The following is a 56,604-nucleotide window of genomic DNA, read 5'->3' on the forward strand; positions in this document are numbered from 1 at the left end:
TCGTGGCGGTTCGTGGCGGTTCGTGGCGGTTCGTGGCGGTTCGTGGCGGTTCGTGGCGGTTCGTGGCGGTTCGTGGCGGTTCGTGGCGGTTCGTGGCGGTTCGTGGCGGTTCGTGGCGGTTCGTCCGGCCAGCCATGCAGGCATCCGGAGTCTGTCCAGACTGGCACATAACGGGAACATTTGTCAAGAGAAAAGTCCGGAAAACGAGGAAGAATTCTGCGTCATCCCTGATATTATACTTTCTGGTTGACCTTTGGCCGCCAGCCCGATATGTTCAACCTCATGGTTGAGCTTCATACCCCTCCCGGCGCCGCGGCGCCGCCCCCGCCCGACGCCGCGCGGCTGGATGCCCTGTTCCATGCCCTGGCCGACGGCACCCGGCGCGGCATGCTGCAGCGGCTGGCCGGCGGCGGCCGTTACAGCATCAGCGAGCTGGCCGCGCCGCAGGCGATGACCTTTGCCGCCGTCTCCAAGCATGTGAAGGCGCTGGAACGCGCCGGCCTGGTGCGGCGCGAGGTGCAGGGCCGCACCCATTACTGCCGGCTGGAACCCACCGCGATGCAGCAGGCCGAAGCCTGGATCGCGCGCCAGCGCGCCATCTGGGAAGGCCGGCTCGACCGCATGGAAGCCTATCTGCTGGCCCTGCATGCCCAAGAGCAGCAGCACGGGCAGCAGCAGGTGCAGGCACCGGAGCCGGCGCCAGACCACAACCCCATACAGAAGCCGGAACCGGACGCGGCCGGCAGCAAATCCGCGACCCGCCAGACCAGACCCCGAACGGAGAATGAGTGATGTCCGCCTCCCCCTCTTCCGCCTCTTCCGGCAAAACCGGTGAACAGACCGGCCGCCTCGACCTGACCCTGACCCGCGACCTTGCGGTGCCGCCCGCCCTGGTCTGGAAGGTGTGGACCACGCCCGAGCATCTGATGCCGTGGTTCTGCCCGCGCCCCTGGATGGTGACGCAATGCGAGATCGAGCTGCGGCCCGGCGGCAAGTTCTTCACCGTGATGCGCGGGCCCGAGGGCCAGGAATTCCCCAATCTCGGCATCTTCCTCGAGCTGGTCGAGAACCGGCGCCTCGTCTTCACCGACACGCTGCATCCGGGCTGGCGCCCGGCGACCAATCCCTTCTTCACCGCCATCGTCACCATGGAGGAGATCGCGGGCGGCACGCGCTACACGGCCACCGCCCTGCACAAGGACGATGCCGACCGCAGGAAGCATGAGGAAATGGGCTTCCACGATGGCTGGGCCACGGCCGCCACGCAGATGGAAGACTACGCGAAAAGCCTGCTGTAAACCGCCGGGCCGGCCCGCGTGTTGCGCGCGGGCCACCAGGTGCGGCCTCTGGGTGCGAGCGACTGGGCACGAGCGACTGGGCGCGGCCCTTATGCCTTGGCCGTGACCAGCCAGTCCCACGGCTTCGCGCCGCGCAGGGCCTTCGGCGCGCGCAGGCCGTGGCAGTTCCAGGAATATTCGATGCGGCGCACATTGATCCCGGCAAACCCGAGCGCGGCCAGTTCGCGCTTCAGCTCAGGCTGCGTGTAATGCTTGGTGGCGACACCGTCGATGGTGACGCGCGCCGCCCCATCGGCATCGCGGCCGACCACGATGCTGGGATCGCCGGTATGGGCCTCCGCCCGCATCAGCAGCCGCGCCGAACCCAGGGCCGGCACCACCAGGATCAGCCGGCCCTGCCGGCGCAGCAGGTCATGCGCCGATTGCAGCACGCCGCGCCACATGGCCGGGCGCGGATGGATCGCGGCATTGGCACACAGCACGGCATCGAAGCTGCCGCGCCAGCGCCGCGCCGTGCGGCTGGCCACATGCACCGAGACATTCCGCTGCCGCCGCACCTTGCGCCGCGCCACATCGACGCAGGCCGCCGACTGCTCGAAGCCGTGCACGCGGCCGAACAGCCGGCCGAGCAGCGGCAGGTAGATGCCCACCCCGCAGCCGAAATCGGCCAGCGTCGCCTGCGGATCGGCGGCCGCCTTCAGGGCGGCGGCGATCACGCCTTTGCGGTCGTTGTGAAAGGACGAGAAGATCTCGTCTTCCCAGTTGCTGGCGGCGGCATCCCAGTAACGGCCGGACTGGCGGCCGGGCAATGCCGAGGCGGCGGGCTCACCCATCGCACTGTCCTCCTCGCTGCGCCGCCGCGGAGGAATGCGGCAGGCGGCTTCGTCTCCCGCCGCGAAAACGCGGCGGCGGTGGAACATCGCACCCAGCAGAAAGGATTATGGTTAAGCGGGGGTTAAGACCGGGGAATCCGTCAGCCCCTCTGACGTCATGGCCGGGCTTGTCCCGGCCATCCATGCCTTTCATCCGTCGGAAACGAAGACGTGGATGCCCGGATCAGGTCCGGGCATGACGAATTGGGAAAAACTAAGCCGCCTTCTTCGCCGTCAGTTCGAGGATGCGCCCCTACTCGCCCGCCACGGTGAAGGCGATTTTGGCGCCTTTATTGTCGCGCCCCTCACCCATCGAGCCTTTCCCTCGCCCGAGACCGCGGAATGTGCCGCCGGCATAGGCGCCGCTGGGACATTGCACCGACCAGGTGCCGGTATTGTCTTTCGCGGTGTGCGCGATGCCGGTGCAGTCCTTGTCTTCGCCGGGCAGCGTCACGCTCAACCGAGCAGTGGCTGCCTTCGGATCGAAAGTCAGGCTGGCATTGATCGGCCCCGGGTGACCCTCCCAGACCAGCGCCACTTGCCGGCGCATCTCGGCGGACGCCAGTGGCGCATCGTTAGCAACCGGAGCGGCGGCAGAAGCCGCAAAGCCGGATGGCGCCGGGCCCTGCGGCTTGCCCAGTCCCTCGAAACCCAGCCGCGACAGCACCAGCGCCGCATCCTCCGCCGACAGGCGGTGACCGTCCGCCGCGCAGTAATAGCCAAGAATCTGGTCGCTGCCGACCTGGGTGCTGCCGTTCTCGTAGCCGGAACCCCGGATGCCGCCATACAGGCCGCCGAAACTGACGCAGGAGCGGCCCAGCGCCGTGAAGCGGCGGTAGCCGGTCGCCCCGAGCGGCGATGTCCCGGCCTGCCGGCCGGCGTCATCCCAGACCAGAGGCTTGTTCTGGAACTCGGTGTAGAGCGTCGGGACCAGCGTGTCGAAATCGGGGATCGCGTTGAAGAACGTTGTTTCCGCATTGATGCTGAACACCACCACGGTGGCGAAGGCACGACCGCCGCCGCCTGACGGGTAGAGATAGGCGAAACGGCGGACGTTGTTCTTCCCGCTGCCGACCCACATGCCTTCCTGCGCCTTGCCGGGCCGGCCCGACAGGCCGGGCGCATCAAAGCTGAGACGGCTCTGGGCCGGCGGGAAATCCACCCACTGCACCGTGCCCTGCGCCAGCGCCGCGGCCGGCAGCAGCAGACTCATGCACGCAGACCACATGCGGCGCATCGACGCCTCCCCCGTTATCCCGTGTCAGGATAGCGAGGAGACCGAGAGACGGGCCAGCGCGATTTGCGAGACTGACTACAGAAGTATGCATACTCTATCTGACGTCATGGCCGGGCTTGTCCCGGCCATCCATGCCTTTCATCCGTCGGAAACGAAGACGTGGATGCCCGGATCAGGTCCAGGCATGACGAACTGGGAAAAACTAAGCCGCCTTCTTCGCCGTCAGTTCGAGGAACAGGTCCTCAAGGTCGGCATCCTGCGTGGAAAGATCGGCAATCTCCAGCCCGGCGCCCTGGATGCGGGCGAGCACGGTCGAGAAGGCGATCTGGCTCGGCCGGTATTGCAGGCGCAGGCGGCGCGGCCCCAGCAGTTCGGCATTGAGGTCGGCGAACACCGCCGGCAGGGCGGCGAGGTCGGCGGCGAGCGTGAGGATCACGTCCTTGCGGTCGAGCCGCGCCAGCAGGGCCGGCGTCGAATCCATCGCCGCGATCGCGCCGTGATGCACGATGGCGATGTGGTCACACAAGGCCTCGGCCTCTTCGAGGTAATGGGTGGTCAGCACCACGGTGGTGCCGGCGGCATTGAGCTGGCGCACATAGGCCCAGAGCTGCTGGCGCAGTTCGACATCGACGCCGGCGGTGGGTTCGTCCAGCACCAGCACCGGCGGCGCATGCACCAGCGCCTTGGCCACCAGCATGCGCCGGCGCATGCCGCCGGACAGGGTGCGCGCGTAACTGTCGGCCTTGTCGGTGAGGCCGACGGCGGCAAGGATTTCCGCCGTGCGGCGTTCGGCCCGCGGCACGCCATAGAGGCCGGCCTGGAATTCCAGCGCCTCGCGCGGCGTGAAGAAGGGATCGATGTTCAGTTCCTGCGGCACCACGCCGATCGCGGCCTGGGCCTGCCGCTTGTCGTGGTCGATGTCGTGGCCCCAGATCGCGGCCGTGCCGGCGGTCTTGCGCACCAGCCCGGCGAGGATGTTGATCAGGGTGGACTTGCCGGCGCCGTTCGGCCCCAGCAGGCCGAAAAAGCTGCCGCGCGGGATGTCGAGGTCGATGCCCTTCAGCGCGCGCTTGGCGGTGGCGCCGCGGCCATAGACCTTTTCCAGGCCGCGCAGGGAAATCGCGGGCGACGACGCGGCGGAAGCTGTGGCGGCGGCGGCGGGAATCGTGCGGATCGTGTCGGGCATCGGGGCCTGTTTTCCGGCTTGTGCGGGCGGCGAGTTTGGTCTGAAAGACTGGCGAAACGGTGCTTTGTGGGGTAGGTATCACCCGGGGACCGCCGGGTCAAACCGGCGCGGGCAAGCGCCTGTCCCCGCTGGCAGATATTGCTCTATTCAGGTATCGCCCTTACAGGTATCGCCCTTTCGGAGAATGGCAAGATGCAGCCCCAGAACACCGCACCGGCCTCCGCTTCCGGCCGCTCCCCTGTCGAGACCATCGCGGTCGACAGCCCCGTGGTTGCCTGCGATGGCGGCGGCGGCGCGCTCGGCCATCCGCGCGTCTATCTCAACATGGGCGAGAAACACGAGATCGACTGCCCCTATTGCGGCCGCCTCTACATCCTGAAGGAAGGCGCCGGCGGGCATGGCCATTAATTGATGGCCGCGTCCGCGAAACACCGCCTCTACCTGGTCGACGGCTCGGGCTACATCTTCCGGGCCTATCACGCGCTGCCGCCGCTGACCCGCAAGTCGGACGGCATGCCGGTCGGCGCCGTCTCCGGCTTCTGCAACATGCTCTCGTCGCTTCGCGACAAGGCCGAGCATGACCAGGCGGTCAGCCACATGGCGGTGATCTTCGACACCAGCCGCATCACCTTCCGCAGCGAGATCTATCCCGACTACAAGGCCAACCGCGCCGAGACGCCGGAAGACCTGATCCCGCAATTCGGCCCGATCCGCGATGCGTCGCGCGCCTTCGGCCTGGCGACGCTGGAGATGGACGGCTTCGAGGCCGACGACCTGATCGCCACTTACGCAAGGCTGGCCCGCGAGGCCGGCATGGAGGTGGTGGTCGTCTCGTCGGACAAGGACCTGATGCAGCTGGTGCGTGACGGCGTCAGCATGCTCGATCCGATGAAGGACCGCGCCATCGGCCCCGGCGAGGTGATGGAGAAATTCGGCGTCGCGCCCGACAGGGTGGTGGATGTGCAGGCCCTGGCCGGCGACCCCACCGACAACGTGCCCGGCGTGCCCGGCATCGGCATCAAGACAGCGGCCGAACTGATCAACACCTATGGCGACCTCGACACGCTGCTGGCCCGCGCCGAAGAAATCAAGCAGCCCAAGCGGCGCCAGAACCTGATCGAGCATGCCGAGAAGGCCCGCATCTCGCGCGACCTGGTGAAACTGCGCGACGATGCGCCGGTGACCGAAGATCTCGACGCGCTGAAGCTCGGCCCCGTCGCCTGGCCGAAGCTGGCCGCCTTCCTCGATGCGATGGAATTCCGCTCGCTGAAGACCCGGATCGAGAACCGGCTGAAGCTGCGCGGCACGGCGGATATGGGCCCGGATGCGAACGGAGGCGCGCCGACCGCAGCGGCGGCGGCGCCGGTCGCCTTCGCGGGCGAGGTCAATCCGGCGGCGGAAGCCCCGGCCGCGCCGGTGGCCGAGGGCCGCTACGACCTGGTGCAGGATCTGGCGACCCTGCAGGGCTGGATCGACCGCGCCTTCGCCGCCGGGCTGGTCGCGTTCGATACCGAGACCACCGATCTCTCGCCGACGAAGGCCGAGCTGGTCGGCTTCAGCCTTGCCATCGAGCCGGGTGCGGCCTGTTACGTGCCGGTCGGCCATGTGGCGCCGGGCTCGCTGTCGGGCGGCGGCGGCCTCGACCTCGCCGGCCATGGCGCAATCCGGCAGATTCCGCTGGCCGACGCACTCGCCGCGCTGAAGCCTTTGCTGGCCGATCCGGCTGTGCTGAAGATCGGCCAGAACATCAAATACGACATGGCGGTGCTGGCGGGCTACGGCCTCGACATCGTCGCCTATGACGACACCATGCTGCTCTCCTACGTGCTCGATGCCGGCAGACACGGCCACGGCATGGACGAGCTGTCGGAGCTGCATCTGGGCCACAAGCCGATCGGCTATGATGAAGTGACCGGCACCGGCAAGGCGCGCATCTCCTTTGCCGAAGTGGCGCTCGACGCCGCCTGCAGATATGCCGCCGAAGACGCCGACGTCACGCTCCGGCTGTACAACATCCTGAAGCCGCGCCTGCTGGCCGAGAAGCAGGTCACGCTGTACGAGACCATCGAACGCCCGCTGCCCGCGGTGGTCGCCGCCATGGAAGTGGCCGGCATCCGGGTCGATCCGGCCGAGCTGAACCGCCTGTCGGCCGATTTCGCCGAACGCATGGCCGGCTTCGAGAAGAAGGCCCATGAGCTGGCCGAGGAAAGCTTCAATATCGGCTCGCCCAAGCAGCTCGGCGAGATCCTGTTCGATAAAATGTCGCTGCCCGGCGGCCGCAAAGGCAAGACCGGGGCCTACTCGACCGGCGCCGACGTGCTGGAAGACCTCGCCGCGCAGGGGCACGAACTGCCGCGGGTGGTGCTGGACTGGCGCCAGCTGCAGAAGCTGAAATCCACCTACACGGATGCGCTGGTCGCTTCGATCAACCCGAAGACGGGCCGCGTGCATACCTCCTATTCGATCTCGTCGACCAATACCGGCCGCTTCGCGTCGAACGACCCGAACCTGCAGAATATCCCGGTGCGCAGCGAGGAAGGCCGCAAGATCCGCAAGGCCTTCGTCGCCGAGACGGGCTGCAAACTGGTCTCGGCCGACTATTCGCAGATCGAATTGCGCATCCTCGCCCATATCGCCGACATCGCCGCCCTGAAACAGGCGTTTCTCGACGGCGTCGACATCCATGCGCTGACCGCCAGCCAGGTGTTCGACACGCCGGTCGAGGGCATGGACCCGATGGTGCGCCGCGCGGCGAAGGCGATCAATTTCGGCATCATCTACGGCATGAGCGCCTTCGGCCTCGCGGCCCAGCTCGGCATCCCGCAACGCGAGGCGCAGGCCTATATCGAGGCCTATTTCAAACGCTATCCCGGCATCCGCGCCTATATGGACGACACGAAAAAGCAGGTGAAGGAGCAGGGGTTTGTCACCACGCTCTACGGCCGGCGGGTGCATTTCCCCAACATCAACACGAAGAACCCGGCCGAGCGCGCGTTTCTGGAACGCGCGGCGATCAATGCGCCGATCCAGGGCTCGGCCGCCGACGTGATCAAGCGCGCCATGGGCCGGCTGCCCGCCGCGCTGGCGGCAGAAGGCCTGAAGGCCCGCATGCTGCTGCAGGTGCATGACGAACTGGTGTTCGAGGCGCCGGAGGCGGAAGTCGAGGCGCTGATCGCGGTGGCCAAGCGCGTCATGCAGGGCGCCGCCGATCTCTCGGTGCCGCTGACCGTGGAAGCCGGATCGGGCGACAGCTGGGACGCCGCGCATTAGCGCGGCTGGGGCGACAGCTGGGACGCCGCGCACTGATCTCCCGGCGTCGTTCCCGCGCAAGCGGGAACCCAGCGTCAGGCCAAACGGCCCGCCACACCCTCTGGGGCCCCGCTGGAGCCTGTCCTCGGGCCGGCAAAGCCGGACCCGTGGGCGGGGACGACAGTGATAGCGATTACTCGAAAACCGGCCGGAAAAAGCTGCGCTCGTAGCGGCGGAAGCATTTGGTCTTCTCGTGGAAGGCCAGCGCCGCCTGGCAGTCCGGATCGGTGGCCGCCGCCCTGCGATACTGCTCGTAGGCGGCGAGCGACGGAAAGCTGAACGAGGCCAAAGCCACGTCGCTGGCGCCTTCCGACGGCATCAGATAGCCGTGATGGGTGCCGCCCAGTTTGTTCACCAGCCGGATCCACATCTTTCCGTATTGTTCGAAATCGGCAAGCTTGTCCGGATCGACTTCGTAGCGCAGGAAACAGGTGATCATGCAGCGCGCGCCTTTCAGCGCCCCTTCAGCCTGAGGCAGGTTTCGACGATGGCGCCGCAGGGCTCCGGCGCGGGCCGGCCGGTGGCGATGCGGCCATTGAGTTCGACGGCGACCACGCGGCCGCCGCGCAGGCGGAACACCGCTTCGCAATGGCGAAAATACTCGTAGCTGCTGCTGCCGCGCGCGGTGGGCGTGTAGCCGACATCGGATGTGGCGGTGGCCGAGCGGCTGGTCTCGCGGAAATAGCTCCACAGCTCGTCGGCACCCTCGCGGTTCTTCGCCACCGGCTCGCCGGCGCAGTGCCGCAGCTGGCTGTCGCTGAGGCCGGGCAGTTCGGCAGGCGCGCGCCTTGCCGCCTCTTCCAGCGGCGAGACGCAGCCCGCGAGCGAACCGGCGGCAAGCAGAACAGCCAGCAGCGGCAGTGTTGCAGGGGTGAAACGCATGCCGGCATCCTGCCGCCGCCGTTGTCGCCCCGCAAGCTTTCCGCTACACCGGAAGCGGCAAAAACAACAAGATCCGAGGAAACCTCCCCATGGCTGCCACCGTCACCATCGACGCCTCCGCCCTGCGCCGGGCCGTGCGCCATATCGTGCTGGCGGGGGGAAGCAACGAGCGCGAGGCGGCCCTGGTCGCCGACAACCTGGTGCTGGCCAACCTGTCGGGCCATGACAGCCACGGGGTGGGCATGCTGCCCGCCTATATCCTCGCCGTGGTGGAAAAGCGGCTGAAGATCAATGCGGCGCCGGCCGTGCTGGCCGATCACGGCGCCATCCTCAATCTCGACGGCAACATGGGTTACGGCCAGGTGATCGGCCACGATGCCATGGAGCTGGGCATCCGCCGCGCCCGCGAGACCGGCGTCTGCATCGTCAGTCTGCGCAACAGCCACCATATCGGCCGCATCGGCCACTGGGGCGAGCAATGCGCCGCCGCCGGACTGCTCTCCACCCATTACGTCAATGTCGTCGGCCGCACGCCGCTGGTGGCACCGCATGGCGGCAGCGATGCGCGCTTTGCCACCAATCCCTATTGCTGCGCGATCCCTGCCACCGAACCCGATGGAGAACCTGTCGTGCTCGACATGGCGACCAGCAAGATCGCCATGGGCAAGGTGCGGGTGGCGATGAACAAGGGCGAGCAGGTGGCACCCGACACCCTGATCGACGCGAAAGGCGCGCCCACCACCGAGCCGCGCACCATGTTCGACGCGCCCACCGGCGCCATCCTCGCCTTCGGCGGCCACAAGGGCTATGGCCTCGCGGTGATCGCCGAGCTGCTGGCCGGCGCGTTTACCGGCGGCGTCACCATGCATGAGGGCAGCTGGGCCTCGGGCACCATCACCAACAACATGTTCTCGGTGATCGTCGATCCGGCGAAGCTGGGCGGCGGCGAGACCTGGCGCCGCGAGGTGGCCGCCTTCGTCGATTACGTGAAGGCCTCGCCGCCCTCTCCTCAGAATGACGCGCCGGGCAGCAACGGCGTGCTGGTGGCCGGCGAGCCCGAGCGGCAGATGCGCAGGGCCCGCCTTGCCGCCGGCATCCCGGTGGATGCCACCACCTGGGGCGAGATCGTCAGGGCCGGCGAATCCGTCGGCATCGCCGCCAGCGAAACCCATGCCGCCGCCGGCATCTGAACGGGGAGACCTGACATCATGACCGACATCGCCGCCATCGCCCGCGCCCTGCGCGACGCCGCCGAGACGAAAACCCCCATCCCGCCGGTGCGCGACGCCCTGGGCAACGATCTTGCGCTGGCCCGCAAGGTGCAGGAGGCCAACCGCGACCACTGGCGCGCCGCCGGCCGGCGCGTGGCCGGGCGCAAGATCGCCGTCTCCAGCCCGCAGGCGCAAACGGCCCTGGGAGCCACCGCCCCGGCCTGGGGCTGGCTCTATGCCGACATGCTGCTGGCCGACGGTGCCGCGGTGCCGGCCGATGCGGTACTGCATCCGAAACTGGAAGGCGAGGTGGCGATGGTGCTGGGCCGCGACCTGACCATGCCGCAGCCGACCATGGCCGATGCGCTGGCCGCCGTCGACTGGTGCATGCCCGCCATCGAGATTGCCGGCAGCCGCATCGCCAACGGCGCCGCGAAGATCGCCGACCTCGTCGCCGACAACGCTAATTCCGGCCTGGTGGTGCTGGGCAGTCCGGCCCGGCGGCCCGGCGGCCTCGACCTGCGCCGGCTGGGCATGAGCCTTGCGAAGAATGGCAGCCATGTCGCCTCGGGCAGCGGCGCCGCCGTGGCCGGGCATCCCTTCGCGGCGCTGGCCTGGCTGGCCGGCGACTGCGTGGCGCTGGGCCAGCCCCTGCGCGCCGGCGAGCTGATCATGACCGGCACCTTCTTTCCCATGCAGCCGGCCGCGGCCGGCGATGCCTTCGAACTCGATGCGCCCGAATTCGGCCGCTGCGAGGTGCGGTTCACGGGATAAGCGCCCTTCAAGAATATTCCGTCATTCCCGCGCAAGCGGGAACCCAGTTCCCCGTCAGGCCGGGCTCCCGCTGGAGCCTGTCCTCGGGCCGGCGAAGCCGGACCCGTGGGCGGGAGCGACGATGGAGGGAAAAGAGCCTGACGCCACGTCAGTCCGCCGGGCTGGACGGCTCCCGCCGCCTGCCGCATCATGCCGCCGCGGAAAAAGAACAGGCGGAGGAAACGGCGCATGCGCGCGATCGAACTGCGGCAGTTCAGCCCCGGCAGCACCGACGGCCTCGCGATGGCCGAACGCCCGCAGCCGCCGGCCCAGCCCGGCCCCGGCGAGGTGCTGGTGCGGGTGAAGGCCTGCTCGCTGAATTTCCGCGACTGGCTGATGCTGCAGGGCCTGTATAACCCGAAGCAGAAGCTACCGTTGATCCCGGTATCCGACGGTGCCGGCGAGGTGGTGGCGGTGGGCGACGGTGTTGCGGCATTCCGGCCCGGCGACCGCGTGCTGGGGCATTTCTTCCCGGCCTGGCTGGCCGGCGAGCCCAGCGTGGAGACATTCGCCGTCAGCATGGGCGGGCCCTTCGATGGCTGGCTGTGCGAGGCGCGCAGCTTTCCGGCCGCGGCGCTGGCGAAAATCCCCGATCACCTGTCCTACGAGGAAGCCGCCGCCCTGCCCTGCGCCGCGCTGACCGCCTGGAGCGCCATCGTGTCGCTCGGCAATGTGCGGCCGGGCGACCGCGTGCTGGTGCAGGGCACCGGCGGCGTGGCGCTCTTCGCCCTGCAATTCGCCAAGCTGTGCGGCGCCGAGGTGACTGTCACCTCGTCCAGCGACGAGAAGCTGGCCCGCGCCGCGAAACTCGGTGCCGACCACGGCATCAACTACCGCACCGACCCGGACTGGGGCCGCACCGCGCGCGCCATGACCGGCGGCGCCGGGCTGGACCATATCGTGGAACTCGGCGGCGCCGAGACCCTGAACCAGTCGATCCGCGCCATCCGCCCCGGCGGCATGATCAGCATGATCGGCGTGCTGTCGGGACCGAAGAATGCCCTGCATATCCCGCTGGTGGTGATGCAGCATATCCGCCTGCAGGGCGTGACCGTCGGACCGAAAGCGGCGCTGGATGCCATGCTGCGCGCCATGGCGCAGGCGCAGATGCATCCGGTGATCGACAGCCGCTTCGGCTTCACCGAGGCCGGCGTGCGCGATGCCTTCGCGCATATGGGTCGTGGCGCCGCCTTCGGGAAGATCGTGGTGGGGATGTGAAGTAATGAAAATTCAGCTTGATCAAACAGCTAAGCAAATGCCGACGCCTTAAACCCCTCCCTGAGCTTTATGTCTAACAAATCTCTGTCCGTTGCATTTTTCAGTAGACCGTATCGCTCCATTAGTGGTTTGAATTTTTCTCGCCCATAAGGAGACAAACCGTTGTGAAAGAGTAACGCGACCTCCGCATCCGAAAGCTGAGCACGCAGTATATTCGTGTAGAACTTTTTATTCTTTACATCAGAAGCGTCTACGAACTTAACGATGTTATAGACAGTGCGAAAGTAGTGCCCTAGCTCAGAATTATGCTTTTGATAGAACCGCTCATACACGCCCTGAAATTCTCGCTTGTCATAAAGAACTGACCCGTCAGACATATATTCTTTTCGCAATCTACCTAGAAAGACAGGAAACACATCCTTCCCTTTAGTTGTCCTGCCGTCGCGGACAAGGTCAATCGCCGCAGTCAAGTCAGTAAGAAGCCTCAATAGCTGGAAAAAGGTGCTTTCAAAAATTTGCTTCCGCGTCTCTTCATTCTGCAAAGAAAGTTGTTCTTGCTGTCTTTCAAGAATTTTCTTTGTTTGGCGAATCTCCGTCCTTGCAAGCTTGATTTCTTGGCGCTGTATGTAAATGGCATACGAAACTCCGGCAAAAGCCAAGCCGGAGAAGATTGCGTTGACGGCACCAAACATATCCCCAAAGGTTCCGCGGTCCTTCGCATCATGAAGGACATAAAGATTCATCCCCCAGAGGAAAAAGACAAATGCAACAGCCCCCATCGCTGGCCAGATGGGCGTGCCCACATCTTGCTCAACATCCTCCCCCATGGTTCTCCCTCCAACAAACACCCTCACATCCCGCGACAAACAATACAATAAAGTCGGCTTGACTGTCGGTATTCTCGATTCTTTGCTCTGCATATCTTCTTATGCTACTGCTCGGCAATGTAGTTGAAATCTTCCTTACTCTGTTGTGCATTGAGCGAAAAAGAAGCTTCTCGTTATTCTCACCGCTACAGCACATCATATGAAGTCCATGCCACCCCGCCTCGCCCTCTACACCTTCGGCATCTTCCGCCGGCCCTCGGCCGATCCGGCCAATGACGGCTTTCATGCCATCAACGACGCCAACCTTGCCGCCGCCGAGGCCGCCGCCGGCTTCATCGCGCGGTCGGGCTATGACGGCGATCCGGGGCCGGCCAGCTGGGGGGCGCATGCCTATCCGCGGTTCTATACCGGCGGCGATGCCCATTCGCCCTCCACCCTGTCGCTGTGGGCCGATCTCGAATCGCCGATGGCCTTCAGCTATCACGGCCTGCATGCGGCGGCGCTGGCGCGCGGCCGCGAATGGTTCGTGAAACCGGCGCCGCCCGGGCAGAAACCGGCCTGGCCGCCCTATGTGCTGTGGTGGGTGGCCGGCGACCACACCCCCGACTGGCAGGAGGCCGTGGCGCGGCACGAGCATCTGCACGATCACGGTGCCTCGGCCCATGCCTTCGGCTGGCATGCGCCCTTCGATGCGGCGGGGAATCCTGCCATGATCGACCGCGCGAAGCTGCGGGCGCTGGCCGCCCGCAATGCCGACCGCCATCCCGCGCCGGAGCCGACCTGATGCTGACCCTCTACTACACGCCGCATACCTGCGCACTGGCCTCGCATATCGCCCTGATCGAGGCCGGTGCCGAATTCGGAACGCACCGCATCGACTTCCGCAGCAACCAGCAGCGCGCGCCGGATTATCTCGCGGTCAACCCGAAAGGCCGGGTGCCGGCGCTGGTGACGCCGCGCGGGGTGCTGACCGAGACGCCGGCGATCCTCGCCTTCATCGCCCAGAGCTTTCCGGCGGCAGGGCTGGCGCCGCTGGACGATGCCTTCCTGTTTGCCGAGATGCAGGCCTTCAACAGCTATCTGTGCTCCACCGTGCATGTCGCCCATGCCCACCGCATGCGCGGCAGCCGCTGGGCCGACGAGCCGGAAGCACTGGAGGCGATGAAGCGCAAGGTGCCGCAATCGGTGGCCGAGGGTTTCGCGCTGATCGAGACGGGCCTGCTGCGCGGCCCCTGGGTGATGGGCGACATCTATACGGTGGCCGATCCCTATCTCTTCACCATCGCCCAGTGGATGGAGGCCGACGGCGTCGATCCGGCCCGCTTCCCCCGCGTGCTGGCCCACCGCACCCGCATGGCCGCCCGGCCCGGCGTGCAGGCCGCCATCGCCGCCGAAACCGCGAAAGCCGCCTAGGCCGGACCGCTGGCCGACACGGCCGCCGCCGGCCCGACATCCAGCCCGGCACCCAGCCCGACATCCGGCGGGCGGGCCGCGGGCGAGGATGGCCGTGCAGGCGGATGCCGTTCTGCTATACTTGCGCATCGGGGATCAGGCAGCCTCCCCGTCAGACGGATGTCCGTCCAAGCGCTGCTCGCACGATCATGGGGCGAGCAGATGGACATCCCGGTTCCGGATCTTCCGGTTTTTCTGGCCGCAACTTTTCTCGGCAGCGTGGTGGCCGGCCTGTCCGGCTTCGCCTTCGGCCTGGTGGCCGCGGCGATCTGGCTGCATGTCCTCGACCCGGTGCAGTCTGCCGCCCTGATCGTCGGCTATGGCCTGATCGTCCAGGGCCAGGCGGTGTGGAAGCTGCGGCGGGCGATCGACTGGCCGCTGCTGTGGCCGATGCTGGCCGGCACCGCCGCCGGCATTCCGGCCGGGGTCGGCCTGCTGGCCTGGCTGGATGCCGATCCCCTGCGGCGGGCCACCGGCCTGTTCCTCGTGCTCTACAGCCTGTATGGCCTGCTGCGGCCGGACCTGCCGCCGCTGCGCGCGGGCCGTGCGGCCGACATGGCCGCCGGGCTCGTCAATGGCGTGGTGGCCGGCGCCACCGGCCTGGGCGGCATCATTGCGGCCGTCTGGTGCGGCCTGCGCGGCTGGCCGAAAGACCGGCAGCGCGCCATCTTCCAGCCGGTGGCGGTGGCGGCCTTCGTGATGAGCGGCGCATGGCTCGGCGCCAGCGGCACCCTTGCCGCCGGCCATCTGGCGGTTGCCACCGGCTGGCTGTTCGTTGCGGGATTGCCGCTGCTGCTGGCCGGCACATGGCTCGGGCTGCGGCTGTACGGCCGGCTCAGCGAGGCCGCCTTCCGCCGCGTGGTTCTGCTGCTGCTGCTGGCCTCGGGGGCTGCGCTTGCGGCCTGAGCCTCAGTTCTGGCCGCCGGCTGCCGCCGGGCTGGCCGCGGGCAGACGCACCAGCCGGGCGCGCGGAAAACGCAGGGTGACGGTGGTGCCGGCGCCCTCGTGGCTCTCGATCGTCACCGTGCCGCCATTCAGCCGCATCATCGCCTGCACCAGCGGCAGCCCGAGCCCGGCACCGCCATAGGACTTGCTGAGATGGTGATGCAGCTGCACGAAGGGCTCCAGCGCGCGCGGGATGTCTTCCTTCTTCATGCCGATGCCGGTATCGGCGACGCTGACCGCCAGCCGGCCATCCGGATCGATCGCCGCCGCCAGCGTGACCCTGCCGCCGGTGGGGGTGAATTTCACGGCATTGCCGAGCAGGTTGAGCAGCATCTGGCGGAAGGCCCGCTCGTCGGTGACCAGGTCGGGCAGTTCCGGCGCGATCGCGGTCTGCAGCGTCACGTCGCCGGCCAGCGCCCGTTCGCGCACCATGCGGAGCGCCGCGTCGCATTGCGCGGCCACGTCGATCTCGGTTTCGTCGAGGTCGATGCGGCCGGCCTCGATGCGGGTATGGTCGAGCAGGTCGTTGACCAGGCTGAGCAGATGCCGGCCGGAGGCGAGGATGTCGCGGGCATAGTCGCGGTAGCGCGCATCGCCCAGGGCGCCGAACAGTTCCTGGCTGAGGATTTCCGAAAAGCCGATCACCGCGTTCAGCGGCGTGCGCAGCTCGTGGCTCATGTTGCCGAGGAAGGCGGTCTTGGCCGAGGAGGCCGCCTCGGCCGCCGCCTTGGCCTTCTCGAGATCGCCGATGGCGCGGCGCAGCTTCTCGGCATCGCTGTTCACGCGCTGGATCACCCGGTTGTACTGCAGGGCGATCGGCTCGACCTCGGAGCCGATCACCACGCGCACCGGCTGCGCGAAATGGCCGTCGCTGCGGTGGCGCTCCATGTCGTTGACCAGGTCCAGCATCGCCGAACTGGCGCCATGCTCGGCCTGGTTCAGGCCGACCATCTCGCCCTCGGCGCTGATGCGCAGCGGGCTGACCCGGTTGATCAGCCACAGGATCGCATAGGCGGCCGTGAAGGCGAAGCCGCCGGCGGCGGCACAGCCCAGCGCCTGGATGCCGAGCTGGGTCAGCCGGTCATGCGGCACCCCTGCCGCAGTGACCGGCCAGTCGGCCGGGTTGCCGAACAGGGCGACCGCCAGCGTGCCCCAGATGCCGGCGGCCAGGTGCACCGGCACCGCGCCGATCACGTCGTCGATGCGCCGCCATTCCAGCAGCATCGCCGCCAGCAGCGCGATCACGCCGCCGATGCCGCCGACGATCACCGCGCCGGCGGCGCTGACGGTGTGGCAGTTGGCGGTGATCGCGACCAGGCCGGCCAGGGCGCCGTTGAGGAAATCCTCCACCCGCGGCTTGTCGTGCACCAGCTGCGAGGCGACCAGTGCGGCAATGCCGCCGGCACAGCCGCCCAGCGTGGTGTTGATCAGGATCATCGGCACCTTGCCGTCGAAGGCCAGCGTGCTGCCGCCGTTGAAGCCGAACCAGCCGAACCACAGCAGCATGGTGCCCAGCGTCGACATCACCAGGTCGTGGCCGCGGATCGCCGGCACCCCGGGCAGGAAACGGCCGGCGCGCGGGCCGATCAGCAGCACGGCGGCCAGCGCCACCCAGCCGCCGATCGAATGCACCACGGTGGAGCCGGCGAAATCGATGAAGCCGAGTTCGGCCAGCCAGCCGGCGCTGCCGCCGAACTGGCCGGTATTCCACGCCCAGTGGGCATAGACCGGGTAGATCGCGCCGGAGATCACGATGGTGATGAGGATGTAGCTGGTGAAGGCCACCCGCTCGGCCACCGCGCCGGAAACGATGGTGGCAGCGGTGCCGCAGAACATCAGCTGGAACAGGAAGAAGCTGGCCGGGGCCATGCCACCGCCGCCCTCGTAGAGCCAGTGGGTGGCGCCGAACAGGCCGCTGTCGCCTGCCCCGAAGGCGAGGGCGAAGCCGAAGGCCCAGAACAGCAGGCCGGCGATGCAGAAATCGACCAGGTTCTTCAACGCCACGTTGATACTGTTCTTGGCCCGCACGAAACCGCTTTCGAGGCAGCAGAACCCCGCCTGCATCACGAAAATCATGCAGGTGGCGATCAGCACCCAGGCGATGTCCAGGCGATCGGGTGTCGTCATCCGGCGGCCCGTTTCCCTCCGGCGTGGCAGGCCCGATTCCCGTAGCAAGAGCCATACCAGCCTCCGACTCGGTCCTGCCGGTTGTAAGTGCCGCATACGTGCCTATATTTGCGGCAGCTGATCCCGCAACAGGCGGCGGGCTGTTGGCTTTTCGCCATGAGCCCATTATCTCTCAGAGCCAGGCGCCAGCCCCCGTTCCGCACCGAGAAGAAACAGACCGATGGACATTCTGGGAACCAACCCCGCATCCCCCGCCCCCGCCGCCCCGGCCGCCGGCGACCTGATCAAGGATGCCGACATCACCACCTTCATGCAGGATGTCGTGCAGGCCTCGATGGCCACACCCGTGCTGGTGGACTTCTGGGCGCCCTGGTGCGGCCCGTGCAAGACGCTGACGCCGCTGCTGGAAAAGACCGTCAAGGCCGCCAACGGCAAGGTCCGGCTGGTCAAGGTGAATATCGACGAGCCGCAGAACCAGCCGCTGGCCCAGCAGCTGCGCATCCAGTCGATCCCGGCGGTCTATGCCTTCTCCGGCGGCCAGCCGGTCGACGGCTTCGTCGGCGCCCTGCCGGAAAGCCAGCTGAAGAAATTCGTCGAGGGCCTCGCCGGCGGCACGCTGGAAGGCGACACCGCCGCCCAGGCGATCGAGGCCGGCAAGGCGGCCCTGGCGGCGCAGGACTGGACCGAGGCGGCGCAGGCCTTCTCGACCGCGCTCGGCGCCGAACCGGAGAGCGTGCCGGCGCTGGCCGGCCTCGCCCGCGCGCTGGTCGGCATGGGCGAGATCGACGAGGCCCGGGAAGTGCTGGCCCAGGTGCCCGAGGCGCCGGTCGAGCATGCCGATGTCGCCGCCGCGAAAGCCGCGCTGCAGCTGCATGAGGAAGGCGCCCAGGCGGCCGGCCAGCTGAAGCCGCTGGAAGATGCCGTCGCCGCCAATCCGGCCGACCACCAGGCGCGGCTGGATTACGCCACCGCGCTGATGGGCGCCAACCGCCAGCAGGAGGCGATCGACCAGCTGCTGGAAATCGTGAAGCGCGACCGCAAATGGAACGACGAGGCGGCCCGCAAGCAGCTGGTGAAGGTGTTCGAGGCGCTGGGCCCGATGGACCCGCTGGTGGTCGATGCCCGCCGGCGCCTGTCGTCGATCCTGTTTGCCTGATAGACTGGCGGCATGGCCGACGACGACACCGACCTGCAGACCATCGACGAGCTGGAGCGGACGATTCCGATCTTTCCGCTCAGCGGCGTGCTGCTGCTGCCGCGCGCCCTGCTGCCGCTGAACATCTTCGAGCCGCGCTACCTCGCCATGACCCGCGCCGCCATCGAGACGGCGCAGGCCGGCGGCCGCGGCCTGATCGGCATGATCCAGCCGACCGAGCCCGAACGCGGCAACCCGAAGCCCGATGTCTACCAGATCGGCTGCGTCGGCGAGATTGCCGGCGCCGCCGAGACCGAGGATGGCCGCATCCTGATCACCCTGCGCGGCCTGTGCCGCTTCCGCATCGCCCGCGAACTGGACGATGCCGGCACGCTGTACCGCCAGGTCGATGCCGACTACACGCCGTTTGCCGCCGATATCGAGAGCGCGCCCGACGGCCTGTGCCAGCGCGAGCGCCTGCTGAAGGCCCTGCAGGCCTATTGCGACCGCCATGGCCTGCCGGCCGACTGGGACTCGATCCACACCGCATCCGACGACCTGCTGGTGCATTCGCTGGCCATGGTCTGTCCGTTCTCGGCCGGCGAGAAGCAGGCCCTGCTGGAGGCGCCGGATTTCGCCGCCCGCGCCGAGATGCTGATCGCGCTGCTGGAAATGGCGCTGCTGGACCCGGCCGGACCGGGCGGCAGCGCCCGGCCGAACTGACCGCGGGGACAATGCGATGAGCGATACCGGCCCGAACACCACCGCACCGAAAGCCACGATCGATCCGAAACTGCTGGAACTGCTGGTCTGCCCGGTCACCAAGGAACGGCTGACCTGGGACCGCGAGCGCAACGAGCTGGTCAGCGACAAGGCCGGACTGGCCTTCCCGATCCGCGACGGCATCCCGATCATGCTGGTCGACGAGGCGCGCCAGATCGACGACACGCCCGATCATGTCAGGCCGGCCACCGGGCATCCCGCCGGCTGACGTGAACCCGCATTCCCCCTATCAGAAGGCCGGCCGCCCCGCCTGCAGCGAGCTGCGCTACAAATCGGCCGAGAAGCGCCTCGAGATCGCCTTCGCCGATGGCCGCAGTTTCGGCTTCACCGCGGAATTCCTGCGCATCGAAAGCCCCTCGGCCGAAGTGCAGGGCCATGGCGGCACCGACAAGACGCTGGTGCCCGGCCGCCGCCATGTCGCCATCGCCGCCATCGAGCCGGTCGGCAGCTATGCCGTGCGGCTGCGCTTCGACGACGGCCACGATACCGGGCTGTATTCCTGGGAATGGTTCTACGACCGCGGCCATGACCAGGACGCGCTGTGGGCCAGCTATCTCGACCGCATGCAGGCCCGCGGCCTCAGCCGCGAACCCTGAGCCATGAAAAAACCGGCCGGGATCGCTCCCGGCCGGCTGGACGGCATGTTGCGCCGCGCGGCTCAGACCACGCGGAAATTCTTGAACTGCCAGGGATCGTCGCGGTCGATATCCTCCGGGAACAGGGTCTCGCGCTCGGCCAGCGGCGTCCAGTCGGTATAGGCGCCAGCCATCTCGCCGAGATACGGCCGGCAGACCTCCATGATCCGCGCGTGATCCAGCTCGTCGGCCTCGACCGGGCCGGCCTTGGGATTCTCGATCGCCCAGACCAGGCCGGCCAGCACCGCCACGGTCACCTGCAGCGAGGTGGCGTTGTTGTGCGGCACCAGCTTGCGGGTTTCCTCGATGGTCAGGCGCGAGCCGTACCAGTAGGCGCCCTTCCTGTGGCCCATCAGCAGCACGCCCAGCTCGTCCATGCCCGAGGTGATCTCGTCCATCATCAGCCGCTTGCTCGGCTGCATGTCCCAGTTCTTGCCGGCGATCTCGTGCAGCGAGAGCACGGCATCGTCGCAGGGGTGATAGGCGTAATGCACGGTCGGCCGGTAGACGACCCTGTCGCCCTCCTTCACCGCGTAATAGTCGGCCATCGAGATCGACTCGTTATGGGTGACGAGGAAGCCGTGCATCGGACCTTCCAGCGGCGTCCACGACCGCACCCGGGTGCCGGCACCCGGCCGCATCAGGTAGATCGCGGCATCGCAGCCGAAATCGTGGCGGCGGCCATCGGCCGGCATGGTCTTCTCGTGGCTGCCCCAGCCGAGCTCGGCCGGCTGGCAGCCCTCGCCGACGAAGCCGTCGATCGACCAGGTGTTGACGAATTCGCCGCGCCGCTTGGGCTGGTGCTCGGCGACCTGGGTATCGCGCTCGGCGATATGGATCACCTTGACGCCGAGGCTCTGGGCCAGCGCGGCCCAGCCGGCGCGGTCGGCCGGCGCGGTGACGGCATGACCGGTATCACGGGCAATATGCAGCAGGGCTTCCTTGACGAAATGCGACACCAGGCCCGGATTGGCGCCATGGGTCAGCACGGCGGTCGGGCCGTTCCGGTATTTCTCGATCAGGGCGCGGGCGCTCTCGCGCAGGGCATAGTTGGACCGCTGCGACGGGCTTTTCGACGGATCGGTATAGCCGCCGACCCAGGGTTCGATGCAGGTGTCGAGATAGAAGGCGCCACGCGCCTGCGCCAGTTCGATCAGCGCCACCGACGAGACATCGACGGAAAGGTTGAGCAGGAAATCGCCCGCAGCCAGCAGCGGCTCCAGCACGGTCTGGTAATTCTCGCGGGTCAGCGGCTGCCTGACGAACTTGATGCCGTATTCGCTGGCAACGTCATGGCCGCGCTCTTCCGCGGTGACGATGACGATGCGGTCGGCCGGCATGTCGATATGGCGCAGGATCAGCGGCAGCACGCCCTGGCCGATGCTGCCGAATCCCACCATGACCAGACGGCCCGAAAACGACACATGCTTCATTGTTTCTTCTCCTTCAGGATACGGCGCCGGGGACGGCAGGCCCCCGGCCGGTCTTAACGCAAACCTATGACGGCTGGACGACGGTCAGGCAATGGCGATGCCGGGGGTTTCCAGCAGCGGCGGGTCGGATACCTCGACCAGCCGGCCGCGGTCGAACCCGTTGAAAGCGGTCCGCAGGGTGGCGCCATAGGCGCCGAGCTGGCCGATCTCGATCCAGTCGCCCTCGGCGATGTCGGACGGCAGCTCGAAGCCGCCATCCATGCGGTCGAGGCTGTCGCAGGTCGGCCCGAACAGGGTGTAGCTCTGGCCGGGGGCCTGCGACACGCGCAGCGGCCGCACCGGGAAGCGCCAGCCGAGGCTGCCAGCGTCGGCCAGGCTGCCATAGACGCCGTCGTTGATGTACAGCGCATCGCCCCTGCGGGCCTGCACCTGCACCACCACGGAAGCCCCCTGGGCGACCAGGGCGCGGCCGGGCTCGGCCCAGATCTCGGCCGGCGCGCTGCCGCCCAGCCGGTCGCGCAGGCGCTGCACGCCGGCATCGATCGCGGCCATGATCGCGGCGAGGTCGGGCAGCGCAGCACTGCCCTCGCCCATCCGGGGATACGCCACGGGGAAACCGCCGCCGACATCGAGAATGTCGAGCTGCACGCCGGCCGCGGCGGCCACCTCGGCGGCCAGCGCGATGGCCGCGTCCCAGCGGGCCGGATCGGTGCATTGCGAACCGACATGGAAGGAGATGCCGAGCCGCACGGCCATGCCGCGGGCGGCACGCAGCAGGGACGGCGCATCTTCCATGGCGGCGCCGAACTTGCCCGAGAGATCGAGGCCGGCATTGCCCTTGGGCAGCGCCAGCCGCAGGATCAGGCCGAGATCGCCCGCATTGCCGGTTTCCGCCGCGATCTTGGCCAGTTCGTCGGCACTGTCGAAGGCGAAGTCGCGCACGCCGTGTTCGGCGTAAGCCGCACGGATCGCCGCGCGGGCCTTCACCGGATGCATGTAGTGGATGCCGGCTTCCGGCAGCACCTGGCGCACCAGCGCGATCTCGGCCGGCGAGGCGCAGTCGAAGGCACGCAGGCCGCCACGCCACAGCGCCGACAGCACCCGCGGCTCGGGGTTGCACTTCACGGCATACAGCGTGCGGCCGGCAAAGGCCGCGGTGAAACTGCGCGCCGCCGCCTCGATGGCGGCCGGGCGCAGGCAGTGCAGCGGCTCTTCCGGACGCAGGCGGGCCACCACGGCATCCACCGTGGGCAGGGCGGCGCGGTCGCCGCGGGCAAACTCGCGGCGGAGCGGGGAAACGGCAACGCGAAGACGGGACGCGGTCATGGCAGACCCCCATAACGGCAGACGGCGGCGCCCCGGCTGGGGGCGCGGCGGTGTTCGGAATGTCGGGAAATGCGGAACCGATCCGGCTGGCCGCCACGACGGGCGGGCGTGATCGCCGGGGACCGGTTCGCGGGGGCTATCGGAAGCCCCTGCACATACTAAGCGCAACCATCGTCTGCTCCTTCAAGGCACCAGCCCACTCTGATTGGCCTACCTGGCCTGGCTGGCTCTCCGAAAAGGACGCGTACGTCGTTGCTTGACCGAACAGGCGGCCGGGGGCACGTGCGATCTGCGTCTCGACGCGTCACTTAAAGCAATTTCGCCGCGATGCAAGAAAAAATTCGGCCACCGGCGAAATTGTCATATTCCGGGCGGCAGCAGGGCGAGGTACTCGCAGACCAGCGTGGCCGCCGCCAGCGCGGTGATCTCGGCATGGTCATAGGCCGGCGCCACCTCCACCATGTCCATGCCGGCGAAATTCACGCCGCCGAGGCTGCGGATCAGCGCCTGCGCCTGCCAGGTGGCCAGCCCGCCGATCTCCGGCGTGCCGGTGCCCGGCGCGAAGGCGGGATCGAGGGCGTCGATGTCGAAGGACAGATAGGCCGGCGCCAGGCCGACCACGCTGCGGATGCGCTCGGCCACGGCCGCAACGCCCTGCTCGTGCACATCCTGCGCGGACAGGATGCTGACGCCCTGCCCCAGCGTCCAGTCCAGCACGTCGGTCTGGACCGGCGAGCGGATGCCGATCTGGATCATGCGGCGCGGATCGACCAGCCCCTCGCGGATCGCGTGGTAGAAGCATGAGCCGTGCCCGTAGGGCTGGCCGAAGCTGTCGGGCCAGGTATCGACATGGGCATCGAAATGCACCAGCCCGACAGGGCCGCGCTGCCGCTTCGCCAGTGCCCGCAGCAGCGGCAGCGCGATGGCGTGGTCGCCACCCAGGGTGACGAGATGGCGGAAGGCCCCGGCCTGCTTCTCGATCAGCGCCAGACTGGCCGGCACGTCGCCCAGCGCGATCCCGAAATCGCCGACATCCGACAGGCCGGCAGCGAGGTCGCGGCGGGCCAGCGGATGGTCGCCATCGACCAGCATGCGGCTGGCGCGGCGGATTGCATCGGGCCCGAAACGGGCGCCGGGCCGGTTCGTCGTGGCGATGTCGAAGGGGATGCCGGCCACCGCCAGTGCCGGGTCGGCGGCGCGGCGGCTGACGCCGAGGAAGCCGCCGGAGACGGCGAAGGTCGGGATGCCGGTCATTGCTGCCTCGGTTGCGGGCCCATCAGTTGAGGGCCCAGTGGATGAAGGTGAGGATGATCTCGAACACGATCAGGGCGACGATGGCGGCCTCCAGCCCGAGGCTGCGCCGGGCGTCGATCAGGTCGGTCAGCGCGCGGGTGGTGTTCTGGATCACCGTCACCTTGCCGGCCAGGGCATCGGCGCGCTCGGTCAGTTCGTATTCGTCCTGCAGGCGGCTGAACAGGCGCTCCAGCTCCGGCCGGTCCCACAGCACGTCGGGCTTGTCCTCCACCGCCACGCGGCCGGCCACCCGGTGCTGCACCAGCAGCGACTCGCCGATCAGCTTCAGCAGCTGCTTGCGGTTGCCCGGCACCCGGCCGTCGCCGGCCATGCTGCGCGCCAGCGGGTCGATGATGTCGAACACCTTGCTGACCTCGCGCTCGTTATGGGCCAGCGCCACGCTCTTGCCGAGCACGTCGGCGATCACCAGGAAGCGTTCCGGGCTGAGATCCTTCACCAGCACCGGGCCGCCCGGCGGAATCGCATCCTCGCCATTGCCCTCGCCGAGCCGCAGGGTGACCACCTCGTCTTCCAGCTGGGCATAGGCGCCGCTGACCCGCGGCCGGATCATGCGCAGGATGTCGTCCTCCTCCACCGGCGACAGGCCCGCGGTCACCGCGGCGCCATAGCGGAACAGGGCGACCATGCCATGATCGCCGGCGCGGAAGGCGAACGGCGTGGTCGAGATCGCATCCGAGCGTTCCAGCCCCGCCGTATCGATGCGCTCGCCCAGCAGGATCGCCCGCACCGTCAGCTGGCGGGCGGCGGCCGGAGGAGGCGCGGCAGGGGAAGCAGCAGGAGAAGCGGCGGATGTCGGCGGGGCGATGGTCTGCGGGTCGGTCACGGGTAAGCCTGCGGAACGGAACGGTTCCCCGCATCATCGGCCGCCGGCCGCGCTGTTACAAGCGCCGCATGTTACAAGTCTGTTTCAGTCTGCCCGCACTCACACCCGCTCGCCGCGCAGCAGCCGCGGCAGGCTGCCGAGGTCGCCCATGGCATGGCGCATGAACACTTTCTTCAGCGGGCGGATGCGGTCGACGAGGCCGAGGCCGAGATCGCGGGCGATGCGCACCGGCGCCGCCGTGGTCGAGAACAGCCGGGTCAGGCCGTCCATGATGGCGCTGACCACCAGGGTATCGACCCGGCGCCAGCGCACATAGCGGTCGAGCACGTCCTCGCGGCCGATATCGAGACCGAGCCGCTGTGCCTCGACCAGCACCTCGGTCAGCGCGGCAACGTCGCGCAGGCCGAGATTGAGTCCCTGGCCGGCAATCGGGTGGATGCCATGCGCCGCATCGCCGACCAGCACCATGCGGTGGCCGGCATAGCGCTCGGCATGCGAGAAGCTGAGCGGATAGGACCAGCGCGGGCCGGTGACATGCGCGTCGCCATAGCCGTCGCCGAAACGGCGGCGCATCTCGGCATCGAATGCCGCATCCGGCAGGGCCATGATCGCCGCCGCCGTCGCCGTCGGCTCGACCCAGACCAGCGACGAACGATGGCGGCCATCGGCATCGTCGGTCATCGGCAGGATGGCGAAGGGACCGGCGGGCAGGAAGCGCTCCTGCGCCACGCCCTCATGCGGCAATTCATGCGCGACGGTGCAGACGATGCCGGCCTGGTCGTAGTCCCAGCCGGTGGTGCGGATGCCGGCGCCGGACCGCACCGCCGATTGCCGGCCATCGGCGCCGATCACCAGGCGGGCGCGGATCACGCGGCCATCGGCCAGTTCCACCGCGGCCGGGCGGCCTGAACCGGCGGGACCGAAATCGATGCGGGCCGCCGCCATCGGCGCCGCCAGATGCAGGTTGGGCAGGCCGGCAATCGCCGCCTGCTGGGCCTGGCGCAGCACCCGGTTCTCGACCAGGTAGCCGAAGGGTGCGTCGCCGATATCCCGGTGGTCGTAATGCACGAACAGCAGCGAATCGCCATCGGAGACGCGGATGTCCCACATCGGCTGGGCCTCGGCCACATGCGGCCACAGGCCGATGGCGTCCAGCATCCGCTGCGAGGCCAGCGCGATGGCCGAGACCCGGCCGTCGAAGCCGGCGCCAAGCGCCCGGGCGGGGTCTTCGCGGTCGATCACGGCCACGGAAATTCCGTGGCGGGCCAGGGCGATAGCCTGGGTCAGGCCGGCCAGGCCGCCGCCGATGACGACAACCTCGACAGTTTCGGGAAGGGGGTCGCGGGACGGGGTCATGGCGGCAGGATCGGACCCGGCGGCCGGCTTGTCCAGCCCTGCGCCCGCCCGAAACGCCCCTGCGAAGTTTCATGGACGGGCGCCCCCGGCAGGGCTAGCCTCAGGGGCATGCTGATCCGGCCTGCCGTCATCTCCGTGCTGGCACTGGTCGCGGCCGCCATCCTGGCGCTGCCGGCCCGCAGCATGGCTGCCGACAGACCAGCCGTCGACCTTGCCCTGCTGCTGGCGGTCGACATCTCCGGCAGCATCGATCCCGACGAGGCCCGGCTGCAGCGCGAGGGCTATGCGCGGGCGATTGCCGATCCGGCCGTGGTCAAGGCGATCACCGGCGGCATCCACGGCCGCATCGCCATCGCCTATTTCGAATGGGCGGACAGCTACACCCAGACCCCGCTGCTGGACTGGACGCTGGTTGCCGACCAGGCCGGCGCCGATGCCGTGGCGCGGCGGCTGCTGGCGGTTCCGATCACCACGGCGCGGCGGACCAGCATCTCGGGCGCCATCCGGCATGCCATCCCGCGCTTTGCCGACCTACCCTTCGCGCCGCTGCGGCGGGTGCTCGACATCTCCGGCGACGGCCCCAACAACGATGGCGAACCGGTCGATCTCGCCCGCGATGCCGCGCTGGCCGCCGGCATCGCCATCAACGGCCTGCCGATCATGAACGGCCGGCCGAATACCTGGGGCTTTCCGGTGCTGCCCGATCTCGACCGCTATTACGAGGGCTGCGTGATCGGCGGCCCCGGCGCCTTCGTGGTGGTGGCGGAGGGCTTCGAGACCTTCGGCGTGGCGGTGCGCCGCAAGCTGATCCTGGAAATCGCCGCCACGCCGGCCTGGCCGCTGCCCCCGGCCGGCCCCCGGGTGATCCGCGCCCAGACTTCCGGCGGCTATGACAAGGGCTGCGACATCGGCGAGCGCCAGAGCCGGGAATTCTGGCGGCGGCGCTTCGACCAGTAGGGTGCGGGACCGCCGGGAGGCGACCGGCAGAACAGGGCCGGTAATTTCCCGATAATCTCCCGTCCCGGCCTTGGCCCTGCCCGGTTTTTGCCGTATTCCCGAGGAATAACCGAACCGGACAGACAACCGGCTCAGCCCGTATCCGATCCTTCTGGGAGTTCCCTGCCATGACTTCGCGCCCCGGTCCGTTCGACCGTGCCGATTTTCCCTTTGCCCTCCGCCTCGTCACCGAAGCCGCCGCACTGGCCGCCCATGGCTGGGTCGGCCGCAGCCAGAAGGAAGCCGGCGACGGCGCCGCCGTCGATGCCATGCGCCGGGCGCTGGGCGCGATCGGCATCAATGCCGTGGTGATGATCGGCGAGGGCGAGAAGGATCATGCCCCGCTGCTGTATCGCGGCGAGCGGATCGGCAGCGGTGAGCCGGAAATCGAGATCGCCGTCGATCCCATCGAGGGCACGACGAACATGGCGAACGGCACCGACAATTCGATGGCCGTCTTCGCGCTGGCGCCGCGCGGTGCCATGTTCGATCTCGGCCCCAGTTTCTACATGGACAAGCTGGTGCTGCCGGCGGCCGCGAAAGGCAGGGTCGATCCGGCATGGCCGGTGAAGAAACGGCTGGAGGCGCTGGCCGCAGCGCTGGGCAAGCCGGTTTCCGAACTGCGCATCTTCGTACTGAACCGCAAGCGCCACCACGCGATGATCCGCGAGATTCACGAAGCCGGCGCCCGCACCATGCTGCAGGAGAACGGCGATGTCGCCGGCGCCTTCATGGCCCTGCAGAAGGGCCAGCCGGTCGATGCGCTGTTCGGCACCGGCGGCTCGCCGGAAGGCGTGATCACCGCGATCTTCGCCAGGGCTATGGGCGGCGAGTTTTTCGGCCGCGTCGATCCGCAGGGCGACGAGGAAGCGAAGGCCGTGAAGGATTTCGGCCTCGATGCCGGCAGGTGGATGGCGGGCGCCGAGCTGGTGAAGAGCGACGACGCCGTCTTCGTCGCCACCGGCATCAACTCGGGTCCGGTCTGCCGCGGCGTTACCATCGAGAAGGGCATCGCCCGCCTGCACACGGTGATCCTGATGGCGAAGACCGGCGCCCGCTACGACCTGGTCAGCCACCTGCCGCAGGCCTGAGCGACGGCCGGCCGCCATGACCATGCAGAATGTTGCCATCGCGCCCTTCGAGGGCCAGAAGCCGGGCACCTCGGGCCTGCGCAAGAAGGTATCGGTATTCCGCCAGCCGGGCTATCTCGAAGCCTTCGTGCAGGCGGTGTTCGATACCCAGGCCGCGCTGCAGGGCGGCACCCTGGTGCTGGGCGGCGACGGCCGCTTCTACAACCGCGAGGCCATCGCCATCATCCTGCGCATGGCCGCCGCCAGCGGCGTCGCCCGCGTGCTGGTCGGCCGCGGCGGAATCCTGTCGACGCCGGCCGCCAGCGCGGTGATCCGCCGCCATGGCGCCCAGGGCGGCCTGGTGCTGTCGGCCAGCCACAATCCCGGCGGACCTGACGGCGATTTCGGCATCAAGTTCAACATTGCCAATGGCGGCCCGGCCCCCGAGGCCGTGACCGAAGCCATCTATGCCCGCACGCAGGTGATCGACGGCTACCGCATTGCCGGCGCGGCGGCCATCGATCTCGACCATGCCGGCCGGCAGCATGTCGGCGCCATGGCCGTGGACGTGATCGACCCGGTCGACGACTATGCCGCACTGCTGGAAACCCTGTTCGATTTCGATGCCATCGCGGCCCTGCTGAAGCGGCCGGATTTCCGGTTCCGCTTCGACGCCATGCATGCGGTGACCGGGCCTTACGCGCGCCGCCTGCTGGTCGACCGGCTGGGGGCGCCGGCTGCGTCGGTGGTCAATGCCGTGCCGCTGGAGGATTTCGGCGGCGGCCATCCGGACCCGAACCCGGTCTACGCGAAAGACCTCTACGATGCGGCGATGGCGGGCAGCCTCGATTTCGCCGCCGCTTCCGACGGCGACGGTGACCGCAACATGATTCTCGGCGCCGGCATCGCCGTCGGCCCGAGCGACAGCCTTGCCGTGCTGGCGGCCAATGCGGCGCTGGCCCCGGGCTACGCGAAAGGCATTGCCGGCATTGCCCGCTCGATGCCGACCAGCCGGGCGGCCGATGCGGTGGCGGCGCAGCTCGGCCTGCCCTGTTTCGAGACGCCCACGGGCTGGAAATTCTTCGGCAGCCTGCTGGATGCCGGCCGCATCACCCTCTGCGGCGAGGAAAGCTACGGCACGTCGTCCGACCATGTGCGCGAGAAGGACGGCCTGTGGGCGGTGCTGTTCTGGCTGAACATCCTCGCGCGGCAGCCCGGCCTGACGGTGCGTGACATCCTGCGCCGTCACTGGGCCCGCTTCGGCCGGCATTACTACAGCCGCCATGATTACGAGGCCGTCGATGCCGGCCAGGCGAAAACGGCGCTGGACGCCCTGCGCGCCGCACTGCCCGCCCTGCCCGGCCGCAGGATCGCCGGCCTTGCGGTGACCGAGGCCGACGATTTCGCCTATCGCGACCCGGTCGACGGCAGCGAGAGCCGCGGCCAGGGCCTGCGCGTCATTTTCGGCAGCCAGGCCCGGCTGGTCGCCCGCCTGTCGGGCACCGGCACCGAGGGCGCCACGGTGCGGCTGTATTTCGAACTGTTCGAAGACGATCCGGCGCGCCAGGATGACGACGTGCAGGCCCGCCTGCAGCCGCTGTTCGACGCCGCCGAGACACTGACCGGCCTGCGCCGGATCACTGGCCGCAGCGGCCCGGATGTGGTCACCTGAACCGGATGCGCCGCGAGACCGCCATGATGGAGCCGCCCGCCCTGCCGATCGACCAGACCGCCGCCTGGCGCGCGCTGGCATCGCATGCCAGTGCCGTGCGCCAGCGCCACCTGCGCGACCTGTTCGCGGCCGATGCCCGGCGGTTCGAGCGGTTTTCCTTCCGCTGCGGCGAGCTGCTGCTGGACCTGTCGCGCCAGCGGCTGGAAGACGAAACCCTGCGCCTGCTGCTGGACCTGGCCGGCGAAGCCGACCTGCCGCGCTGGCGCGACCGCATGCTGGCCGGCGAGAAGATCAACCTGACCGAAAACCGCGCCGCGCTGCATACCGCCCTGCGCCTGCCGGAAAACCGCAGCCTGGTGGTCGATGGCGAGGATGTGGTACCGGCCGTGCATCGCGAACTGCATCGCATGGCCGTGATGGTCGACGCGATCCGCAGCGGCAACTGGACCGGCGCCACCGGCGAACGGTTCCGCCATGTCATCGCCATCGGCATCGGCGGTTCCGATCTGGGCCCGCGCATGGCGGTCGAGGCGCTGGCGCCCTATCGCGAACCGGGCCTCGACATCCATTTCGTCAGCAATGTCGATGGCGCCGACATCGCCCGCGCCACCGCGCAATGCGATGCCGCCGCCACCCTGGTGATCGTCGCCTCCAAGACCTTCACCACCCAGGAAACCATGACCAACGCCGCCACCGCCCGCGACTGGCTGCGCGGCGCGCTGGGCGGCGCCGCGGCCGGCTGGGCACGGCATTTCATCGGCATCTCCGCCAATCCGCAGGTACCCGGCGGCTTCGGCATTCCGCCCGAACGGGTGCTGGTCTTCTGGGACTGGGTCGGCGGCCGCTATTCGCTGTGGTCGGCGATCGGCCTGCCGATCGCGCTCGGCATCGGCATGCCGCGCTTCCGCGACCTGCTGGCCGGCGGCCATGCCATGGACGAACATTTCGCCACGGCGCCGGCGGCGGAGAATCTGCCGCTGCTGATGGGCCTGGCCGGCATCTGGAATGTCAATTTCCTCGGCCATGACACGCTGGCCGTGCTGCCCTACGACCAGGGCCTGTCGCGACTGGCCGCCTATCTGCAGCAGGCCGACATGGAGAGCAACGGCAAGGGCGTCGATCGCTGGGGGCGGCCGCTGGGCTATGCCACCGGCCCGGTGGTGTTCGGCGAGCCCGGCACCAACGGCCAGCATGCCTTCTACCAGCTGCTGCACCAGGGTCCGCGGCCGGTACCGGCCGACTTCATCGTGCCGCTGGGCAGCCATTACAAGCTGGACCGCCACCACGACATCCTGCTGGCCAATGCACTGGCCCAGGCCGAGGCGCTGATGTGCGGCCGCAGCCGCGAACAGGCCGAGGCCGAGATGCTCGCCGCCGGCAAAAGCCCGGCCGAAGCGGCGGCGCTGGCGCCGCACCGGGCCTTCGGCGGCAACCGCCCGAGCACCACCATCCTGCTGCCGCGGCTGGACCCGTTCCATTTTGGCATGCTGATCGCCCTCTACGAACACAGGATTTTCGTGCAGGGCTGCATCTGGGGCATCAACTCCTTCGACCAGTGGGGAGTCGAACTGGGCAAGCAGCTGGCCGGGCCGATCCTTGAGGAGTTGACCGGCGCCGATATCCGGCATCATCATGATGCCGCGACCGCCGCCCTGATCGCCCTGGCAAAGGGGCGCAGCCGCAGCTGAGAGGCTGACCCACCCAAACCGGCGAACCGCGATCGGCGGCCATGAGCGAGATCCAGAAGAAGGCCGGAACCGGCGGCGGCGAAGCCGCCATTCGCCAGGGCATGCGCGAAATCGATTTCGTGCTGAATTCCTGCTGGCGGCTGGGCAAGACCATCGTTGCCGGCTGGGCCCACCAGGGCAACCGGATCAGCTTCTGCTTTTCGGAATCCTATAATGTGCTGGGCCAGGCCGATGCCCTGCCGCGGCTGATCCGCGGCAAGCGCCTGATGGGCCCGCGCACCTTCGCCGAAGCCTGCAAGCTGCTGCGCGCCCGGCCGATGGAAATGGAAGTGCCCTTCACCATCGGCAGCGGCCGCGGCGAGGTCAGCCCGCTGATGGTCGAGAACCTGGTGCGGCGCTATGCGGTGGCCGCCACCGCCGCCCGCGCCGTGATCCTGTTCGATATCGTCGGTTTTTCCAAGCACACGCCGCTGGAACAGGTGGCGCAGCTCAGCTCGCTGGAATACAGCATCAACAGCGCGGTCAAGCGGCTGAACCAGATCGGCCTGCGCACCGAGCTGGCGCGGTCGACGGTCGGCGACGGCTTCTATGTCTGGAACCGCGCCAAGGGACTGGAAGCCGATATCCGCACCTGGCTGGCCCTGACCCTGATCCTGGCCGACAACGCGCTGGCGCGCCAGAAGGGCGATCCGCGGCTGGTGCCGAGCCTGCGCGCCGCCTTCGCGGTCGGCGGGCATTTCTCGTATCACCAGGTCGAGGGCAACAGTCCGCGCGGGTTCGAATACATCGTCGGCGACGTCACCATCACGCTGGCCCGCATCATCGCCAAGGCGCTGGAAGGCCAGCTGCTGGTCGGGCTGTTCCGCCGCAGCACCGGCAGCGCCAATGCCCGCGAGGCCGAGATCGACACCCTGGGTTTCCTGACGCTGGCGGAACGCGCGGCGGCCAGGTTCAGCGAGCTGGAAATCGGCCACCAGCAGATCATCGCCATGCGCACCGCCGTCACCTCGCCGCCGGAAGCCGGCCGCAGCGGCAGCACCGTCTACCGCATCGGCGACAAGCACGGCTATACGCACCAGGCCTTCAATGTGCGCGTGCTGTTCGATCGCGAGAATGCCGAGACGCTGGCGCTGGGCCGTCCGGCTACTGGGCTGGCCGGCTTCGCTGCCGAGCCCGCGGCCTACCTGATGCGCAATCCGCAGGCGACGCGCTGAAGCGGTTCAGGCCTTGCGGCCGTCGAGCCCGGTGGCATTCCCGAGATCGCAGTCCTCCAGCGACACGCCGTCCAGCCGCGCCTCGAGCAGATCGGCGTCGCGCAGGTTGGCATGGCGGAGCCGGGCGCCGCGCAGGTCGGCATGGCGCAGCTGCGCGCCTTCGAGATTGGCCGGGAACCTGCGGTCGGCGCTGATCACCAGCGGCCCGAGATCGGCATTGCGCAGATCGGCATAGGCGAGCCGGGCGCCGGCGAGATTGACGCCGCGCAGATCGGCCCCCTGCAGCCGGGCACTGCGCAGGTCGGCCCCCGACAGCTTGGCGCCCTGCAGCAGCGCGCCTTCCATGTTGAGCCCGTAGAAGACGGCCCGGTTGGCGACCAGGCCGACCAGCAGTGCCTTGTAGAGGCTGCCGATCTGGCGCAGGTCGAAGCCGCTGAAATCCGCCAGCCTGCCCTCGGCGCCGCCGGAATTGACCCACTGGCCATGCTGGCGCAGGGCCTCCTCGGGCGGCATGCCCAGTTCGTCGAGCGGCTTGCCGGCCGGCTTGTCGCCCAGCAGGCCGGCGGTATCGGCACCCGACATGTCGGTCTGCACCAGCTTGGCGCCGGTCAGCACCGCATTGGTCAGCGCCGCGCCCTTCAGGCTGGCGCCGGAGAGATCGGCGCCGGAAAGATTGGCATTGGTCAGGTTGGCATTGGAGAGATTGGCACGCACCAGATTGCAGCCGACCATGATCGCATCGGTGAAATCCGTGTGATGCGCCATGGCGCCGCTCATCTTGGCGCTGGACAGGTTGGCGCCCTTCATCTGCGCGCCTTCCATCTCGGCCGGCCCGGGGTCGTATTTCACCGCCACGATGTTCCCGTGGCGGTCGCGTTCGGCGATCATGCCGTCGCGCAGGTCGGCATCGAACAGATTGGCATGGGTCAGGTTGGCCCCCTGCAGCAGGGCGCCGCGCAGATCGGCCCGCACCAGGCTGGCACCGATCAGGTTGGCGCCGCGCAGGTCGACACCGAACAGGACGGCACGGTCGAGATTACAGCCGCCGAGATTGGCGCCATTGAGCACTGCCCCGGTGAAATCGGCGTCGCTGAGATCGGCGCCGATGAAGGCCATGCCGGTCAGGTCGGTGAAGGCGAAACTGGCGCGACGGCCGCCCATCACGCCGTTGCGGTAATCCTGGTGCAGCTTGACCGCCTGCGCGACCGCCTGCTGGCTCAGCTTGCGCCGGCCCGCGGAGATGCTGCCCGCCTCGCCCGCATTGCCCATCTGCCGTTCCGCGCCGCCGTCAGTCCGGCATCTTCTCGATGGCGGCAAGGCCATCCTTCATCAGCTTGCCCGCGGCCTGGCTGCCACCGACCAGTTCCAGCATGCGCACCGCGCCGTAAAGCTGCTGCTTGACGGCATCCTTGCCCAGCGCATTCATCTTGCCGGCTTTGATATCGGCGACCAGGCCGCCGCCGCCCTGCTCGATCTGCTGGCCCAGCGTCTTCAGCGTCAGGCCGACCGCCTTGTCGGCACCGATCCCCTGGGCCACCCGTGCGACCTTCTGGATGGCGAAAACACGGGTTTCCGCCTGCAGCTTGGCCTCGAAGGCCGCATCCTTGGCCGCCTTGGCATCGACGGCGCCATCCGGCGCCTGCAGGGCGGGCAGCACCGTGTCGCCGGCGGAATCCAGCATGCCGGTCTTCACCACCTCGTGCAGCCGGCTGCGGGCGACATCCATCTCGGGCTGCGGCCCGTCGGCCATCCCGTCGGCCTCCATGCGGCCGACCAGGCGCACGAAATCCTCGACCATGCCGGCGACATTGATGTCGGGCACCTTGGCCGCGTCGACACGGCCCAGCGACTTGAAGAACCGCTTGCTGTCACCGGCCAGCATGCGGCGGGCATACTGGCCCGGCGTCAGCCCGTCGAAGCCGGTTGGCGCATCGGCCATGCCGTCGCAGACCGGCAGCAGCTGGAAGCCGTCGGTCATGCGGGCGATGGTGAAGGCGATCACATAGCCGGGCAGCCCGGCGCCGCTGGCGCTGACCGCCGCGAAGGCCTCCTTGACCGCCTCGACCTGCTCGTCGAGCATCTTGCCGACCGGTTTCGGCGACAGTTCCTCGCGCAGCTTTTCCAGCGGGGCGGCGATTTCCAGCATGCCGGTCATGTCGGCAAGATCGGCCAGCGCCGCCTCTCCGCCCAGCTTTTCGGCCAGGTCGGCGCGGAAGGCGGCATCGCTGTCCGCGCGGCTGATATCCTCGCGCAGCCGGCGGGCGGCGATCGACCACAGGGTGGCGCCCAGCTTCGGAATGCGCGGATCGGCCACCGCGCCAATGCTCGGCGCGGCTTCGCTGCGCAGGGTCGCCTCCAGCTGCTTCACCGATGCGGCATCCAGGGAATGCACGACGTAATCCCAGCAGGGCGCCAGCGAGGCGCGCGAGATGCGGCCGAACTGCTTTTCCTGGTCCTCCGGGATCACCAGCAGATCCTCGAAGGGATGGCAGAAGATGCGCTGCAGCGTCAGGTGGCGCGGCGGCCGGGTGCGCACCAGGCGCGGCCGCAGGGTGCCGAGCGCCGCATCGGCCATTGCCGCCGACAGTACGACGGCGCGCGAACGCTCGATCAGCAGGGTCAGCTGCGCGACCTTCTCGTCGGGAATCTCGAACAGCTTGCGTTCGATATCGCGCAGTTCGGAAGCAAGATCGGTCATAAGTGCCTTCGCTTGATCGTTTCGACGCGATGGACCATTTCGATATCCAGGGCGCCGGAATTCCATCCCTCAAGCGCCCGGACCTGCATCTTGGTACTCTCCTGCATGGCCTGCAGATTCGGGCGGTTGGCCGCTTCTTTTTCCGGAATCATGGGGAGAATACGGTAAATTTCCGTTACCGCCGACCGCTGGGTATCGCGATCCTGCCGTTCGGCATCGTGCCACAGCAGGATGATGAACTCCCAGCCATCGACCGTCCACCACAGGCGCTCGATATCCTTGCGGATATTGGCCTCGGCCTTGTCCCAGTTGGCCAGCACCCGTTCGGCATGCTCGACCGGCCGGCCGACCAGCACCGCCTGGTCGCGGGCGAATTCCTCGGTGAAGCGGGCCACCCGGGCCACCACCCGGGCCAGATCCGAGGCCTCGGATTTGTCCGTATCCGCCCAAAGTTCCAGCATGCTGGCCAGATTGGAAATGCCGCTGATCAGGCGGCGCAGCCGGCAGTCCCGCGGCATGCCGGGAATGCCGAGCTGGGCAATCAGTCCGCCCCAGTTCTCCAGCCGTCGGTAAAGTTCGTTGCTGGAGGTGTGCAGCCGCTGGGCGATGTCGCCCAGCCCGCTCTTGATCTTGTCGCGCCCGGCCTCGGTGGTCAGGTCGGAGACCCGCAGGTCCATCCTGCCGCCCGACATCTTCTCGATCGCGGCCTTGAACAGGAAAAAGCTGGTCAGCAGCTTTTCATCCTCGTCGTCGGACAGCGCCTCCTCGGCCATGCGCTGGGCCTCCGGCCCGGCCAGGCCCGTCTTCGCGGTTTCCAGCGTGGCGCGACGCACATCCGGCGGCAGGCAGGAATTGCCGCTGTGGATCGCATCCTGCAGGGCGCGGTCGTGCATGGTCAGCGAAAAGATGTCGGGCACGTCCTTCCAGCGGATGACGTAATTGCCCTTCACGCCGGAAAAGGCGGAGACGGTCAGTTCCAGCTGCTCGCGGCTGTCCTGGCGGATGCGCGCCTGGCTCAGGGCCGGCGTGGTGAAGGCGACGGCCGTGCCGCGCTCCTCGAACTTGGTGGGCTGGAATTGCTGCCCGGCTCCCCTCGGAAAATTCATCCCCCACGCCCAACGGTAGAATTGAAATTCACCGACCCTACTTAACCACAAGGCGGGCCCGGCGCAAATGACCCACAGCCTCAGTCCAGCCAAACCCGGGATTTTTCCACCACCCGGATGGTCTCCGCCCAGGTTTCCAGCCGGTGCAGCTCGTCCGGCGCCACCCAGGCGACGGCGGCGGCATCATCACCGGCCACCGCCTCGCCCGCCACCCAGCGGGCGGCATAGTCGATGATGGTGTAATGATACTGGATATCACCGCCGGCATCGCGGCGGACGGAATCGATCACCTCCACCAGGCCCAGCAGCTCGATCTCGACCCCGGTTTCCTCGGCAATCTCCCGGCGGATTCCATCCGCGACCGTCTCGCCCAGCTGCTGCAGCCCGCCGGGCAGGCTCCAGATTCCCTCGCCCGGCGGCCGGCCGCGCCGGACCATCAGCACACGCCCGTCCTTCCAGACGATGGCGCCCAGCCCGACCAGCGGTTGTGCCGGATATTCCCGCGTCATCGAGGACCCTGTCGGCCGGAGCGCCGCCGCCGGGCGCCGGCCTATTCGGCGGCCAGCGCGGAGGCGCCGTTCAGCAGGTCCCACACCTTCTGCGGCGTGGCCGGCATGTCGACATGGGTGATGCCGGCCGGGGCCAGGGCATCGACCAGCGCATTCATCGTCGCCGGGGCCGAACCGACGGCGCCCGCCTCGCCGGCACCCTTGACGCCGAGCGGGTTGGTCTTGCAGGGCACCTCGCAGAGGATCACCTCGATCTCGGGGAAATTGTCGGCGCGCGGCATGCAGTAATCGGTGAAGGTGCCGGTCAGCAGCTGGCCGTCGTCGTCATAGACCACGCTTTCATACAGCGCCTGGCCGATGCCCTGCACCACGCCGCCATGGATCTGGCCCTTGACGATGGTGGGGTTGATCACCCGGCCCATGTCATCGGCCACCACGTAGCGCACCACCTGGGTGATGCCGGTGGCCGGATCGACCTCGACTTCGCAGGCATGGCAGCCATTGGGGAAGGTGATCGCCTGCACCTGCCAGTCGGCGGCGGTATCCAGCGACGCATCGCGCTTACGGGCCTCAGCCGCCACGTCCATGATGCCGGCGCTGCGGTCGGTGCCGGCCACCGTGAAGCGCCCGGCGGCGAATTCGATGTCGCCCTGGGCGGTTTCCAGCATGTCGGCGGCCACCGCCTTGCCCTTCTCGATCACGGCATCCTTCGCCTTCAGGATGGCGCCGCCCTCGGAATACAGCGAGCGGGCGCCGCCGGTGCCGCCGCCGGTGGGAATGGCGTCGCTGTCGCCCTGCAGGATGCGGACGCGGTCGAAATCGACGCCGAGCTGTTCGGCGACGATCTGGGTATAGGCGGTTTCATGGCCCTGGCCGGTCGACTGGGTGCCGACATAGACCTCGACCCAGCCGTCTTCGGTGAACCGGATCTCGGCACGCTCGGTCGGCGCACCGCCGGTGGCCTCCAGATAATAGGCCATGCCGATGCCACGCAGCCGGCCGTGCGCCTTCGCCTCGGCGCGGCGGGCCTCGAAACCGGCCCAGTCGATCGCCTTCAGCGCGGTATCGGCGGTGTTCTCGAATTCGCCCGAGTCATAGGTCAGGCCCATGGCGCTGGTCCACGGGAAGGCGGAAACGGGGATGTAGTTCTGCCGGCGCAGCTGGGCGCGGTCGATGCCCAGCTCGCGCGCCGCCTGGTCGATCAGGCGTTCCATGATGTAATTCGATTCCGGCCGGCCGGCACCGCGATAGGCATCCACCGGCACGGTATTGGTGAATACGCCCTCGACACGGGCATGCACCGCCTGGAAGCGGTAGACCGAGGACAGCACCTTGGTGCCGGCCATGGTCGGGATCATCGGCGCATAGGTCGACAGATAGGCGCCCATGTCGGCGATGTTGTGGGTGCGCAGGGCAAGGAAGTTGTTGTCCTTGTCCAGCGCCAGCTCGGCATGGGTCAGGTTGGCGCGGCCATGGGTGTCGGCAAGGAAAGCTTCGGCACGGTCGGATGTCCATTTCACCGGCCGGCCCAGCGCCCGCGCGGCAAACATGGTCATCACCTGTTCGGGATAGATGAAGATCTTCATGCCGAAACCGCCGCCGACGTCGTTGGTGACGACATGGATGGCGGCTTCCTCGACGCCGAGGATCTTCGACAGCAGTTTCTTCTGCACCCAGACGCCCTGGGTCGGCACATAGAGGGTGAAGCGGCCGCCGGCCGCATCGTAGGCGGCCAGCGAGACGCGGGCCTCCATCGAGGCAACGATGATGCGGTTGTTCTCGATGGTCGTCTTCACGACCTTCGCCGCCTGGGCGAACAGCGCGTCGGTCTTTGCCTTGTCGCCGACCTCCCAGTCGAAGACGCGGTTGTTCGGTGCCTCGGGCCAGATCTGCGGCTGGCCCGCCTCCATGGCGGTGGCGAGACGGGCCGCGGCCGGCAGCGGATCGTAATCCACCTCGATCAGCTCGACCGCGTCACGCGCCTGGGCGGCGGTTTCGGCAACGACGAAGGCGACCGGGTCGCCGACATGGCGCACCATGCCGTCGGCCAGGGCCGGGCGCGGCGGATCGGCCCGCAGGGAACCGTCGCGGTTCTTCAGCGGGATGGTGCAGGGCAGGCTGCCGATGCCGGCCGCCTTCAGGTCGGCCACGGTATAGACCGCCAGCACGCCCGGCGCCGCCTTGGCCGCCGCGGTGTCGATCGCCGCGATCCTGGCATGGGCATGCGGCGAGCGCAGCATCATGCCGATGGCCTGGCCGGGCAGGGCGATGTCGTCGGTATAGCGGCCCTGGCCGGTGATGAAACGCTGGTCTTCCACACGGCGAACCGGCTGGCTCTGGCCGAACTTGGTCATCGGGGCATCCTTTCGGGGGGCAGGCTGTGCGGCCGGGGGCCGGGAGGTCTTTGCGGAAATGATAGGGAGTCCCCCTGCCCTTTTTCAACCCGCTGATGGCCCCGGATTGCCGGGATGCAATCGGCCGGCCGGGTCAGGGGCCATAGGCCCGCAGCGAACGGTAGCTCCAGAAGGGCAGCGCGCCCATCAGCACGCAGAAGCCGGAAAACAGGAAAACCGCGGTATAGCCACCGGTCCAGTCATGCAGGGTGGCGCCGATATAGGTGCCGACCGACACCCCGACCCCGGCCCCGACCATGATGGTGCCGAAAATGATGCCGAAGCGCCGGCCCTGGAAGATGCGGGCCGCCGTTGCCCCCACCATCGGGCCGCGCGCCCCGAAGGACAGGCCGACCAGCAGCACGAACAGCCACAGCAGGATATCGGTCTGGAATGCCTTCAGGGCCCAGAGCGAGGCCAGCCCGGCCAGGCTGAAGGCATAGGACAGGGCCGCCGAGGCATGGCGGCCGATGCGGCCATCGGCCCAGGCGAAGCCGACGATGCCGACCGGCGTCAGCACCCCGATCAGGCCGTAGATCGAGGCCGCCTGCAGCGGCGCATAGCCCAGTTCCACCAGATAGGCCACCGCCTGCACCATCACCGAGAACATGCCGGCAGACGTGAAGAAGAACACCGAGGCCAGACCCCAGAAGGCGGTGTTGCGCATGGCGGCACCCAGCGTCCAGTCCGGCCCGTCCGCGGCCACCGCCCCGTCGGCACCGGTCCGCCGCGGCAGGACGATGCGGCCGGCCTGCGCCTCCGGCCAGCGCACCAGCAGCAGCAGCGGCACCGCGCAGAGCGCCAGCACCGCCAGCACCCGGTAGGCCACCCGCCAGTCCCAGGTCTCGATCACATACTGCGCCAGCGGCACCAGCAGCAGCGAGCCGATGCCGAGTGCGGCATAGACCACGCTCATCGCCCGCGACAGCCTGGCCCCCTCGAACCAGCGCGCCAGCAGGGCCGAATGCGGCGCATTGCCCAGCGAGGCCGAGGCGCCGCCGACGCCAAGGCCGATGAACAGGTAAAGCTGCCACAATTCGACCGCGAAGGACGCGAAGGCCAGGCCGCCGACCAGCAGCACGAGGCCGCCGATATACAGGCGCAGCGGCCCGAAGCGGTCGAAACAATAGCCGGCCAGCGGCGCCGAACAGCCGCTGACCAGCATCTGCAGCGAATAGGTGGCCGCCACCTCGGCGCGGTCGGCGCCGAAATGGTCGGTCAGCGGCAGCAGGAAGGTGGCGAAGGTCTCGCCGCTGCCGCGCGCCAGCGCATTGAAGGTGAAGCAGAGGCCGACCAGGAGGATCGCGATGCGCGTCTGCGGCCGACTGGCACCTTCGTCCGGCATCGGGTCAGGCCTCCGTGCCGGCTTCGGCCTGCTTCAGCATCTGCCGCGCGATGACGATCTGCTGTATCTGGCTGGTGCCCTCGTAAAGGCGGAACAGCCGGACATCGCGGTAGAACCGCTCGACGGCGAAATCCTGGATATAGCCGGAACCGCCATGGATCTGCACCGCGCGGTCGGCGACGCGGCCAACCATCTCGGAGGCGAAATACTTGCAGCAGGAGGCTTCCATGGCGACCGTCTCGCCGGCGCTGTAGCGGCGGGCGGCGTCGCGGATCATGCAGCGCGCCGCATAGGCCTCGGCCCGGCAATCGGCCAGCATGGCCTGCACCAGCTGGAATTCGGCGATCGGCTGGCCGAACTGCCTGCGGTCGCGGGCATAGCTGACGGCCTCGTGGATCAGCCGCTCGGCGGCGCCGACGCACATCGCCGAGATATGCAGCCGACCGCGGTCGAGCACCTTCATCGCCGTCTTGAAGCCCTGGCCCTCGCGGCCGCCGATGATATTCGCCGCAGGCACTTTCGCGTTGTCGAAGATCACGTCGGCGGTATGCGAGCCGCGCTGGCCCATTTTACGGTCATGCCTGCCGATGGTGATGCCCGGCGTGTTCGCCTCGACGATGAAAGCCGTGACGCCGCCGGCGCCCTTGTTGGCCGGGTCGGTGCGTGCCATCAGCGTGAAGATGCCGGCATGGGGCGCGTTGGTGATGAAGCGCTTGGTGCCGTTGATGACGTAGTGGTCGCCCTGGCGCTCGGCGCGGGTCCTGACGCTGGCGGCATCCGATCCGGCTTCCGGTTCGGTCAGCGCGAAGCTGGCGATCACCTCGCCGCTGGCCAGTTTCGGCAGCCAGGCCTGCTTCTGCTCCGGCGTGCCGTCGATCAGGATGCCCTGGCTGCCGATGCCGACATTGGTGCCGAACATGCTGCGGAAGGCCGGCGAGGTCCAGCCGAGCTCGAAAACCAGCTCCACTTCCTCGGCGAGCGTGAGGCCGAGCCCGCCATATTCCTCGGGGATCGACAGGCCGAACAGGCCCATCCCGGCAAACTCGGCGCGGATTTCGTCGGGGATGCGGTCTTCCTCGGCAACTTGCTGTTCGAGGGGTACCAGCCGTTCGCGCACATAGCGGCGCAGGGTCTGGCGGGTCTGCTCAAGCGTTTCCTGGTCCATTGTGGCTTTTCACTCTTCCGAACTTGGTCTGCGCAAAGATTGGCACAAGTCCCGCAGGCGGAAAAGCCGGCGCCGGCCGTCAGTTCTTGCGGAAGACCACGGCCGCCAGCCAGCCGGACAGCATCGCCACCAGCACGGCGATCAGGCCGTAGACCGCCGGCTCGGCGCGCGAGAATTCGTAGACCTCCTGCTCGAAGCCCTGCTTGTCGATGAACAGCGGCGTCGACTGGGCGGCGATGATGCGCTCGTCGCGGATCAGGTAGACTTCGGCCTGGTAGGTGCCGACCGGCGCGGTGGCAGGAAAGCTGATCGCGGTGCGGAACAGCTTCGGCCCGAGAAAGTCGACATCGCCGACACTCTGCTGGTACAGGCCTTCGCGGCGCTTCTGGCGGATCAGGGCATCGCGGAAGTCCGGCAGGTCCTCGATGATGCCGCTGCCGGTGAAGCGGAAACGCAGGCTGTCGATGCCGATCTGCAGGCGCGACAGCAGGGTCGACGGTGCGATCTCGGCGAGCGGCCGGCTGCTGGTCACCACATAGAAACCGGGCACGCCGTCGAACGAGGCCGAGCGCCGGGTCAGCCACAGGCCGGCTATCGGTTCCTTGCGGCGGACCACCGCCGCGCTGGTCGGGCCGCGCACCACCACGACGATGTCGCCCGGCTCGTCGATGGCACCGAACAGCAGCAGGTCGGTGCCGGTGAAGCTGGAGGTGATGGCGATCAGATGCGCCGACAGGTCGGTGATCAGCGGCGCATCGGCCGGCGCCGGGCCGCGGGTCGCGGCGGCGCGGCCCTGCTGCGCCAGTGCCGCCGCCGGCATCGCCAGCAGCAGGCCGAGCAGAAGGAGAATCCTGCCGCCGCCGGTCATCGCAGGCCGCTTTCGAGGAAATAGGCGTCGTCGGGCGGGATCACCAGCTGGGTCGCCAGGGCGATGGCGACGCCCAGCACCAGCGCGGCCAGCAGGCCGCGGATCTGCTCGCCGCGCAGGCGGGCGCCGTGGCGCACGCCGTATTGCGCGCCGATCACCGAGCCGGCGACCAGCAGCAGCACCAGGGTCAGGTCGACGGTCTGGGTCGAGATCGCATGCAGCATGGTCACGTTGGCGGTGACGAAGATGATCTGCATCAGCGAGGTGCCGATCACCACCGCGGTCGGCATGCCGAGCAGGTAGATCATCGCCGGCACCAGCATGAAGCCGGCACCGACGCCCATGATCGCGGCGAGGATGCCGACCACGAAACCGAGCGCGATCGGCAGCAGCGCGCTGATATAGAGCTGCGACTTGCGGAACCGCAGCTTCAGCGGCAGGGCGCGGATCAGCGGATGGTCGTTCATGCGCCGGCGGCGCGGCGGCGGCGCGGCGGCCGGGCGGCGGCTGCGCAGCAGCAGGCGGATGCTGTCGGTCATCATCAGGCTGCCGATCAGGCCGAGGATGACCACATAGGACAGCGCGATCACCGCATCCAGCTGGCCGATCCGCTTGAGGACGGCGAAGAGATAGGCGCCGAAGCCGGACCCGGCGAGGCCGCCGGCCAGCAGCACCGCCCCCATCTTGAAATCGACATTGCCCTTGCGCCAGTGGGCATAGACGGCCGAGACGCTGGAGGCGACCACCTGGTTGGCCGAGGCCGCCACCGCCACCGGCGGCGGCACCCCGATGAAGATCAGCAGCGGCGTCAGCAGGAAGCCGCCGCCGACCCCGAACAGGCCGGACAGGTAGCCGACCGCAGCCCCGAGGCCGAGTGGCAGCCAGATACTGACCGACATCTCAGCAATGGGGAGGTAGATCTGCATAATCGCTGGCCGGTGCCTGACTGCGGATACGGCGGGAATCGCCGTCGGGGTGAAGGGTTAGGATGGTACGTGAAACATTGCGATTTCGTGACCGATCATGAAATCTGCGCGGTTTCCCGGGCCGCCGGTGCCGACACGCCGGCCCGGTCGAGTTCCTGCCCGATCCTGCCCGACAGGAAGCACCAGTACATCCGGAAATCGGAAACCAGCGACCAGCCGGGATAGCGGAAGGTGGCCGGCCGGTTTTTCTCGATGAAGAAATGGCCGATCCAGGCCGGGCCGTAGCCGCAGACCAGCCCGGCTGCCAGCCAGTACCAGTTCCCGGTCAGCAGCAGGGCCGCCAGACAGGCCAGGGCGGCGGTGGTGCCGGCATAATGCCAGGCGCGAGTTACCGGCTTTCTGTGCTCGCGCAGATAGTACGGCCAAAAATCGCTGTACGACTCGATCCGATTGTCGGACAATGTCTCGGGCATGGCGGTCCCTCCGGATTTTTGTCTGGGACCATCATACGCCCGTAAAATGCGGAAATCCAAGAGAAATTCGCCCCGATCAACGGCGCCGGGATTCATCTTGACGTTTACGTCAACGTAAACTAAGACTCGCCGCCAAGTCAGGGCCTATAGGGAGGCTTAACCGTGTCGGACAAGACCTACACGATCACCGAACTGGCACATGAATTCGAGGTCACCCCTCGCGCCATCCGTTTCTATGAGGACAAGGGCCTGCTGCATCCCGGCCGCCAGGGCATGATGCGCGTCTATGCCCGCCGCGACCGCGCCCGCCTGCAGCTGATCCTGCGCGGCAAGCGGCTCGGCTTCAGCCTCGCGGAAATCCGCGAGATGATCGATCTCTACGATGTCGGCGACGGCCGCATCGAGCAGATGAAGCTGACGCTGAAGCGCTCGCAGGAGCGGCTGAGCGCCCTCGAGCAGCAGAAACGCGATATCGACGACGCCATCCACCAGCTGCGCCAGGATGTCCGCATCATCGACGATTTCCTGAAGGTCAAGGAACGCAACCGCGACGCCCCCAGCTTCAAGGAATTCGTCCAGGGCCGCGGCGCCCAGCTGGCTGAAGTCGCCGAATAGCTGCCGTACGGGCCGGATCGCGGAACTGCACTGGCCGTTCCGCTTTCCCCCGCTATGTGAGTCCCAAGCCGGGTCCGGATGCCCTCCGGGCCGATAACAACGATCCGTCCGCCCAAGGAGATGCCGTCATGATGCGCAACGTGGTGATCGCCGGCTATGCCCGCTCGCCGTTTACCCTGGCCCGCAAGGGTGCCCTGACCAAGGTGCGCCCCGATGACCTGACCGCCCAGGTCGTCAAGGCCCTGGTGGAGCGCACCGGCGTCGACCCGAAGGCGATCGAGGATGTGATCGTCGGCTGCGCCTTCCCCGAGGGCGAGCAGGGCCTGAACGTCGCCCGCCTGATCAGCTTCCTCGCCGGCATCCCGCAGGAAGCGGCCGGCACCACGGTGAACCGCTTCTGCGGCTCGTCGATGCAGTCGATCCACCAGGCGGCCGGCGCCATCCAGATGAACGCCGGCGAGGCCTTCATCTGCGCCGGCGTCGAAAGCATGACCCGCGTGCCGATGGGCGGCTTCAACACCCTGCCGAACCCGAAGCTGCTGAAGGACTACCCGCAGGCCTATGTCTCGATGGGCATCACTGCCGAGAACCTGGCCAAGAAATACAGCATCGACCGCAAGGCGCAGGAGCAGATGGCGGTCGAGAGCCACGCCAAGGCCGCCGCGGCCCAGAAGGCCGGCCGGCTGAAGGACGAGATCGTCGCCATCGTCGACGGCAATACCCGCGTCGAGGAAGACGGCTGCATCCGCCCGGATACCTCGGCCGAGGGTCTGGCCGGCCTGAACCCGGCCTTCGACGAGAAGGGCACGGTGACCGCCGGCACCTCCTCGCCGCTGACCGACGGCGCGTCCGCCACGCTGGTCTGCTCGGAGGATTTCGCCAAGGCGCACGGCCTGAAGCCGCTGGCCCGCATCAAGTCGGTCGCGGTGGCCGGCTGTGCACCGGAGCTGATGGGCATCGGCCCGGTGCCGGCAACCAGGAAGGCGCTGGAACGCGCCGGCCTGAAGCTCAAGGACATCGACATCATCGAGCTGAACGAGGCCTTCGCCGCCCAGGCGCTGGCCTGCGTGAAGCAGGCCGAATACGACATGGCGAAGGTGAATCTCGATGGCGGCGCCATCGCGCTCGGCCATCCGATGGGCGCCACCGGTGCCCGCATCACCGGCAAGGCCGCCGCGCTGCTGAAGCGCGAGGGCAAGCAGTTCGCGCTGGCCACCCAGTGCATCGGCGGCGGTCAGGGCATCGCCACCGTCCTGGAAGCCATCTGATCGCGGGAGCCGACCGACCATGACCGAGATCAGGAAAGTCGCGGTAATCGGCGCCGGCGTGATGGGCTCCGGCATCGCCGCCCATGTCGCCAATGCCGGCATTCCCGTCGTGCTGCTGGACATCGTTCCGCAGGGGGCGAATAACCGGAACGCGCTGGCCGAAGGCGCGATCCAGAAGATGCTGAAGACCAAGCCGGCCCCCTTCATGCATCCGCGGGTGGCCAAGCTGGTCACGCCGGGCAACCTCGAGGACGATCTCGACAAGCTGGCCGATGTCGACTGGATCTGCGAGGCGATCATCGAAAATGTCGAGCTGAAGCGGAAGCTGTATGCCCAGCTCGAACAGAAGCGCAAAGCCGGTTCGATCGTCACGTCGAATACCTCGACGATCCCGCTCGACCTGCTGACCGAGGGCCTGCCCGACAGCTTTGCCGCCGATTTCGCGGTGACCCACTTCTTCAACCCGCCGCGCTACATGCGGCTGTTCGAACTGGTGAAGGGCCCGAAGACCAAGCCGGCCGTGATCGAGGCGCTGCGCCGCTTCGGCGACGTCAAGCTCGGCAAGGAGGTCGTCGACTGCAAGGACCGCCCGGGCTTCATCGCCAACCGCATCGGCATCTACTGGTCGACGGTTGCCACCGCACTGGCCTATGACCTCGGCCTGACCGTGGAAGAGGCCGACAGCATCGTCGGCCGGCCGATGGGCGTGCCGAAAACCGGCATTTTCGGCCTGGCGGACCTGACCGGCATCGATCTCGGCCCCTATGTGGTCGGCTCGATGCTGAAGACCCTGCCGAAGACCGATGCCCTGCACCAGTTCTACAAGGCGGATCATCCGCTGAACGCCCTGATGCAGAAGCTGATCAAGGACGGTTACACCGGCCGCAAGGGCAAGGGCGGCTTTTACCGGAACCGCGGCAAGGAGGCCCTCGACCTGCAGACCGGCGAGTTCCGCCCGACAAAGCGCGCCAACCTTGAATCCGCCAAGGTCGCGAAGAAAGGCCTGCGCGCCCTGGTCGAGCATCCGGACAAGGGCGGCCAGTATGCCTGGGGCGTGCTCAGCCGCGTGCTGTCCTATGCCGCCGACCTGGTGCCGGAGATCGTCGACGACATCGCCGCCGTCGATACCGCGATGAAGACCGGCTATGCCTGGAAATACGGCCCCTACCAGCAGATCGACCAGCTCGGCACCCAGTGGTTCGCTGACAAGCTGAAGGCATCCGGCCTGCCGGTGCCGAAGATGGTCGAGATCGCCAGGGGCCGCCCCTTCTACAAGGAAGAGAACGGCAAGGCCTATCGCCTGATGCCCTCGGGCGACTATGCCGAGATGGTGGTCGAGGCCGATGCCTGGACGCTGGCCGACATGAAGCGCGGCAAGCAGCCGATCCTGTCCAACAAGGGCGCCAGCCTGTGGGATGTGGGCGACGGCGTCGCCTGCCTCGAGCTGCATACCAAGATGAATGCGGTCGATGCCGACATCATCGCCATGGTCAAGGAAGCCGCGAAGATCGACAAGAAGGGCTTCAAGGCCCTGATCATCGGCGGCGATTACGACAACTTCTCGGTCGGTGCCAATGTCGGCATCGCGCTGTTCCAGGCGAATATCGCCATGTGGCCGGCCATCGAGCAGGGCATCCAGGAAGGCCAGGATGCCTATATGAAGCTGAAATACGCCCCCTTCCCCGTCGTCGCGGCGGTGGCGGGCATGGCGCTGGGCGGCGGCTGCGAGCTGGCGATGCATTCCTCGGCCATCCAGGCCCATGCCGAAAGCTATATGGGCCTGGTGGAAGTCGGCGTCGGCGTGATCCCCGGCTGGGGCGGCTGCAAGGAGCTGGTCACCCGCGCCATCACCAACAGGAAGCGCCCCGGCGGCCCGATGCCGGCGCTGGCCCAAGTGTTCGAGGCGATCTCCACCGCCAAGGTGGCGACCTCGGCCATGGAAGCCCGCGACATGCTGATCCTGCGCGATGGCGACGGTATCACCATGAACCGCCGCCGCCTGCTGGCCGATGCCAAGGCCAGGGCGCTGGAACTGGCGAAGGACTACCAGCCGCCGAAGCCGGTGGAAATCAGCCTGCCGGGCCCCGCCGCCAAGGCGGCCATGAGCCTTGCCGTCGACGGTTTCCGCCAGCAGGGCAAGGCCACGCCCCATGACGTGGTGGTGTCCGGTGCACTGGCCAACGTGGTGTCGGGCGGCAAGACCGACATCACCGAGGTGGTGACCGAAAAGAAACTGCTGGAACTCGAACGCGAGAATTTCATGTCGCTGATCAGGACCAGTGCCACGCTCGACCGTATCGAACACATGCTGACCAAGGGCAAGCCTCTGCGCAATTAAGCAGAGATTTGAGGGAGAGACAGGCCATGCCGAGCTATACCGCCCCGATCAAGGACTTCCAGTTCGTCCTGCACGACGTGCTGCAGATGGAAAAGATGAGCAACCAGCTCGGCTTTGCCGATGCCAGCCGCGACGTGATCGATGCCGTCCTCGAGGAAGGCGGCAAGTTCATGAGCGAGGTGCTGGCGCCGCTGAACCGCGTCGGCGACCTCGAGGGCTGCAAGTGGGATAACGGCGTGGTCACCACGCCGACCGGCTTCAAGGAAGCCTACAAGCAATACTGCGAGGCCGGCTGGGGCGGCCTGACGGCGGAGGAGAAATACGGCGGCCAGGGCCTGCCCCATGTGATGGGCATTGCCATGGCGGAAATCCAGTCCGCCGCCAACATGGCCTTCGCCATGTATCCGGGCCTGACCCACGGCGCCTACGAGGCGCTGCTGCGGCATGGCTCGGAAGAACAGAAGGACATGTACCTGCCGAACATGGCGTCGGGCAAATGGACCGGCACCATGAACCTGACCGAGCCGCATTGCGGCACCGATCTGGGCCTGATGCGCACCAAGGCCGAGCCGCAGGAAGACGGCAGCTTCCTGATCACCGGCACCAAGATCTTCATCTCGGCCGGCGAGCATGACCTGGCGGAGAACATCATCCACCTGGTGCTGGCCAAGATTCCGGGCGGCCCGGAAGGCATCAAGGGCGTCAGCCTGTTCGTGGTGCCGAAATTCCTGGTCAATCCGGATGGCAGCCTGGGCGCGCGCAACGGTGTCAGCTGCGGCTCGATCGAACACAAGATGGGCATCCACGGCAATTCGACCTGCGTGCTGAATTACGACAACGCCAAGGGCTGGCTGGTCGGCCGCGAGCACAAGGGCATGCAGGCGATGTTCGTGATGATGAACGCCGCCCGCCTCGGTGTCGGCGTGCAGGGCCTCAGCCAGGCCGAGGTCGCCTACCAGAATGCCCTGACCTATGCCAACGACCGCCTTCAGGGGCGTTCGATCACCGGCACCAAGGCGCCGGACAAGGCCGCCGACCCGATCATCGTGCATCCGGATATCCGGCGCATGCTGATGACCATCAAGGCCTTCGTCGAGGGCAGCCGCGCGCTGGCCCTGTGGACCGGCATCGAGCTTGACGTCGCCGCCAAGCATCCGGATGCCGAGCGTCGCCAGGAAGCCGAGGACCTCGTCGCCTTCCTGACCCCGATGGTCAAGGCCTACATGACCGATTACGGCTACCAGTGCTGCACCATGGCGCAGCAGGTCTATGGCGGCCACGGCTACATCGCCGAATGGGGCATGGAGCAGTTCGTGCGCGATGCCCGCATCGCCATGATCTACGAGGGCGCCAACGGCATCCAGGCGCTGGATCTCGTCGGCCGCAAGCTGCCGACTGGCATAGGCCGGCTGGCACGGCGCTTCTTCCACCCGGTATCGTCCTTCGTCGAGGACAACATGATGGACCCGGCGATCGGCAAGGACTTCGTGATGCCGCTGGCAAAGGCCTTCGCCCGCCTGCAGACCGCCACCGCGCTGGTCAGCGAGCGCGGCCTGAAGAACCCGGACGAGGCCGGCGCCGCCTCGTGGGACTACCTGAACATGTTCGCGCTAGTGGCGCTCGGCTTCATGTGGGCGAAGATGGCCCAGGTGGCGAAGCAGAAGCTGGCCGACGGCGAGGGCGACAAGGACTTCTTCGAGACCAAGCTGGTCACCGCCCGCTTCTTCATGGACCGCATGCTGCCCGACACCGCGGCGCAGCTGGCCAAGATCCAGGCCGGTGCCGAAAGCATGATGACACTGAAGGCTGCCAATTTCTGACCATCCAAGCCGTGCAGGGCACGGCCCAAGTCCAGGAGAGGAAACGAATGACCGAATACGGCATCCCGCGCAGCATCTATGGCGACGACCACCAGATGTTCCGCGAGGCAGCGCGCAAGTTTTTCGAGCGCGAGGTCGCACCCCACCATGCCAAATGGGAAGAGGACGGCCTGGTGCCGCGCGAGGTCTGGCGCAAGGCCGGCGAAGCCGGCTTCCTCTGCTCGACGATGCCCGAGGAATATGGCGGTTCCGGCGTCGACCGCCGCTACTCGGCCATCCTGATGGAAGAACAGGCCTATACCGGCTGCTCCGGGCCGGGCTTCTCACTGCATTCCGACATCGTCGCCCCCTATATCCTCAATTACGGCACCGAGGAGCAGAAGAAGAAGTGGCTGCCGAAGATGGCCACCGGCGAGGTGATCGGTGCCATCGCCATGACCGAGCCGGGCGGCGGGTCCGACCTGCAGGCGGTGAAGACCACGGCGATCCGCGACGGCAACCAGTTCGTCATCAACGGCCAGAAGACCTTCATCACCAACGGCCAGAATGCCGACCTGGTGATCGTGGTGACCAAGACCGATCCCAAGCAGGGCGCCAAGGGCACCACCCTGTTTCTGGTGGAAAGCGACCGCGAGGGCTTTACCAAGGGCCGCAATCTCGAAAAGCTCGGCATGAAGGCGCAGGATACGTCTGAGCTGTTCTTCGCCGATGTGCGGGTTCCGCCGGAGAACATGCTGGGCGGCGAAGGCCAGGGCTTTTTCCACCTGATGCAGGAGTTGGCCTGGGAACGGCTGCAGATCGCCATCATGGCGGTGGCCGGCTGCGAGGCGGCCATCAGGTGGACGGTCGACTATACCCGCGAGCGCAAGGCCTTCGGCAAGGCGGTGCTGGATTTCCAGAACACCAAGTTCGAGCTGGCCGAGATGAAGACCGAGACCCAGATCGCCCGCGTCTTCGTCGACAAATGCATCGAGATGGTGGCCGAGCACAAGCTGGACGTCGCCACCGCCGCGATGGCGAAATACTGGTGCAGCGACCTGCAGTGCAAGATCCTCGACCGCTGCCTGCAGCTGTTCGGCGGCTATGGCTTCATGTGGGAATACCCGATCACCCGCGCCTATGCCGATGCCCGCGTGCAGCGCATCTATGGCGGCACCAACGAGATCATGAAGGAGCTGATCAGCCGCACGCTGTGACGGCACCTTCGCGAGTTTCAACCGCTGATCCGGGAATCCGGCGAGTCAACCAAATGCCTAGGGAGAGACAATCATGACCGAAGCCTTCATCTACGACGCCGTGCGCACCCCGCGCGGCAAGGGCCGCGCCAGCGGCGCCCTGCACGAGGTCACCCCGATGCGGCTGGCCACCACGGCACTGGAAGCCGTGCGCGACCGCAACGAGCTCGATACCAGCCTGGTCGACGACGTGGTGCTGGGCTGCGTGATGCCGGTGGGCGAGCAGGGTTCCGACATCGCCCGCGTTGCCGTGATCCAGTCGGGTTATGCCGAGACGACTGCCGGCGTGCAGATCAACCGCTTCTGCGCCTCGGGTCTGGAAGCCTGCAACATGGCGGCCGCCCAGGTGATGTCGGGCCAGAGCCAGATGGCGATCGGCGGCGGCGTCGAGAGCATGAGCCGCGTGCCGATGGGCTCCGACGGCGGCGCCTGGGCCACCGACCCAGCCGTGGCCCTGCCGACCTATTTCGTGCCGCAGGGCATTTCGGCCGACCTGATCGCCACCAAATACGGCTTCTCCCGCGACGATGTCGATGCCTATGCGGTCGAGAGCCAGAAGCGCGCCAAGCGTTCGTGGGACGAGGGCCGGTTTGCCAAATCGATCATCGCGGTGAAGGATATCAACGGCCTGACCGTGCTGGACCGCGACGAGCATATGCGCCCGGACACCACCATGCAGAGCCTGGCCTCGCTGGACCCGTCCTTCATTGCCATGGGCGAGCAGTTCGGTTTTGATTCGGTCGCCATCCAGCGCTATCCGGAAGTCGAACGGATCGAGCATGTGCATCATGCCGGCAATTCCTCGGGCATCGTCGACGGCGCCGCGGCGGTGCTGATCGGCAACAAGGAGGCCGGCATCAAGTCGGGCCTGAAGCCGCGCGCCCGTATCCGCAGCTTCGCCTCGATCGGCTCGGAGCCGACCATCATGCTGACCGGCCCGAGCTTTGCCGCCGAAAAGGCGCTGAAGACGGCCGGCATGAAGCCGTCGGACATCGACCTGTGGGAACTGAACGAGGCCTTCGCCTCGGTGGTGCTGCGCTTCATGCAGGCACTGAACATCCCGCATGACAAGATCAACGTGAATGGCGGCGCCATCGCGCTAGGCCATCCGCTGGGTGCCACCGGCGCGATGATCCTCGGCACCATGGTCGACGAACTGGAGCGCAGCGGCAAGAGCACGGCTCTGGTCACGCTCTGCGTCGGCGCCGGCATGGGCACCGCCACCATCATCGAGCGCGTCTGAGCGCCGCCACAGGAATACGGAACCGACACATGATCGATTACAATGTCGATGGCGACGGCATCGCCACCATCACCTGGAACATGGCCGACCGGCCGATGAATGTCATGAACGGCGAGAGCGTCGGCGCTTTCCGCGACCTCGCCTACAGGGCGATCGGCGACAAGGCCGTGAAAGGCGTGATCGTCACCTCGGCGAAGAACGACTTCGTCGCCGGCGCCGACCTCGTCAACCTGCTCAAGGAATCGCAGGACGCGGCCAGGGCCCTGCAGAACAGCTTTGCCCTGCAGAAGCTGTTCCGCGATATCGAGAAAGCCGGCAAGCCCTTCGTCGCCGCCATCAACGGCACGGCCCTGGGCGGCGGCTACGAGATCTGCCTGGCCTGCCACCGCCGCATCGCCGCCGACAATCCGAAGGCCTTGATCGGCCTGCCGGAAGCCACCATCGGCCTGCTGCCCGGCGCCGGCGGCACCCAGCGTCTGCCGCGCCTGATCGGCGTCTCGAAAGCCCTGCCGATGATGCTGGAAGGCAGGAAGGTCGATCCGAAGGCGGCCCTCGGCCTCGGCATGGTCGACGAGGTGGTCGCCCCGGCCGACCTGCTGAAGCGCGCGAAAGAGTGGCTGCTCGGCGATGGCCAGACCGGCCATGTGAAGCCCTGGGACCAGAAGGGATTCCGCGTGCCGGAAGCCGCCAACACGCCCAGGGGCGCCCAGGTCTTCACCGCCGGCAATGCCATGCTGCGCGCCAAGACCATGGGCAATTATCCGAATGCCCAGTACATCATGTCCTGCGTCTATGAAGGCATGCTGGTCGATATCGATACCGGCCTGAAGATCGAAAGCCGCTATTTCGTCGCCTGTACCCAGTCGAAGGAAGCGCGCAACATGATCCGCTCGCTGTTCTTCTCGATCGGCGAGGCCAACAAGCTGGCCAACCGCCCCAGGGGCGTGCCGACCCAGACCTACAGCAAGGTCGGCATCCTGGGTGCGGGCATGATGGGCGCGGGCATCGCCTGGGCCGCGTCTTCCGCCGGGCTGCAGGTCGTGCTGCTGGACAGCACCCAGGAAGCCGCCGACAGGGGCAAGGCCTATTCCGCCGGCCTGCTCGACAGGCGGATCAAGGCGAAGAAGGCCAGCGAGGCCGACAAGGAGAAGCAGCTCGGCCTGATCACCGCCACCACCAGCTATGACGCGCTGAAGGGCTGCGAGCTGGTGATCGAGGCGGTCTTCGAGGATCGCGCCATCAAGGCCGATGTCACGAAGAAGGCCGAGGCGCAGCTGGCGGCGGATGCCATCTTCGCCTCGAACACCTCCACCCTGCCGATCACCGGCCTGGCCGAAGCCAGCAGCCGGCCGGCCAACTTCATCGGCCTGCATTTCTTTTCGCCGGTCGACCGCATGCCGCTGGTGGAGATCATCCGCGGCAAGGCGACGTCCGACGAGACACTGGCCCGGGCGATGGATTTCGTGAAGAAGATCCGCAAGACGCCGATCGTGGTCAACGACAGCCGCGGCTTCTACACCAGCCGCGTCTTCGCCACCTACGTGACCGAAGGCCTGACCATGCTGGCGGAAGGCGTCGCCCCGGCAATCATCGAGAATGCCGGCAGGGCGGCCGGCATGCCGGTCGGCCCGCTGGCGCTGGCCGACGAGGTCTCGCTGGAACTGATGCACCGGGTGCGCAGCCAGACCAGGAAGGATCTCGGCGATGCCTACAAGGCGGACGGCTCCGAACCGGTTCTGCAGCTGATGGTCGAGAAGCTCGGCCGCATCGGCAAGAAGGCCGGCAAGGGCTTCTACGACTATCCCGCCGACGGGAAAAAGCGCCTGTGGCCCGGCCTTGCCGAACACTTCCCGGTGAAGGCGGAGCAGCCGGCGCTCGCCGACGTGATCAAGCGCCTGGTCTATATCCAGTCGGTCGAAACCGCCCGCTGCCTGGAGGAAAAGGTGGTGGTCGACCTGCGGGATGCCGATGTCGGCTCGATCATGGGCTGGGGGTTCCCGCCTTTCCGGGGCGGCACGGTCAGCCAGATCGACATGGTGGGCGTGCAGCCCTTCGTCGCCGAATGCGACCAGCTTGCCCAGAAATTCGGCAGCCGCTTCACGCCGCCGAAACTGCTGCGCGACATGGCCGAACAGGGGAAAGCCTTCTACGCCGCCTGAACTGCGCCATTTTGATATTGCAGATGCGGAAAGGCCGGGCTTGCCCGGCCTTTTTTGTTTGCCTGCAGCAGGATTTGTGCAGGGCCTGCGGTCTTTCGCGGCGCAACATCGAATTCCGGCCACAGGGCCGGACCGGGGCCGAAAGTGGGATTGACCCACCCGGGCGGGCGACCTAGGCTTCCTGCAACACTAGAACATATAAAAATCATGCCTCCCGCATTGCCGAGTGTCTGTCGCGTTCGGCCCGACCAGTAAGCCCGGCCTGGCCGCGGGTTACAGGTCAAGGCATGGATGTCGCAGCACAATTCGGATTGTCCGCCGGTCCGCAGGGCCGGCCCAGTATCGCGTACCGAAGTGTTTATGCTGCGCAGAAACTGTCGAAAACAAGCGGGAGGAATCAATCATGACAACGACACCCACCGAAACCGGCAAGGCGCCGCAGTCGCGTCGCCGCTTTCTCAAGGCCGGTGGCGTCGCCGCTGCCGGTGCCGCCACCTTCGCCATGCCCAACGTGTCGCGGGCGCAGACGGCTACCCTGAAACTGCAGACCTCGTGGACGGCCTCGGACATCTTCCAGGAGATGGCGGCCGATTACTGCGACCGCGTCAACGCCATGGCCGGCGGCCGGCTCAAGCTGGACCTGCTGGTCGGCGGCGCCGTCGTGCATCCGTTCAGCGTGCAGGATGCCGTGCATTCCGGCGTGCTGGATGCCGCCCATACCGTCACCGTCTACTGGTATGGCAAGCACAAGGCCGCCTCGCTGTTCGGCACCGGTCCGGTCTTCGGCTTCAATGCCGAACAGGGCCTGGGCTGGATCTACCGCGGCGGCGGCAAGGAGCTATTCAACGAGCTGCTGAACGACATCCTCAAGCTCAACATCGTCAGTTTCTTCGCCATGCCGATGCCGACCCAGCCGCTGGGCTGGTTCAAGAAGCCGGTGAAGGGCGCCGGCGACATGAAGGGCCTGAAATACCGCACGGTCGGCCTTGCCGCCGACCTGATGCAGGCCATGGGCATGGCGGTCGCCCAGCTGCCGGGCGGCGAGATCGTGCCGGCAATGGAACGCGGCGTGATCGATGCCTTCGAGTTCAATAACCCGACCTCGGACCGCCGCTTCGGTGCCCAGAACGTGGCCAAGAACTACATGCTCGGCAGCTATCACCAGGCCACCGAGTATTTCGAGATCATGTTCAACAAGACCAAGTTCAACGCCTTGCCGAAGGAGCACCAGGCGATCCTGCAATACGGCGCCGAAGCCGCCTCGTCGGCCAATTACTGGAAGGCCATGGACATCTATTCCAAGGACCTGCAGGAGCTGAAGGAGAAGGACAAGGTCAATGTCCTGCGCACCCCGAAGGATGTCTTCGAGGCGCAGATCAAGGCATGGGACGGCCTGATCGAGGTTCTCGGCAAGGATCCCTACATGAAGAAGGTGATGGATTCGCAGAAAGCCTGGGTGAAGCGGGTCGTGTATTACGAAACGCTGAACGCCGCCGATTACGTGACGGCCTACGAGCATCACTTCGGCAAGATGGAAGGCTGACCGGCCGGACTTCCGGATCATGACCGGTTTTCATCCCGCGGGGGCGGCGCCGTCAGATCGGAAGAGCGTCGTGTAGGG

The 56,604-nt window shown here is 67.5% G+C and carries 49 protein-coding genes; 27 read left to right on the forward strand and 22 right to left on the reverse strand.

The window, feature by feature from the left end:
• Window positions 1–282: 282 nt before the first annotated feature.
• Both ACEQZY_RS16890 and ACEQZY_RS16895 read left to right on the forward strand, forming a co-directional pair.
• Window positions 283–792 (forward strand): ArsR/SmtB family transcription factor, encoded by a 510-nt coding sequence (locus ACEQZY_RS16890; protein WP_370155973.1) that lies wholly within the window; start codon window positions 283–285, stop codon window positions 790–792.
• The gene (locus ACEQZY_RS16895; RefSeq protein ID WP_370155975.1) at window positions 792–1,298 is read left to right on the forward strand and encodes an SRPBCC family protein; all 507 of its coding nucleotides are present in this window, start codon (window positions 792–794) and stop codon (window positions 1,296–1,298) included. The genes ACEQZY_RS16890 and ACEQZY_RS16895 overlap by 1 nt, the downstream gene beginning before the upstream one ends.
• A gap of 89 nt (window positions 1,299–1,387) precedes the next feature.
• Here the strand turns inward: ACEQZY_RS16895 and ACEQZY_RS16900 are convergent, their stop codons facing one another.
• The 3 genes from ACEQZY_RS16900 to ACEQZY_RS16910 all read right to left on the reverse strand — a co-directional run bounded on the left by ACEQZY_RS16900 (window position 1,388) and on the right by ACEQZY_RS16910 (window position 4,593).
• On the reverse strand, window positions 1,388–2,131 hold the full coding sequence (locus ACEQZY_RS16900; protein WP_370155978.1) for a class I SAM-dependent methyltransferase: 744 nt from the start codon (window positions 2,129–2,131) through the stop codon (window positions 1,388–1,390).
• 292 nt (window positions 2,132–2,423) lie between these two features.
• Window positions 2,424–3,383, reverse strand: coding sequence for a hypothetical protein (locus ACEQZY_RS16905; protein WP_341704364.1), 960 nt, complete (start codon window positions 3,381–3,383; stop codon window positions 2,424–2,426).
• Between the two features lie 226 nt (window positions 3,384–3,609).
• Complete coding sequence (locus tag ACEQZY_RS16910) at window positions 3,610–4,593, reverse strand: ABC transporter ATP-binding protein (RefSeq protein WP_341704363.1); 984 nt, start codon at window positions 4,591–4,593, stop codon at window positions 3,610–3,612.
• A 192-nt stretch (window positions 4,594–4,785) separates the two neighbouring features.
• Between ACEQZY_RS16910 and ACEQZY_RS16915 the strand changes: the two genes are divergently transcribed.
• Window positions 4,786–5,001, forward strand: coding sequence for a zinc-finger domain-containing protein (locus tag ACEQZY_RS16915; protein WP_341704362.1), 216 nt, complete (start codon window positions 4,786–4,788; stop codon window positions 4,999–5,001).
• Between the two features lie 3 nt (window positions 5,002–5,004).
• Entirely contained in the window at window positions 5,005–7,863 is a 2,859-nt protein-coding gene (gene polA, locus ACEQZY_RS16920) for a DNA polymerase I (RefSeq protein ID WP_370155982.1), read from the forward strand.
• A 172-nt stretch (window positions 7,864–8,035) separates the two neighbouring features.
• Here polA and ACEQZY_RS16925 read toward each other — a convergent pair whose 3' ends face one another.
• Window positions 8,036–8,341, reverse strand: coding sequence for an NIPSNAP family protein (locus ACEQZY_RS16925; protein ID WP_370155984.1), 306 nt, complete (start codon window positions 8,339–8,341; stop codon window positions 8,036–8,038).
• A gap of 14 nt (window positions 8,342–8,355) precedes the next feature.
• Window positions 8,356–8,784, reverse strand: coding sequence for a hypothetical protein (locus ACEQZY_RS16930; RefSeq protein ID WP_370155986.1), 429 nt, complete (start codon window positions 8,782–8,784; stop codon window positions 8,356–8,358).
• A gap of 89 nt (window positions 8,785–8,873) precedes the next feature.
• Here ACEQZY_RS16930 and ACEQZY_RS16935 point away from each other — a divergent pair, with 89 nt between their 5' ends.
• The 3 genes from ACEQZY_RS16935 to ACEQZY_RS16945 all read left to right on the forward strand — a co-directional run bounded on the left by ACEQZY_RS16935 (window position 8,874) and on the right by ACEQZY_RS16945 (window position 12,026).
• On the forward strand, window positions 8,874–9,974 hold the full coding sequence (locus tag ACEQZY_RS16935; protein WP_370155989.1) for a malate/lactate/ureidoglycolate dehydrogenase: 1,101 nt from the start codon (window positions 8,874–8,876) through the stop codon (window positions 9,972–9,974).
• 18 nt (window positions 9,975–9,992) lie between these two features.
• The gene (locus ACEQZY_RS16940) at window positions 9,993–10,769 is read left to right on the forward strand and encodes a 2-keto-4-pentenoate hydratase (RefSeq protein ID WP_370155991.1); all 777 of its coding nucleotides are present in this window, start codon (window positions 9,993–9,995) and stop codon (window positions 10,767–10,769) included.
• Between the two features lie 228 nt (window positions 10,770–10,997).
• Window positions 10,998–12,026, forward strand: coding sequence for an NAD(P)-dependent alcohol dehydrogenase (locus ACEQZY_RS16945; protein WP_370155993.1), 1,029 nt, complete (start codon window positions 10,998–11,000; stop codon window positions 12,024–12,026).
• A gap of 29 nt (window positions 12,027–12,055) precedes the next feature.
• On the opposite strand, the gene ACEQZY_RS16950 is transcribed toward ACEQZY_RS16945, so the two are convergent.
• The gene (locus ACEQZY_RS16950; protein WP_370155996.1) at window positions 12,056–12,853 is read right to left on the reverse strand and encodes a putative phage abortive infection protein; all 798 of its coding nucleotides are present in this window, start codon (window positions 12,851–12,853) and stop codon (window positions 12,056–12,058) included.
• A 208-nt stretch (window positions 12,854–13,061) separates the two neighbouring features.
• On the opposite strand from ACEQZY_RS16950, the gene ACEQZY_RS16955 reads away from it, so the two are divergent.
• The 3 genes from ACEQZY_RS16955 to ACEQZY_RS16965 all read left to right on the forward strand — a co-directional run bounded on the left by ACEQZY_RS16955 (window position 13,062) and on the right by ACEQZY_RS16965 (window position 15,211).
• Window positions 13,062–13,637: a DUF3291 domain-containing protein gene (locus tag ACEQZY_RS16955; protein WP_370155999.1), complete on the forward strand. Its 576-nt coding sequence runs from the start codon at window positions 13,062–13,064 to the stop codon at window positions 13,635–13,637.
• Window positions 13,637–14,266, forward strand: coding sequence for a glutathione S-transferase family protein (locus ACEQZY_RS16960; RefSeq protein ID WP_370156001.1), 630 nt, complete (start codon window positions 13,637–13,639; stop codon window positions 14,264–14,266). The genes ACEQZY_RS16955 and ACEQZY_RS16960 overlap by 1 nt, the downstream gene beginning before the upstream one ends.
• A 201-nt stretch (window positions 14,267–14,467) precedes the next feature.
• Entirely contained in the window at window positions 14,468–15,211 is a 744-nt protein-coding gene (locus tag ACEQZY_RS16965) for a sulfite exporter TauE/SafE family protein (protein ID WP_370156003.1), read from the forward strand.
• A 3-nt stretch (window positions 15,212–15,214) separates the two neighbouring features.
• On the opposite strand, the gene amt is transcribed toward ACEQZY_RS16965, so the two are convergent.
• Entirely contained in the window at window positions 15,215–17,377 is a 2,163-nt protein-coding gene (gene amt, locus ACEQZY_RS16970) for an ammonium transporter (RefSeq protein WP_370156006.1), read from the reverse strand.
• A 220-nt stretch (window positions 17,378–17,597) separates the two neighbouring features.
• Here amt and ACEQZY_RS16975 point away from each other — a divergent pair, with 220 nt between their 5' ends.
• Genes ACEQZY_RS16975 through ACEQZY_RS16990 form a run of 4 tightly spaced genes read left to right on the forward strand, consistent with a single transcriptional unit; the run spans window position 17,598 to window position 19,891 of the window.
• Window positions 17,598–18,533 (forward strand): co-chaperone YbbN, encoded by a 936-nt coding sequence (locus ACEQZY_RS16975; RefSeq protein WP_341702645.1) that lies wholly within the window; start codon window positions 17,598–17,600, stop codon window positions 18,531–18,533.
• A 12-nt stretch (window positions 18,534–18,545) separates the two neighbouring features.
• A complete protein-coding gene (locus ACEQZY_RS16980) occupies window positions 18,546–19,235 on the forward strand; it encodes an LON peptidase substrate-binding domain-containing protein (RefSeq protein WP_341702646.1) in 690 nt (229 codons plus the stop codon).
• 16 nt (window positions 19,236–19,251) lie between these two features.
• Complete coding sequence (locus ACEQZY_RS16985) at window positions 19,252–19,503, forward strand: Trm112 family protein (RefSeq protein ID WP_370156009.1); 252 nt, start codon at window positions 19,252–19,254, stop codon at window positions 19,501–19,503.
• Window position 19,504: 1 nt separating this feature from the next.
• Window positions 19,505–19,891 carry a DUF971 domain-containing protein gene (locus ACEQZY_RS16990; RefSeq protein ID WP_341702648.1) on the forward strand — a complete coding sequence of 129 codons (387 nt, stop codon included), beginning with the start codon at window positions 19,505–19,507 and terminating at the stop codon, window positions 19,889–19,891.
• 62 nt (window positions 19,892–19,953) lie between these two features.
• Here the strand turns inward: ACEQZY_RS16990 and ACEQZY_RS16995 are convergent, their stop codons facing one another.
• From ACEQZY_RS16995 to ACEQZY_RS17015, 5 genes are all read right to left on the reverse strand, one after another.
• A complete protein-coding gene (locus tag ACEQZY_RS16995; RefSeq protein WP_370156011.1) occupies window positions 19,954–21,363 on the reverse strand; it encodes a homospermidine synthase in 1,410 nt (469 codons plus the stop codon).
• An 84-nt stretch (window positions 21,364–21,447) separates the two neighbouring features.
• A complete protein-coding gene (locus tag ACEQZY_RS17000) occupies window positions 21,448–22,689 on the reverse strand; it encodes a type III PLP-dependent enzyme (protein ID WP_370156014.1) in 1,242 nt (413 codons plus the stop codon).
• 360 nt (window positions 22,690–23,049) lie between these two features.
• The gene (gene speB / locus ACEQZY_RS17005) at window positions 23,050–23,943 is read right to left on the reverse strand and encodes an agmatinase (RefSeq protein WP_370156017.1); all 894 of its coding nucleotides are present in this window, start codon (window positions 23,941–23,943) and stop codon (window positions 23,050–23,052) included.
• A gap of 22 nt (window positions 23,944–23,965) precedes the next feature.
• Window positions 23,966–24,826, reverse strand: a complete 861-nt coding sequence (locus ACEQZY_RS17010; protein ID WP_370156019.1) for an RMD1 family protein — start codon at window positions 24,824–24,826, stop codon at window positions 23,966–23,968.
• A 99-nt stretch (window positions 24,827–24,925) separates the two neighbouring features.
• Entirely contained in the window at window positions 24,926–26,182 is a 1,257-nt protein-coding gene (locus ACEQZY_RS17015; RefSeq protein WP_370156021.1) for a UbiH/UbiF/VisC/COQ6 family ubiquinone biosynthesis hydroxylase, read from the reverse strand.
• Between the two features lie 108 nt (window positions 26,183–26,290).
• On the opposite strand from ACEQZY_RS17015, the gene ACEQZY_RS17020 reads away from it, so the two are divergent.
• The 5 genes from ACEQZY_RS17020 (at window position 26,291) to ACEQZY_RS17040 (ending at window position 32,822) form a co-directional block, all read left to right on the forward strand.
• A complete protein-coding gene (locus ACEQZY_RS17020; RefSeq protein ID WP_341702654.1) occupies window positions 26,291–27,139 on the forward strand; it encodes a DUF1194 domain-containing protein in 849 nt (282 codons plus the stop codon).
• A gap of 167 nt (window positions 27,140–27,306) precedes the next feature.
• Window positions 27,307–28,269, forward strand: coding sequence for a class II fructose-bisphosphatase (gene glpX / locus ACEQZY_RS17025; RefSeq protein WP_341702655.1), 963 nt, complete (start codon window positions 27,307–27,309; stop codon window positions 28,267–28,269).
• 16 nt (window positions 28,270–28,285) lie between these two features.
• Window positions 28,286–29,920, forward strand: a complete 1,635-nt coding sequence (locus ACEQZY_RS17030; protein ID WP_341702656.1) for an alpha-D-glucose phosphate-specific phosphoglucomutase — start codon at window positions 28,286–28,288, stop codon at window positions 29,918–29,920.
• Between the two features lie 23 nt (window positions 29,921–29,943).
• Window positions 29,944–31,608: a glucose-6-phosphate isomerase gene (gene pgi / locus ACEQZY_RS17035; RefSeq protein WP_370156025.1), complete on the forward strand. Its 1,665-nt coding sequence runs from the start codon at window positions 29,944–29,946 to the stop codon at window positions 31,606–31,608.
• A gap of 41 nt (window positions 31,609–31,649) precedes the next feature.
• Window positions 31,650–32,822: a hypothetical protein gene (locus ACEQZY_RS17040; RefSeq protein WP_341702657.1), complete on the forward strand. Its 1,173-nt coding sequence runs from the start codon at window positions 31,650–31,652 to the stop codon at window positions 32,820–32,822.
• 6 nt (window positions 32,823–32,828) lie between these two features.
• On the opposite strand, the gene ACEQZY_RS17045 is transcribed toward ACEQZY_RS17040, so the two are convergent.
• The 10 genes from ACEQZY_RS17045 to ACEQZY_RS17090 all read right to left on the reverse strand — a co-directional run bounded on the left by ACEQZY_RS17045 (window position 32,829) and on the right by ACEQZY_RS17090 (window position 44,305).
• A complete protein-coding gene (locus tag ACEQZY_RS17045; RefSeq protein WP_370156027.1) occupies window positions 32,829–34,091 on the reverse strand; it encodes a pentapeptide repeat-containing protein in 1,263 nt (420 codons plus the stop codon).
• Window positions 34,092–34,110: 19 nt separating this feature from the next.
• Window positions 34,111–35,520: a hypothetical protein gene (locus ACEQZY_RS17050; RefSeq protein ID WP_341702659.1), complete on the reverse strand. Its 1,410-nt coding sequence runs from the start codon at window positions 35,518–35,520 to the stop codon at window positions 34,111–34,113.
• Window positions 35,517–36,626 carry a hypothetical protein gene (locus tag ACEQZY_RS17055; protein ID WP_341702660.1) on the reverse strand — a complete coding sequence of 370 codons (1,110 nt, stop codon included), beginning with the start codon at window positions 36,624–36,626 and terminating at the stop codon, window positions 35,517–35,519. Before ACEQZY_RS17055 ends, ACEQZY_RS17050 begins: the two co-directional genes overlap by 4 nt.
• An 80-nt stretch (window positions 36,627–36,706) precedes the next feature.
• Complete coding sequence (locus tag ACEQZY_RS17060) at window positions 36,707–37,135, reverse strand: NUDIX hydrolase (protein ID WP_370156030.1); 429 nt, start codon at window positions 37,133–37,135, stop codon at window positions 36,707–36,709.
• A gap of 41 nt (window positions 37,136–37,176) precedes the next feature.
• Window positions 37,177–39,489, reverse strand: coding sequence for a xanthine dehydrogenase family protein molybdopterin-binding subunit (locus tag ACEQZY_RS17065; protein WP_370156032.1), 2,313 nt, complete (start codon window positions 39,487–39,489; stop codon window positions 37,177–37,179).
• Window positions 39,490–39,622: 133 nt separating this feature from the next.
• Entirely contained in the window at window positions 39,623–40,873 is a 1,251-nt protein-coding gene (locus ACEQZY_RS17070) for an MFS transporter (RefSeq protein ID WP_341702663.1), read from the reverse strand.
• 4 nt (window positions 40,874–40,877) lie between these two features.
• The gene (locus tag ACEQZY_RS17075) at window positions 40,878–42,038 is read right to left on the reverse strand and encodes an acyl-CoA dehydrogenase family protein (protein ID WP_370156034.1); all 1,161 of its coding nucleotides are present in this window, start codon (window positions 42,036–42,038) and stop codon (window positions 40,878–40,880) included.
• A 79-nt stretch (window positions 42,039–42,117) separates the two neighbouring features.
• Window positions 42,118–42,906, reverse strand: a complete 789-nt coding sequence (locus tag ACEQZY_RS17080) for a TIGR02186 family protein (RefSeq protein WP_341702665.1) — start codon at window positions 42,904–42,906, stop codon at window positions 42,118–42,120.
• Entirely contained in the window at window positions 42,903–43,832 is a 930-nt protein-coding gene (locus ACEQZY_RS17085) for a sulfite exporter TauE/SafE family protein (protein ID WP_370156037.1), read from the reverse strand. Before ACEQZY_RS17085 ends, ACEQZY_RS17080 begins: the two co-directional genes overlap by 4 nt.
• Window positions 43,833–43,927: 95 nt before the next feature.
• Complete coding sequence (locus tag ACEQZY_RS17090; RefSeq protein WP_341702667.1) at window positions 43,928–44,305, reverse strand: DUF962 domain-containing protein; 378 nt, start codon at window positions 44,303–44,305, stop codon at window positions 43,928–43,930.
• Between the two features lie 162 nt (window positions 44,306–44,467).
• Here ACEQZY_RS17090 and ACEQZY_RS17095 point away from each other — a divergent pair, with 162 nt between their 5' ends.
• The 8 genes from ACEQZY_RS17095 to ACEQZY_RS17130 all read left to right on the forward strand — a co-directional run bounded on the left by ACEQZY_RS17095 (window position 44,468) and on the right by ACEQZY_RS17130 (window position 56,526).
• Window positions 44,468–44,920: a MerR family DNA-binding transcriptional regulator gene (locus ACEQZY_RS17095; RefSeq protein ID WP_341702668.1), complete on the forward strand. Its 453-nt coding sequence runs from the start codon at window positions 44,468–44,470 to the stop codon at window positions 44,918–44,920.
• 131 nt (window positions 44,921–45,051) lie between these two features.
• Window positions 45,052–46,188, forward strand: coding sequence for a thiolase family protein (locus ACEQZY_RS17100; protein WP_341702688.1), 1,137 nt, complete (start codon window positions 45,052–45,054; stop codon window positions 46,186–46,188).
• 19 nt (window positions 46,189–46,207) lie between these two features.
• The gene (locus ACEQZY_RS17105; protein ID WP_370156041.1) at window positions 46,208–48,526 is read left to right on the forward strand and encodes a 3-hydroxyacyl-CoA dehydrogenase/enoyl-CoA hydratase family protein; all 2,319 of its coding nucleotides are present in this window, start codon (window positions 46,208–46,210) and stop codon (window positions 48,524–48,526) included.
• 26 nt (window positions 48,527–48,552) lie between these two features.
• Complete coding sequence (locus ACEQZY_RS17110; RefSeq protein WP_341702670.1) at window positions 48,553–50,346, forward strand: acyl-CoA dehydrogenase C-terminal domain-containing protein; 1,794 nt, start codon at window positions 48,553–48,555, stop codon at window positions 50,344–50,346.
• 47 nt (window positions 50,347–50,393) lie between these two features.
• Window positions 50,394–51,542 (forward strand): acyl-CoA dehydrogenase family protein, encoded by a 1,149-nt coding sequence (locus tag ACEQZY_RS17115; protein ID WP_370156043.1) that lies wholly within the window; start codon window positions 50,394–50,396, stop codon window positions 51,540–51,542.
• A 73-nt stretch (window positions 51,543–51,615) separates the two neighbouring features.
• Window positions 51,616–52,824, forward strand: a complete 1,209-nt coding sequence (locus ACEQZY_RS17120; RefSeq protein WP_341702672.1) for an acetyl-CoA C-acetyltransferase — start codon at window positions 51,616–51,618, stop codon at window positions 52,822–52,824.
• A gap of 29 nt (window positions 52,825–52,853) precedes the next feature.
• Window positions 52,854–54,983 (forward strand): 3-hydroxyacyl-CoA dehydrogenase NAD-binding domain-containing protein, encoded by a 2,130-nt coding sequence (locus tag ACEQZY_RS17125; RefSeq protein WP_370156046.1) that lies wholly within the window; start codon window positions 52,854–52,856, stop codon window positions 54,981–54,983.
• Window positions 54,984–55,386: 403 nt separating this feature from the next.
• Window positions 55,387–56,526: a TRAP transporter substrate-binding protein gene (locus ACEQZY_RS17130; protein ID WP_370156048.1), complete on the forward strand. Its 1,140-nt coding sequence runs from the start codon at window positions 55,387–55,389 to the stop codon at window positions 56,524–56,526.
• The last annotated feature ends 78 nt before the right edge of the window (window positions 56,527–56,604 follow it).

The organism is Ferrovibrio sp., assembly GCF_964218355.1.
GTDB lineage: Bacteria > Pseudomonadota > Alphaproteobacteria > Ferrovibrionales > Ferrovibrionaceae > Ferrovibrio.

What these genes read in the sequence shown, in the direction of transcription:
- ACEQZY_RS16890 (WP_370155973.1), top strand. Translation starts at nt 283, where the DNA reads ATGGTTGAGCTTCATACCCCTCCCGGCGCCGCGGCGCCGCCCCCGCCC.
- ACEQZY_RS16895 (WP_370155975.1), top strand. Translation starts at nt 792, where the DNA reads ATGTCCGCCTCCCCCTCTTCCGCCTCTTCCGGCAAAACCGGTGAACAG.
- ACEQZY_RS16900 (WP_370155978.1), bottom strand. Translation starts at nt 2,131, where the DNA reads ATGGGTGAGCCCGCCGCCTCGGCATTGCCCGGCCGCCAGTCCGGCCGT.
- ACEQZY_RS16905 (WP_341704364.1), bottom strand. Translation starts at nt 3,383, where the DNA reads ATGAGTCTGCTGCTGCCGGCCGCGGCGCTGGCGCAGGGCACGGTGCAG.
- ACEQZY_RS16910 (WP_341704363.1), bottom strand. Translation starts at nt 4,593, where the DNA reads ATGCCCGACACGATCCGCACGATTCCCGCCGCCGCCGCCACAGCTTCC.
- ACEQZY_RS16915 (WP_341704362.1), top strand. Translation starts at nt 4,786, where the DNA reads ATGCAGCCCCAGAACACCGCACCGGCCTCCGCTTCCGGCCGCTCCCCT.
- polA (WP_370155982.1), top strand. Translation starts at nt 5,005, where the DNA reads ATGGCCGCGTCCGCGAAACACCGCCTCTACCTGGTCGACGGCTCGGGC.
- ACEQZY_RS16925 (WP_370155984.1), bottom strand. Translation starts at nt 8,341, where the DNA reads ATGATCACCTGTTTCCTGCGCTACGAAGTCGATCCGGACAAGCTTGCC.
- ACEQZY_RS16930 (WP_370155986.1), bottom strand. Translation starts at nt 8,784, where the DNA reads ATGCGTTTCACCCCTGCAACACTGCCGCTGCTGGCTGTTCTGCTTGCC.
- ACEQZY_RS16935 (WP_370155989.1), top strand. Translation starts at nt 8,874, where the DNA reads ATGGCTGCCACCGTCACCATCGACGCCTCCGCCCTGCGCCGGGCCGTG.
- ACEQZY_RS16940 (WP_370155991.1), top strand. Translation starts at nt 9,993, where the DNA reads ATGACCGACATCGCCGCCATCGCCCGCGCCCTGCGCGACGCCGCCGAG.
- ACEQZY_RS16945 (WP_370155993.1), top strand. Translation starts at nt 10,998, where the DNA reads ATGCGCGCGATCGAACTGCGGCAGTTCAGCCCCGGCAGCACCGACGGC.
- ACEQZY_RS16950 (WP_370155996.1), bottom strand. Translation starts at nt 12,853, where the DNA reads ATGGGGGAGGATGTTGAGCAAGATGTGGGCACGCCCATCTGGCCAGCG.
- ACEQZY_RS16955 (WP_370155999.1), top strand. Translation starts at nt 13,062, where the DNA reads ATGCCACCCCGCCTCGCCCTCTACACCTTCGGCATCTTCCGCCGGCCC.
- ACEQZY_RS16960 (WP_370156001.1), top strand. Translation starts at nt 13,637, where the DNA reads ATGCTGACCCTCTACTACACGCCGCATACCTGCGCACTGGCCTCGCAT.
- ACEQZY_RS16965 (WP_370156003.1), top strand. Translation starts at nt 14,468, where the DNA reads ATGGACATCCCGGTTCCGGATCTTCCGGTTTTTCTGGCCGCAACTTTT.
- amt (WP_370156006.1), bottom strand. Translation starts at nt 17,377, where the DNA reads ATGACGACACCCGATCGCCTGGACATCGCCTGGGTGCTGATCGCCACC.
- ACEQZY_RS16975 (WP_341702645.1), top strand. Translation starts at nt 17,598, where the DNA reads ATGGACATTCTGGGAACCAACCCCGCATCCCCCGCCCCCGCCGCCCCG.
- ACEQZY_RS16980 (WP_341702646.1), top strand. Translation starts at nt 18,546, where the DNA reads ATGGCCGACGACGACACCGACCTGCAGACCATCGACGAGCTGGAGCGG.
- ACEQZY_RS16985 (WP_370156009.1), top strand. Translation starts at nt 19,252, where the DNA reads ATGAGCGATACCGGCCCGAACACCACCGCACCGAAAGCCACGATCGAT.
- ACEQZY_RS16995 (WP_370156011.1), bottom strand. Translation starts at nt 21,363, where the DNA reads ATGAAGCATGTGTCGTTTTCGGGCCGTCTGGTCATGGTGGGATTCGGC.
- ACEQZY_RS17000 (WP_370156014.1), bottom strand. Translation starts at nt 22,689, where the DNA reads ATGACCGCGTCCCGTCTTCGCGTTGCCGTTTCCCCGCTCCGCCGCGAG.
- speB (WP_370156017.1), bottom strand. Translation starts at nt 23,943, where the DNA reads ATGACCGGCATCCCGACCTTCGCCGTCTCCGGCGGCTTCCTCGGCGTC.
- ACEQZY_RS17015 (WP_370156021.1), bottom strand. Translation starts at nt 26,182, where the DNA reads ATGACCCCGTCCCGCGACCCCCTTCCCGAAACTGTCGAGGTTGTCGTC.
- ACEQZY_RS17020 (WP_341702654.1), top strand. Translation starts at nt 26,291, where the DNA reads ATGCTGATCCGGCCTGCCGTCATCTCCGTGCTGGCACTGGTCGCGGCC.
- glpX (WP_341702655.1), top strand. Translation starts at nt 27,307, where the DNA reads ATGACTTCGCGCCCCGGTCCGTTCGACCGTGCCGATTTTCCCTTTGCC.
- ACEQZY_RS17030 (WP_341702656.1), top strand. Translation starts at nt 28,286, where the DNA reads ATGACCATGCAGAATGTTGCCATCGCGCCCTTCGAGGGCCAGAAGCCG.
- pgi (WP_370156025.1), top strand. Translation starts at nt 29,944, where the DNA reads ATGATGGAGCCGCCCGCCCTGCCGATCGACCAGACCGCCGCCTGGCGC.
- ACEQZY_RS17040 (WP_341702657.1), top strand. Translation starts at nt 31,650, where the DNA reads ATGAGCGAGATCCAGAAGAAGGCCGGAACCGGCGGCGGCGAAGCCGCC.
- ACEQZY_RS17045 (WP_370156027.1), bottom strand. Translation starts at nt 34,091, where the DNA reads ATGGGCAATGCGGGCGAGGCGGGCAGCATCTCCGCGGGCCGGCGCAAG.
- ACEQZY_RS17050 (WP_341702659.1), bottom strand. Translation starts at nt 35,520, where the DNA reads ATGACCGATCTTGCTTCCGAACTGCGCGATATCGAACGCAAGCTGTTC.
- ACEQZY_RS17055 (WP_341702660.1), bottom strand. Translation starts at nt 36,626, where the DNA reads ATGAATTTTCCGAGGGGAGCCGGGCAGCAATTCCAGCCCACCAAGTTC.
- ACEQZY_RS17060 (WP_370156030.1), bottom strand. Translation starts at nt 37,135, where the DNA reads ATGACGCGGGAATATCCGGCACAACCGCTGGTCGGGCTGGGCGCCATC.
- ACEQZY_RS17065 (WP_370156032.1), bottom strand. Translation starts at nt 39,489, where the DNA reads ATGACCAAGTTCGGCCAGAGCCAGCCGGTTCGCCGTGTGGAAGACCAG.
- ACEQZY_RS17070 (WP_341702663.1), bottom strand. Translation starts at nt 40,873, where the DNA reads ATGCCGGACGAAGGTGCCAGTCGGCCGCAGACGCGCATCGCGATCCTC.
- ACEQZY_RS17075 (WP_370156034.1), bottom strand. Translation starts at nt 42,038, where the DNA reads ATGGACCAGGAAACGCTTGAGCAGACCCGCCAGACCCTGCGCCGCTAT.
- ACEQZY_RS17080 (WP_341702665.1), bottom strand. Translation starts at nt 42,906, where the DNA reads ATGACCGGCGGCGGCAGGATTCTCCTTCTGCTCGGCCTGCTGCTGGCG.
- ACEQZY_RS17085 (WP_370156037.1), bottom strand. Translation starts at nt 43,832, where the DNA reads ATGCAGATCTACCTCCCCATTGCTGAGATGTCGGTCAGTATCTGGCTG.
- ACEQZY_RS17090 (WP_341702667.1), bottom strand. Translation starts at nt 44,305, where the DNA reads ATGCCCGAGACATTGTCCGACAATCGGATCGAGTCGTACAGCGATTTT.
- ACEQZY_RS17100 (WP_341702688.1), top strand. Translation starts at nt 45,052, where the DNA reads ATGCGCAACGTGGTGATCGCCGGCTATGCCCGCTCGCCGTTTACCCTG.
- ACEQZY_RS17105 (WP_370156041.1), top strand. Translation starts at nt 46,208, where the DNA reads ATGACCGAGATCAGGAAAGTCGCGGTAATCGGCGCCGGCGTGATGGGC.
- ACEQZY_RS17110 (WP_341702670.1), top strand. Translation starts at nt 48,553, where the DNA reads ATGCCGAGCTATACCGCCCCGATCAAGGACTTCCAGTTCGTCCTGCAC.
- ACEQZY_RS17115 (WP_370156043.1), top strand. Translation starts at nt 50,394, where the DNA reads ATGACCGAATACGGCATCCCGCGCAGCATCTATGGCGACGACCACCAG.
- ACEQZY_RS17120 (WP_341702672.1), top strand. Translation starts at nt 51,616, where the DNA reads ATGACCGAAGCCTTCATCTACGACGCCGTGCGCACCCCGCGCGGCAAG.
- ACEQZY_RS17125 (WP_370156046.1), top strand. Translation starts at nt 52,854, where the DNA reads ATGATCGATTACAATGTCGATGGCGACGGCATCGCCACCATCACCTGG.
- ACEQZY_RS17130 (WP_370156048.1), top strand. Translation starts at nt 55,387, where the DNA reads ATGACAACGACACCCACCGAAACCGGCAAGGCGCCGCAGTCGCGTCGC.